Origin of the sequence: Chitinophaga sp. GbtcB8 (assembly GCF_019091455.1) — a bacterium.
In the GTDB taxonomy this organism is placed as follows: Bacteria; Bacteroidota; Bacteroidia; order Chitinophagales; family Chitinophagaceae; genus Chitinophaga.
On sequence record NZ_JAGXJN010000016.1, the window covers coordinates 1 to 57,671 of the forward strand.

The 57,671-nt window shown below is 47.3% G+C and carries 45 protein-coding genes (1 of these 45 running past the window's edge); 17 read left to right on the plus strand and 28 right to left on the minus strand.

Annotated elements, in window-relative coordinates; translation table 11 throughout:
- Positions 1-790: IS256 family transposase (locus KVT36_RS15515; RefSeq protein WP_217604391.1), on the plus strand; the 790-nt coding region annotated here is incomplete at its 5' end.
- A gap of 91 nt (positions 791-881) precedes the next feature.
- Here the strand turns inward: KVT36_RS15515 and KVT36_RS15520 are convergent.
- From KVT36_RS15520 to KVT36_RS15540, 5 genes are all read right to left on the minus strand, one after another.
- Positions 882-1,289, minus strand: a complete 408-nt coding sequence (locus KVT36_RS15520) for a hypothetical protein (RefSeq protein ID WP_217604392.1) — start codon at positions 1,287-1,289, stop codon at positions 882-884.
- Positions 1,290-1,363: 74 nt separating this feature from the next.
- Entirely contained in the window at positions 1,364-1,804 is a 441-nt protein-coding gene (locus KVT36_RS15525) for a contact-dependent growth inhibition system immunity protein (RefSeq protein ID WP_217604393.1), read from the minus strand.
- A gap of 26 nt (positions 1,805-1,830) precedes the next feature.
- The gene (locus tag KVT36_RS15530; protein WP_217604394.1) at positions 1,831-3,813 is read right to left on the minus strand and encodes an RHS repeat-associated core domain-containing protein; all 1,983 of its coding nucleotides are present in this window, start codon (positions 3,811-3,813) and stop codon (positions 1,831-1,833) included.
- A gap of 11 nt (positions 3,814-3,824) precedes the next feature.
- Positions 3,825-4,091 (minus strand): hypothetical protein, encoded by a 267-nt coding sequence (locus tag KVT36_RS15535; protein WP_217604395.1) that lies wholly within the window; start codon positions 4,089-4,091, stop codon positions 3,825-3,827.
- Positions 4,067-4,234, minus strand: a complete 168-nt coding sequence (locus tag KVT36_RS15540) for a hypothetical protein (protein ID WP_217604396.1) — start codon at positions 4,232-4,234, stop codon at positions 4,067-4,069. The genes KVT36_RS15535 and KVT36_RS15540 overlap by 25 nt, the downstream gene beginning before the upstream one ends.
- Before the next feature lie 112 nt (positions 4,235-4,346).
- On the opposite strand from KVT36_RS15540, the gene KVT36_RS15545 reads away from it, so the two are divergent.
- On the plus strand, positions 4,347-5,318 hold the full coding sequence (locus KVT36_RS15545; RefSeq protein WP_217604397.1) for an aldo/keto reductase: 972 nt from the start codon (positions 4,347-4,349) through the stop codon (positions 5,316-5,318).
- Between the two features lie 164 nt (positions 5,319-5,482).
- Here the strand turns inward: KVT36_RS15545 and KVT36_RS15550 are convergent, their stop codons facing one another.
- The 3 genes from KVT36_RS15550 to KVT36_RS15560 form a co-directional block, all read right to left on the minus strand.
- The gene (locus KVT36_RS15550; protein WP_217604398.1) at positions 5,483-6,376 is read right to left on the minus strand and encodes an AraC family transcriptional regulator; all 894 of its coding nucleotides are present in this window, start codon (positions 6,374-6,376) and stop codon (positions 5,483-5,485) included.
- A 128-nt stretch (positions 6,377-6,504) separates the two neighbouring features.
- On the minus strand, positions 6,505-7,323 hold the full coding sequence (locus KVT36_RS15555) for an SDR family NAD(P)-dependent oxidoreductase (protein WP_217604399.1): 819 nt from the start codon (positions 7,321-7,323) through the stop codon (positions 6,505-6,507).
- Between the two features lie 167 nt (positions 7,324-7,490).
- Positions 7,491-9,926 carry a TonB-dependent receptor gene (locus tag KVT36_RS15560; protein WP_217604400.1) on the minus strand — a complete coding sequence of 812 codons (2,436 nt, stop codon included), beginning with the start codon at positions 9,924-9,926 and terminating at the stop codon, positions 7,491-7,493.
- Between the two features lie 174 nt (positions 9,927-10,100).
- On the opposite strand from KVT36_RS15560, the gene KVT36_RS15565 reads away from it, so the two are divergent.
- The 7 genes from KVT36_RS15565 to KVT36_RS15595 all read left to right on the plus strand — a co-directional run bounded on the left by KVT36_RS15565 (position 10,101) and on the right by KVT36_RS15595 (position 20,332).
- Positions 10,101-10,697, plus strand: a complete 597-nt coding sequence (locus KVT36_RS15565) for an RNA polymerase sigma factor (RefSeq protein WP_217604401.1) — start codon at positions 10,101-10,103, stop codon at positions 10,695-10,697.
- A gap of 73 nt (positions 10,698-10,770) precedes the next feature.
- Complete coding sequence (locus tag KVT36_RS15570; protein ID WP_217604402.1) at positions 10,771-11,925, plus strand: FecR family protein; 1,155 nt, start codon at positions 10,771-10,773, stop codon at positions 11,923-11,925.
- A gap of 238 nt (positions 11,926-12,163) precedes the next feature.
- A complete protein-coding gene (locus KVT36_RS15575) occupies positions 12,164-15,433 on the plus strand; it encodes a SusC/RagA family TonB-linked outer membrane protein (protein ID WP_217604403.1) in 3,270 nt (1,089 codons plus the stop codon).
- Positions 15,434-15,450: 17 nt separating this feature from the next.
- Positions 15,451-16,965: a RagB/SusD family nutrient uptake outer membrane protein gene (locus KVT36_RS15580; RefSeq protein WP_217604404.1), complete on the plus strand. Its 1,515-nt coding sequence runs from the start codon at positions 15,451-15,453 to the stop codon at positions 16,963-16,965.
- Positions 16,966-16,983: 18 nt separating this feature from the next.
- On the plus strand, positions 16,984-17,838 hold the full coding sequence (locus tag KVT36_RS15585) for a PKD domain-containing protein (protein ID WP_217604405.1): 855 nt from the start codon (positions 16,984-16,986) through the stop codon (positions 17,836-17,838).
- Positions 17,839-17,843: 5 nt separating this feature from the next.
- Positions 17,844-18,950: an acyltransferase family protein gene (locus tag KVT36_RS15590; protein WP_217604406.1), complete on the plus strand. Its 1,107-nt coding sequence runs from the start codon at positions 17,844-17,846 to the stop codon at positions 18,948-18,950.
- Between the two features lie 5 nt (positions 18,951-18,955).
- Positions 18,956-20,332 (plus strand): Gfo/Idh/MocA family protein, encoded by a 1,377-nt coding sequence (locus tag KVT36_RS15595; RefSeq protein ID WP_089919582.1) that lies wholly within the window; start codon positions 18,956-18,958, stop codon positions 20,330-20,332.
- Between the two features lie 59 nt (positions 20,333-20,391).
- Here the strand turns inward: KVT36_RS15595 and KVT36_RS15600 are convergent, their stop codons facing one another.
- The 7 genes from KVT36_RS15600 to KVT36_RS15630 all read right to left on the minus strand — a co-directional run bounded on the left by KVT36_RS15600 (position 20,392) and on the right by KVT36_RS15630 (position 28,021).
- The gene (locus KVT36_RS15600) at positions 20,392-20,823 is read right to left on the minus strand and encodes a hypothetical protein (RefSeq protein ID WP_217604407.1); all 432 of its coding nucleotides are present in this window, start codon (positions 20,821-20,823) and stop codon (positions 20,392-20,394) included.
- A gap of 143 nt (positions 20,824-20,966) precedes the next feature.
- Positions 20,967-21,527: a hypothetical protein gene (locus tag KVT36_RS15605; protein ID WP_217604408.1), complete on the minus strand. Its 561-nt coding sequence runs from the start codon at positions 21,525-21,527 to the stop codon at positions 20,967-20,969.
- 169 nt (positions 21,528-21,696) lie between these two features.
- A complete protein-coding gene (locus KVT36_RS15610) occupies positions 21,697-25,101 on the minus strand; it encodes a gliding motility-associated C-terminal domain-containing protein (RefSeq protein WP_217604409.1) in 3,405 nt (1,134 codons plus the stop codon).
- Positions 25,102-25,170: 69 nt separating this feature from the next.
- Positions 25,171-25,893: a phosphodiester glycosidase family protein gene (locus KVT36_RS15615; RefSeq protein ID WP_217604410.1), complete on the minus strand. Its 723-nt coding sequence runs from the start codon at positions 25,891-25,893 to the stop codon at positions 25,171-25,173.
- 198 nt (positions 25,894-26,091) lie between these two features.
- Positions 26,092-26,253, minus strand: coding sequence for a phosphatidate cytidylyltransferase (locus tag KVT36_RS15620; RefSeq protein ID WP_089919611.1), 162 nt, complete (start codon positions 26,251-26,253; stop codon positions 26,092-26,094).
- Between the two features lie 137 nt (positions 26,254-26,390).
- On the minus strand, positions 26,391-26,654 hold the full coding sequence (locus KVT36_RS15625; protein ID WP_217604411.1) for a SemiSWEET family sugar transporter: 264 nt from the start codon (positions 26,652-26,654) through the stop codon (positions 26,391-26,393).
- A 32-nt stretch (positions 26,655-26,686) separates the two neighbouring features.
- Positions 26,687-28,021: a glycoside hydrolase family 27 protein gene (locus KVT36_RS15630; RefSeq protein WP_217604412.1), complete on the minus strand. Its 1,335-nt coding sequence runs from the start codon at positions 28,019-28,021 to the stop codon at positions 26,687-26,689.
- A gap of 141 nt (positions 28,022-28,162) precedes the next feature.
- On the opposite strand from KVT36_RS15630, the gene KVT36_RS15635 reads away from it, so the two are divergent.
- A complete protein-coding gene (locus KVT36_RS15635; RefSeq protein WP_217604413.1) occupies positions 28,163-29,257 on the plus strand; it encodes a DUF695 domain-containing protein in 1,095 nt (364 codons plus the stop codon).
- An 8-nt stretch (positions 29,258-29,265) separates the two neighbouring features.
- Here KVT36_RS15635 and KVT36_RS15640 read toward each other — a convergent pair whose 3' ends face one another.
- On the minus strand, positions 29,266-29,991 hold the full coding sequence (locus tag KVT36_RS15640; protein WP_217604414.1) for an SDR family NAD(P)-dependent oxidoreductase: 726 nt from the start codon (positions 29,989-29,991) through the stop codon (positions 29,266-29,268).
- A gap of 114 nt (positions 29,992-30,105) precedes the next feature.
- Between KVT36_RS15640 and KVT36_RS15645 the strand changes: the two genes are divergently transcribed.
- The gene (locus KVT36_RS15645) at positions 30,106-32,391 is read left to right on the plus strand and encodes a family 20 glycosylhydrolase (RefSeq protein ID WP_217604415.1); all 2,286 of its coding nucleotides are present in this window, start codon (positions 30,106-30,108) and stop codon (positions 32,389-32,391) included.
- A 7-nt stretch (positions 32,392-32,398) separates the two neighbouring features.
- On the opposite strand, the gene KVT36_RS15650 is transcribed toward KVT36_RS15645, so the two are convergent.
- Complete coding sequence (locus KVT36_RS15650; RefSeq protein ID WP_217604416.1) at positions 32,399-32,995, minus strand: YhcH/YjgK/YiaL family protein; 597 nt, start codon at positions 32,993-32,995, stop codon at positions 32,399-32,401.
- Between the two features lie 123 nt (positions 32,996-33,118).
- Between KVT36_RS15650 and KVT36_RS15655 the strand changes: the two genes are divergently transcribed.
- Both KVT36_RS15655 and KVT36_RS15660 read left to right on the plus strand, forming a co-directional pair.
- Positions 33,119-34,210 carry a metallophosphoesterase gene (locus tag KVT36_RS15655; RefSeq protein ID WP_217604417.1) on the plus strand — a complete coding sequence of 364 codons (1,092 nt, stop codon included), beginning with the start codon at positions 33,119-33,121 and terminating at the stop codon, positions 34,208-34,210.
- A gap of 34 nt (positions 34,211-34,244) precedes the next feature.
- Positions 34,245-35,192 carry a class I SAM-dependent methyltransferase gene (locus KVT36_RS15660; protein ID WP_217604418.1) on the plus strand — a complete coding sequence of 316 codons (948 nt, stop codon included), beginning with the start codon at positions 34,245-34,247 and terminating at the stop codon, positions 35,190-35,192.
- Here the strand turns inward: KVT36_RS15660 and KVT36_RS15665 are convergent, their stop codons facing one another.
- Complete coding sequence (locus tag KVT36_RS15665; protein WP_217604419.1) at positions 35,193-37,040, minus strand: glycoside hydrolase family 15 protein; 1,848 nt, start codon at positions 37,038-37,040, stop codon at positions 35,193-35,195.
- A 71-nt stretch (positions 37,041-37,111) separates the two neighbouring features.
- Between KVT36_RS15665 and KVT36_RS15670 the strand changes: the two genes are divergently transcribed.
- The gene (locus tag KVT36_RS15670; RefSeq protein ID WP_217604420.1) at positions 37,112-37,882 is read left to right on the plus strand and encodes an SDR family NAD(P)-dependent oxidoreductase; all 771 of its coding nucleotides are present in this window, start codon (positions 37,112-37,114) and stop codon (positions 37,880-37,882) included.
- Positions 37,883-37,891: 9 nt separating this feature from the next.
- Here the strand turns inward: KVT36_RS15670 and KVT36_RS15675 are convergent, their stop codons facing one another.
- The 5 genes from KVT36_RS15675 to KVT36_RS15695 form a co-directional block, all read right to left on the minus strand.
- Positions 37,892-38,854 carry a pectinesterase family protein gene (locus tag KVT36_RS15675; protein WP_254640029.1) on the minus strand — a complete coding sequence of 321 codons (963 nt, stop codon included), beginning with the start codon at positions 38,852-38,854 and terminating at the stop codon, positions 37,892-37,894.
- A 138-nt stretch (positions 38,855-38,992) separates the two neighbouring features.
- Complete coding sequence (locus KVT36_RS15680) at positions 38,993-40,813, minus strand: RagB/SusD family nutrient uptake outer membrane protein (protein WP_217604421.1); 1,821 nt, start codon at positions 40,811-40,813, stop codon at positions 38,993-38,995.
- A 22-nt stretch (positions 40,814-40,835) separates the two neighbouring features.
- Positions 40,836-44,033 carry a TonB-dependent receptor gene (locus tag KVT36_RS15685; RefSeq protein WP_217604422.1) on the minus strand — a complete coding sequence of 1,066 codons (3,198 nt, stop codon included), beginning with the start codon at positions 44,031-44,033 and terminating at the stop codon, positions 40,836-40,838.
- Between the two features lie 324 nt (positions 44,034-44,357).
- Complete coding sequence (locus tag KVT36_RS15690; protein ID WP_217604423.1) at positions 44,358-44,957, minus strand: FMN-dependent NADH-azoreductase; 600 nt, start codon at positions 44,955-44,957, stop codon at positions 44,358-44,360.
- Between the two features lie 105 nt (positions 44,958-45,062).
- On the minus strand, positions 45,063-47,462 hold the full coding sequence (locus KVT36_RS15695) for an outer membrane beta-barrel family protein (protein WP_217604424.1): 2,400 nt from the start codon (positions 47,460-47,462) through the stop codon (positions 45,063-45,065).
- Between the two features lie 185 nt (positions 47,463-47,647).
- Here KVT36_RS15695 and KVT36_RS15700 point away from each other — a divergent pair, with 185 nt between their 5' ends.
- Positions 47,648-48,658: a sensor histidine kinase gene (locus tag KVT36_RS15700; RefSeq protein ID WP_217604425.1), complete on the plus strand. Its 1,011-nt coding sequence runs from the start codon at positions 47,648-47,650 to the stop codon at positions 48,656-48,658.
- Between the two features lie 3 nt (positions 48,659-48,661).
- Positions 48,662-49,381: a LytTR family DNA-binding domain-containing protein gene (locus KVT36_RS15705; RefSeq protein ID WP_217604426.1), complete on the plus strand. Its 720-nt coding sequence runs from the start codon at positions 48,662-48,664 to the stop codon at positions 49,379-49,381.
- Here the strand turns inward: KVT36_RS15705 and KVT36_RS15710 are convergent, their stop codons facing one another.
- From KVT36_RS15710 to KVT36_RS15730, 5 genes are all read right to left on the minus strand, one after another.
- Complete coding sequence (locus KVT36_RS15710) at positions 49,382-49,912, minus strand: HlyD family secretion protein (RefSeq protein ID WP_217604427.1); 531 nt, start codon at positions 49,910-49,912, stop codon at positions 49,382-49,384. It lies immediately after the preceding gene.
- 6 nt (positions 49,913-49,918) lie between these two features.
- Positions 49,919-52,105 (minus strand): peptidase domain-containing ABC transporter, encoded by a 2,187-nt coding sequence (locus tag KVT36_RS15715; protein ID WP_217604428.1) that lies wholly within the window; start codon positions 52,103-52,105, stop codon positions 49,919-49,921.
- Positions 52,105-55,215 (minus strand): lantibiotic dehydratase, encoded by a 3,111-nt coding sequence (locus KVT36_RS15720; protein WP_217604429.1) that lies wholly within the window; start codon positions 55,213-55,215, stop codon positions 52,105-52,107. The genes KVT36_RS15715 and KVT36_RS15720 overlap by 1 nt, the downstream gene beginning before the upstream one ends.
- Positions 55,216-55,245: 30 nt before the next feature.
- Positions 55,246-56,457, minus strand: coding sequence for a lanthionine synthetase C family protein (locus tag KVT36_RS15725; protein ID WP_217604430.1), 1,212 nt, complete (start codon positions 56,455-56,457; stop codon positions 55,246-55,248).
- A 95-nt stretch (positions 56,458-56,552) separates the two neighbouring features.
- Positions 56,553-56,753, minus strand: a complete 201-nt coding sequence (locus KVT36_RS15730) for a class I lanthipeptide (protein ID WP_217604431.1) — start codon at positions 56,751-56,753, stop codon at positions 56,553-56,555.
- 543 nt (positions 56,754-57,296) lie between these two features.
- Between KVT36_RS15730 and KVT36_RS15735 the strand changes: the two genes are divergently transcribed.
- Positions 57,297-57,671 carry the 5' portion of an MBL fold metallo-hydrolase gene (locus KVT36_RS15735; protein ID WP_217604432.1) on the plus strand. 504 nt of this gene lie beyond the right edge of the window, so the window shows 375 of its 879 coding nt (coding positions 1-375); its start codon is at positions 57,297-57,299; its stop codon lies off the right edge, out of view.

The following is a 57,671-nucleotide window of genomic DNA, read 5'->3' on the forward strand; positions in this document are numbered from 1 at the left end:
TACAGACAAGATTCTACCCTTGATCCAGGAATGGCGTAGCCGGCCCTTAGAACGGGTTTATCCATTTGTATGGCTGGATGCTATTCACTACAAGGTTCGGCACGAGGGTCGGGTTATCAGTCGTGCTGTTTACTGCATTATCGGGCTAAACCAGGAAGGTTACAAGGAATTGCTTGGCATGTATATCGGAGAAAATGAAGGGGCTAAATTCTGGCTCCAAGTGCTTACAGATCTGCAGAATCGTGGATTGGAAGATATTTTCATTGCCTGCATTGATAACCTACAAGGTTTTGCCGATGCCATAGAAAGCATATTTCCTCAAACAGAAGTGCAACTTTGCATTGTACACCAGATCCGCAACTCTCAAAAATATCTTTCCTACAAAGATGTAAAGCCCTTTATGAAGGACTTGCAGGGAGTATATAAGGCTACTACTGTGGATCAGGCAGAGCGTAATCTTGATCAGCTGGAATCCAATTGGGGACAGCGATATCCTAAGGTTATTGAATCCTGGCGTAAGAACTGGCCCCGGTTGAGTAGTTACTTCCAGTATAATAAGGATATCCGTCGAATCATGTATACTACCAATATTATAGAAGGCTTCCACCGGCAGTTAAGAGCTGTTACCAAATCAAAAGGTGCCTTCCAATCTGAAGACGCCCTTATGAAGCTTTTATTTCTGGTCCAGGAGAATATCTGCGCCAAGTGGAATAAACCAGTCCACAACTGGAATCAAACCCTTGCACAATTATCTATTATATTTAGTGATCGATTAAAACTGAATCTTTAAACCCGTTGACACACTTTATGTAATACTACCCCGCTATATATAAACCATCGGATTTTGGTTGCACCAGCTTTCCTAAAACGGTGCAGCGGAATTACAATTTTCTTTTAATATCAGCCCTCCACTTGTCGTAATAGTCCTTTTGCTCTTTTACTGTACCTATTTTTTCATCCGAGTAATCCAGAAGATTTACTACAATAGTAGGTAACTCTCCCCAAACCAATAAATAAGTTCTAAAACCTCCAGACATATCCCGCAGCATTCCTGATGGATACGTATCTATTCTTGAACCATAGCATAAAATAAATGTATCCTGCTTCTCTAACAATAATCTATAATACTCTAAACAGGCATACATATCAACTGCATTGCATTCATAAACCTGGTTATCTATCTTTAACTTTGTAAAAAACTCATCATAAATTTGATATGTTTCCAAGGCTGCATCCAGAGGCATACTGACTGTCTTATTTAAAATTTTTAAATCATATGTTTTAACCATAAATTATCAAAAGGCATCCAATCATAAAGATTATATACATGTTGTTTTATTTACTTTGGTATGAGTGGCCTATTTTACAATCCCAAGTTAGTGTTAGAAATACAATGTTTATATTTTTCAATTAGACTTAAAATTGATTGCTTTATATCTTCTAATAAATCTATATCTTCAATTCTATCTGCAACCAATTGGACAACTTCATTCATCCTTTTAATATTGGATGCATGGCTTTTCCAAAATTCACATTGGCATTTTAAAACATTTACCAATAGATCCCCTTCATAAAAATCACCTTCAACAAAAGGGTCTTCTTCTAAATGATTAAGTGCTAACGGCACCAAATAATCTAAGCCCTGCTTTTGCCCTATCATCAACCTCAAATCTTCAATAGTATATTCAGCCAATCTCTTTTGCCTGGTTAGGTATACCTTCTTAATTAAAAAAGTTTCATTTTCTTTTGGTACTGGAAAAAATATCAATTCAATTTCTTCCAAGCTTTTATATAAATAATCCACAAAACATACTTTTAATTATCAATATTTTATTCCGCCTGAGTCTTTTTTGCTGCATTTTTAGCCCTATCTATTACTGCTTGTATTTTATCTTTTTGAGTTTGAAGATCTGAGCGCATTTTTTTTGCAGCATCTAGCATCTCACCTGTAATCTTATCTCCATTAATTGCTTTATTTAGCTTATTTATTTGATTCTCTAAGCCTTGTATCGCATTCGTAACTTCATCTAAATGGTCATACACATAACCGTTAATTTCTACTGGATTACCATTAATATCTCTTATCGCTCCTGCAATATCTTTCTCTGTAAGGTGAGCTGCAAGGTTATCAGTTTTTCTTGCCACCTGCTCTAACACTTCTCTTCCTGCTCCTCTAAGCCCTCTAAATACTTTACCAATTGGAATAAATGAGATAGCAGCCTCAATGGCAACATCTTTTCCCGTAATCCTTTCTTTTTTCAACGCTTTCATTCCTATAGAACCACCCGGGAGTAAATTAGCCTCATATTCGAACATTTTTTTTGAATACTCAAACCCACCCTTACTTCCCCATATGGTTTGCTTATAATCCTGGCTGATTGTTGCTTGTGGCTGCGGTGGCAGTTTAAATGCAGCGGCTTCCTGATTCTCTCTTACTGCTTTTATCTCCTCTGGATCAGATATTCTCAATACTGAAGTATTATCCCTCATATACTTAGCACTGGCTGGCGAGTGTTCTAGTCCATCTAAATCAATTCCATCTATCGGTCTATTGCTTGCAAATTGATATGGTGTCAACTCGGGATACTGGTTAGTTATTGGATCAACGCTCAAAAACCGCCCTATCCTCGGATCATATACCCTCATTCCATAATCCTGCTGATTTCCCTCTCCTTTCACCTCATTATCATTCTCCTTCCCATTAAACCCATAACGGTATTTATCTCCCGCATGGTAGTTCCTACCGGGCATCAGCGAGCCAAAAGGATAGTAATCATTAGCATTTACTACATCCGCATTATAATATTCAATAATACCATCCTGATCCTCATCTATTCCTTTCTTTTTGTCACTTACTGTAGCCATCACATTACCCCTATGATCAGTGAGCTCGTACTCCTTTTGTCCGCGGGTATAGGCTATTGTATAGGCAAAACCTAAACTTCCCAGGTAAGACACTTCCGAAGGTGCGTCTGGATAAGCGTCCTGCAGCATATTCTTAACCACTTCCTGATCCGGCAATAGTAAGTTACCTATTTTTACCTCAATGGCCTGCTGCTGTTTTTCTAATTGCAGCATAGAACTCCACAGTTGCTGTTTACCTTCCGGGAGATTGGTTTGTGTATATAAACCAGTATCCTTACGGCTTAGCCAACCTTCTATCATCCTCCTGGCATCCAGTATTTGTTGGCTTTGCAGCTCCAGCCATCCCCTGTAAAGCAGGAATACATCTTCTTTTTCCTTCAACAGGGAAGCGTATTTCTCTGATTTCAACGGTACACTGTCCATAACCTGTTCCTGCCGGTTATAAACAAACATTTTTCCGGGAGATCGCTTATTTATTACTATCTGGGTGGCAGATCCTAATAAATATGTGTTATAGTAGGTGGTAGTATCCCCTTTGCGTACCATTTTACCGGCCAGGGACTTACGCAACAGAAAGCTATCATTACGATTAACATGTGAAGGGCTTTTACTATTAAACATAGCCAACTGCAGGCACTGCTTTTTCAGCAGGTTTTCCATGGCCAACACTTTCTGCAACGTATTTGCTGCCGATTTTACCAGGGGGGTATTATACACCACCTGATGGTTATAAACAGTGTCTTTTAGTGCATCCTTCCCGAATTGCCGGAAATGCGATTCAGCGTCTTCCAGATAGGCAATATTTTCAAGGCAAAACTGTTTATAGAAATCGAATGGAGTAATGGTTTTATCTGTGATATATTTGTACTCAATATCAGTCAGCTGCGCGGAATCAAAGGCGTTGCCGTAACAGGTGAACCAGGTAAGTTTTTTCTGGTCCTTATCCAATACAGCCATATTTACATACTGGCATCTTGCCTGCCTGATATAACAAGGTTAGGCTGCCCGGCTGCTGCCTGTTTTAAAAGAGGAGCAATACGGGGATCATTCAGAACATTTGTTTGGGCCTTGCTGTTTTGATAAAGTAAAAACAACAGGGTTAACAGGAGGAATATCTTTTTCACGGTATAGGGTACTTTGTTACTCTTGGAATAATTTTGAGCAAAATATAAAATTCTGATTGGATCTTTTACAGAAATTTTTATAAATCCTTCTGTACCACGCAAAACAAATTATCGTCCAGATCCTGCAGCACTATCCAGCCGCGGCTGGCGGCTGGCATCCGTAGCACATAATGCAAGGCTTCCTGCCAGAAGGCCAGCATTTTATCAAATTCATAACAAAGGATCACAATGGCGCCAATCTTCATAGCTGTCTGTTTTACATTTAAAGATGTAAATTACCAGCTTCAGCAGTCTTCAGCATCACGATTAATTGAATAAAAATTACAAAAAGTATATTTTAGCAAAAACTTTGAATATATGCAGTACAGAACATTTGGAAGAACCGGTTGGAACGTGAGTGAAATAGGTTATGGCATGTGGGGAATGGCCGGCTGGACAGGGTCAGAAGAAAAGGAAGTGAATAAAGCGCTGGACAGATCCATTGAGCTGGGATGCAATTTTTTTGATACTGCCTGGGGTTATGGAGAGGGTTTGAGCGAGAACATTTTAAACAGGACCTTACGCCGCCACCCCGGTAAAAGATTGTATGTAGCCACTAAAATTCCGCCCAAGAACCTGAAGTGGCCTTCCAAACCGCATTTTAAGCTGGATGAGGTATTTCCTGCCGATCATATTATAGACTATACCAACAAAAGTTTAAAGAACCTGGGCGTTGAATCCATCGACCTTCAGCAATTCCATGTGTGGGAAGACAACTGGGCGCAGCTGGATGAATGGAAAGAAGCCATCACCAAACTAAGCGACCAGGGTAAAGTGCAGGCGTGGGGCGTAAGCGTGAACCGCTGGGAACCGGAGAACTGCCTGAAAACATTGAGAACCGGCCTGATAGACGCCGTGCAGGGGATCTATAATATTTTTGACCAGGCGCCGGAAGACAAACTGTTCCCGCTGTGCCGCGAAAAAAATATTGCCGTGATCGCGCGGGTGCCTTTTGATGAAGGCACACTCACCGGCACTTTTACCAAACAGACCACCTTCCCTATTGGCGACTGGCGCTCCAGCTACTTTGTACCGGAGAACCTGAACAGCAGCGTAGAACATGCAGATGCGCTGAAGCCCCTGATACCTGCCGGTATGACCATGGCTGAAATGGCGCTGCGTTTTATTGTCAGCAACCCGGATGTAGCTACTACCATTCCCGGTATGCGGAAAATAAAGAACGTGGAATCCAATATGGGCGCCAGTGATGGGAACGGCCTGCCGGATAAGTTGTTGAATCAGCTGAAGAGCCATCGCTGGGACCGGGAGCCTACGGGTTGGTCGCAGTAATGGAATGTAAAATTCCAAATGTAAAATTTTAAATGTAAAAGTGGAATGCAGCGAATAAAGACCTGTATTCCACTTTTACATTTTACATTTATCTCGTTCATAAAGTCTTTTAAATGGTCTCTATGAACCTCCTTTGTCGGTTTAAAATTTTACATTTTACATTCTCAATTCAAGCTCTGCTTCTTATACTGCACAGGACTCATACCTACCTCTTTCTTAAACAGGCGTGAAAAATACGGCAGGTTCTCAAAACCAAGCGTGTTGGCTATTTCAGCCACCGTATTATCCGCGCCTTTCAGTAAGTTCTTGGCTTCTGAAATTAAGAAGATATGAATAAGCTCAATGGCTGTTTTACCGGTTTCCTGCTTTAACAGGTCGCTCAGGTAACCGGGCGATACATGCAGCTGGTCTGCCATATACTTTACCGTAGGCAGCCCATGTTCATTCAATAAGCCGCTTTCAAAATAAGCAGCCAATATGTTGTTGAACTTAGAAACCATTTTACCGGACATTTCTGTACGGTTAATGAACTGCCGTTTGTAAAAACGCTGGGAGTATTTGAGTATGGAGCTGATATGCCCTAAGATGATCTCTTTGCTGTATTCGTCCTGGTTATTGTAATACTCCGTTTCTATTTTGCGGTAAAGCTCCCAGATGATCTGCTCTTCGCTGGGCGAGAGGTGCAGGGCTTCATTGATCTCATAATCGAAATAGTGGTATTGCTTTATCTCGTTATGAAGATCGTGCCCGTTTAAATAGTCTTCGTGTATGTAAATGGAAAAACCATCGTCTTCCAGCTCCAGGTTACCCATTCCTATTACCTGCCGGGGCTTGGTAAAGTACATGCTGCCGCCGGCGCTGTGATCGTACCTGGTTTTGCCATAATGCATTACACCCGCCTTCATTTTCTTGAACGCGATCATGTAAAAGTCGCTGGTGTAGGATGAACCGCCCATCGGGCACTTTTCGGTACAACGCAGCAGGCTTAACATCGGGTTTTCCGGAGGCGGCGCGCCGGTACTCTCATGAAATTCACCCAGGCTCTTAAAATGCCACATAAGCGCTCTTTTTATAAACAGCGGCCGGCCCAAAAGCCCTTTTACTTTTGGGCCGGCGCTGCTTTTGTTGATATATGATTGTTACTGACTACCAACTTACTGCCCACTGCCAACTAACGACTGCCAGCTTACTTCCCGTGTGCAGCATCTGCCACAGCGCTCCATGCTTCCCAGGTGGCCAGGCGCTCCGCATACTGTTGTTTTGCGAACGGCAAACCAACCTTACCCAGGAACAGGCGCAGCGGCGGCTGTTGCTCGTCCACCAGCTTCAGAATAGCATCCACCGTAGCTTCCGGCACGCCAAAAGCATCCGGCGTGGCGGTTGCCTGTAAAGCGGCCCGCACCCCGTCATATACGGGCAGCTGTGTACTGTGGATGGCGGATGCGCCGCCCCAGTCGGTTGAAAAGCCGTTGGGCTCTACCAGCGTAACATGAATACCAAAGTCTTTTACTTCCGTAGCCAGTGTTTCGCTGAGCCCTTCCACTGCAAATTTAGATGCATTATACACACCAAGCGTGGGTAAAGTTACAACTCCCAGGATGCTGGAGATCTGTATAATATGCCCGTGGCCCTGTGCCCGCATGATTGGCAGCGCTGCCTGGGTTACCCAAAGCAGGCCAAATACATTGGCTTCAAACTGGTCGCGGGCTTCCTGCTCGCTGGTTTCTTCAATAGCGCCAAACAGGCCGTAACCGGCATTGTTGATCACCACATCAATTCTTCCAAAGTATTCTTTTGCCTTATTGATGGCCTCAAAGCTGGCCTTTTTGCCGGTAACATCCAGCTGTAAGGGCAGCAGGGCATCGCCATACTGCTGACTGAGTGGTTTAAGTGCCTCTAAATTTCTTGCAGTAGCAGCTACTTTGTCGCCGCGTTTCAGAAATGCCTCTGCCCAGATCCGGCCAAATCCCCGGGAAGCCCCGGTGATGAAAATTATCTTTGCCATTATTTTTTGTTTTAAATAATGACACAAAGCTACCCCCATATGCCTCCCTGCCTTTAATACAAAAGCCGGTAAAACTGATACATTTCCGGGAATCTGGTTCCCCTGCCATAAAAAAAGCGTTCCGCTGCAGCTTCAAGGGAACGCCTTTTCTTTTGATAATAAACTACTTAAAACCGGTACCCGATCGTCATACGGAAGTTACGGCGGGCTTCTACTATATAGCTGTAATAGCTGGTAACACTATTAGGATTAGCAGCCAGTGAAGCAGCAGTGAGCAGCTTACGGTTATCTGCCACATTATTTACCAGCAGGGAAACATTGTATTTCCCTTTCTGGTAGCTAAGGCCTGCATCGCCACGGAAGTAGTTGGGAATGTTAGGCGTTTTGGTAGTGCCTACATAACGGTCTGCCATCCACTGGAAACCACCCATTACGCCAAAGCCGGTGAGCGGGCCTTTACCAATACGGTAATTTACCCAGCCATTGGTAATATGTGCGTTGGTGTTAGGCGTTACATTGCCGATGGTTGTTTTATCCTCAGCGGTGTTAGGCGCTTCTTTTGAGATCTTGGAATCCGTATAAGCGTAGTTGATATTTACATTCAGGCCGGAAATGATCTCGCCATTAATATCTACCTCAATACCTTTGGTTACGGTTTCGCCCAATTGTACAGACACGCTGTTGCCACGGCTGTCTACCACACCAGGAAGGCTTACCAGTGCATTTTCCCGGTTAATGCGGTAGGCGGTTACAGAAGAGGTCCAGCGGCCGTTGAACCATTCTTTCTTCACCCCTGCTTCATAGTCGGTGCCTTTAACAGGTTTAAAGGGGTTCAGGCTGGAATCCAGGCCGGGTACGGCTACAAAGGACTGATCACGCATGGCGTATACAGACAAAGACTTATTAATGGAGTAGCTGAGGCCAATACGCGGTGTTACCACATCGTCCTTTATTTCAGCGTTCTTTGTTTTGCCTACGGTTTCAGAGTGGGTGTAACGGGCTGCCAGTGACAGGCGCAGCTTATCGCCAAAGAAGGCCAGCTCGTCCTGCACATATACGGAGGTATAATTCACCACCGTAGCATAAGTAGTGGATCCTGCTCTTGTGCCCACACTTTTTGAACGGTCTATATAAGCAATGGAATCAGCAGGCACGCCGTATTCCGGGTTATACACGTTAAATACCCTACCGCCAGCCAGGTGAAGCGGGGCAATCCTGCGGAAATCGCCCCAGAACTTTTTGTTGCCCATATCTACGCCAGCCAGTATACGGTGACGTACGGAACCGGTATATTCCTCACCTGACAATGACATTTGCGCAAAGCGGTTTTCGCCTGCTTCATCGCCAATGCTGTAATAGCGGTACATATCGCCGTTGGTGTGCATACTGTCGGCCCACACACTGTTGGCCACCATCTGGAAGTTAAAGTACGCTACCTGTGCATGCGCCTCCCATTTATCATTCAGCTTGTGATCCACATACAGGTACACGCTGTGATCGCGCAGCTTGCCGGGTTCCAGCGAAGGGTCGCCGTAGAAGAAATCATTACCTATACCTTCATCCAGCAGCTTATTCTTAGAGAACTGGTAGTTGCCATTGCCCAGGTAACGGGAGGCCTGGTAAGAGTATTCCAGCGTAACGGATGTACGGTCATCTACCAGGTATTTAAAGGATGGGGCAAACAAATAACGGTTGCTGTAATTATACTTTGTGTAAAAATCTTTCTGCTGCCCGGCTACGTTCAGGCGGTACAGTAGCTTACCATCTTTGCTCAGCTTACCGTCAAAGTCCAGCGCAGCGCGGTAAGTGCTGAAGCTGCCCATGCTGATGTTGGCGGAGCCTTTGGTAATACCGGTAGGCTTTTTAGTTACCACGTTGTAAAACCCACCGGGTTCGCCATTGGCCAGCATAAAACCGGCAGGGCCTTTTACAAATTCAATGCGCTCTATCATGGCCGCATCTTCTGCGGTAGGACCCCAGCTGGCTTCAATGTTCATACCATTGCGGAAAGCAGGGATCTTGGAACCGCGCATACGGATCTGCGCATACTGGTTGTCCCAGTGGCCTACGCGGGATGCGCCGCTGATGTTGCGGGTAATACCATCTACAATGTCAAACGACTGCTGATCGGCAATGAGGCTGGCAGAGATCACCTGTATATTCTGCGGTACTTCCAGCAGCGGCGATTTCAGGCGCAGGGAGCCGGAAAGGCTGTCTGTTTTATATTTATTGTGGGTGCCGTTGATGATCACTTCCTGCAGCTGTTTATTGGTAGCTTCCAGCTGTATGGTCACATTTGCGATCTGGTCCTGTACCACCTCTACTTCCTGTGAAACGGTTTTATAGCCCATCAGCATTACCTGCAGGGTATAATGGCCAGGATGCATTCTCTTAAATACAAACCCGCCTTGTTCATTGGTAAGGGTGCCCCTGTTCTTTTCTTTGATCTGTACAGCTACAAAGGCCGCTGGTGTTCCATCATTCGTGATCACTTTACCCTTAATGGCGGCAAGTGGTTCTTCTGTAGCAAAGGCCGGTGCAGCAATGAGTAGAGCGCACAGAAAGCCTGTCAGTCTTGTGAATCTGTTAAATAGTATATGCATAAAGGTTAATTATCGGACATGCAATGCGGTTGCAAAGGTATAGGCTCACCAGGGGGCTGATTTATGTAATCGGGAAATTGGTTTACGCAATACGGAATAGTTGCGGCGGGCTTAATGGGAAATATTTTTCATTTCTCTTTTTTAAGCAGGGGAAATTGCCTAAAATTGGAGGGGATGCCTGTAATGACCACGGACCAAGACCTGTTAAAAAAGCTGAAAGAAGGAGATGAACCGGCTTTCAGAGAGCTGTATGCGCGGCATAACAGGCAGGTGCTGGCCTTTGCGTACCACATGACCCATTCCGCCATTGATGCGGAAGACATTTTACAGGAAACCTTTTTGCGGTTATGGACCGGGCGGGAGCAGCTGCCGGATATTATACATGTGGGCAACTACCTGTTCACCATTGCCAAAAACAAAACCCTGGATCATTTACGCAAAGTATCCCTGCAGCAAAAGCTTATAGACCAGGTGTGGGCTAACCTCTCTGAAACTACCAACGACCTGGAGCTGCAGCTGGAAGCCAGGGAAAGCAAAAACCTTATTCAGCAGGCAGTTGCACAGCTATCGCCCCAGAAACAAACCATTTTTCAGCTAAGCCGGCAGCAGGGCCTGAACCATGATGAAATAGCCGCACAGCTGCGCCTTTCCAAAAGCCGGGTAAAGAACCTGCTGGTAGAAACCCTGAAATATATCCGTACCTACCTTTCCCAACACGCTGTATTAGCCGCCCTCCTGTTCCAGGTAGCCTGTAAATACCTGATTCCCTGACAATTAATTTTTTTTTAGTTTTCGCGGTCCTTTGTGTTTCCCCAACCGTCTTTATTAGTATAAGCTATTCCATATGCCGCAAGAAACGTCCCGGATAACATACCTGTTGCAACGTTATATCAGCAAAACCTGCACGCGTCAGGAGCTGGAAGAACTGCTGGCATACATTGCGGCTCACCCGGATGATGCGGCCCTGCAGCATTTTATGGAAACGGCCTACCGGGGGTTGCCGGCAGATGCAGCCTTACCGGAAGTAGACCTGGATCATGTGTACCATAATATTATTAGCCCCGCCCCTGCCAAACGTATATTCCCTATCCGTTATGCGGCGGCAGCGGCCATTATTGCCGGCGCCATAACGCTGGCTTTACTGTGGCGCAGCCCGGGCCCTTCCACACAAACCAATATTCCCATAGCACAACAAACCATTAATAATATAACGCCCGGCGCCAACAAAGCGGTACTTACCCTGGCGGATGGCACCACCATTACGCTGGACAGCAGCGGGCGACAGGTGATCAGCGGCAATACCCATATTACGCAGCAGAACGGCCAGCTGGTGTACGGCGCTAACGGAACAGATAACAGACTACAATATCATACCTTATCCACACCACGGGGAGGGCAATTTAAGCTCACCTTACCGGACGGCACCAAAGTATGGCTGAATTCCGCGTCATCATTGCGCTATCCTACAGCATTTACAGGGAAGAACAGAATAGTGGAGCTGCAGGGGCAGGGCTATTTTGAAGTAGCACAGCAGGCCAACCAGCCTTTTAAAGTAATGGTAAATTCCATGGAAGTACAGGTGCTGGGCACCAGCTTTGACGTTATGGCCTATGGCGATGAAGCCACTGTGAACACCACACTGGTGGCAGGTTCTGTACAGGTGAAAGAAGGTAATGCCCTCCGGTTGCTGTTACCCGGCCAGCAGGCAGTACTGGATCATGAGAACCATGCACTGACCGTGCAGGCAGCAGATGTGCAGAAGATCATTGCCTGGAAGAACGGCCTGTTTGTGTTCAACAACATGACGCTGGCCGCCATTTTACGGGAAGTAGCGCGCTGGTACGATGTGGACATCGTATATACTGTAACACCCAGCGCAGAGCTGTATGGCGGCGGTATATCCCGCAACCTGCAGCTGGGCGGTGTGCTGAACCTGCTGGAAGCCAGCGGCTTTAATCATTTTAAGGTAGAAGGCAGGAAAATAATAGTGCTGCCTTAACCAGCTATAAGACAAAAGAAAGGGGGAATCAACCAACAACCAAGATCAGAAAAAACCGGCTCCGACTGCCATCGGAAACCGGTCATACATCTGGTATGCTGAATAATCGCTGAGAGATCAATCATTTACCAAACATCACAAAAGTATGCAATTCACGTGTAATGCATTGGCCCGCTATTGCCGCGGGCTGTCAACCAAAATTTCCCGTATAGACCGGGACCTAAAAAGACAAATCATTATGCAGCTCAAAGGGACCGCATTTCTTCTCCTGATCACCTGCCTGCATGTAAGCGCCGCCGTTTACTCTCAAAAGGTGACCCTGTCTGTGAAGAACATGTCTTTGCAAAAAGTTTTTTCGGAAGTAATTACACAAACAGGGGTATCCATTGTGTATTCCGAAAAGGTGTTATCGGGCACACAACCGGTGTCTATTAATGTAAAAGAGGCCACAGTGCAGGAGGTGCTGGAACAATGCCTGAAACACCAGCAGCTTACCTACTCGCTGGAAGGCAACAGCTTTGTGATCAAACGCACGCCGGAAAGTAAGCCGCCGCCGCTGGCCGCAGATACCCTTATTAACATAAGCGGCACCATTACCGGCACCGGCAATGTGCCGCTGCCCGGCGCTACCATTATGGTAAAGGGCACTTCCAAAGGCACGCAAACCAATGAGCACGGCCAGTTTCAGCTGGGCAGCGTACCGTCAGACGGCATGCTGGTGATCAGCAATATTGGTTACGTAACCCGCGAAACAGGCATCCCTTCCAGCAAAACGCTGGCACTGTCGCTGGTGGAAGATACCAGAAACTTTAACGAAGTAGTGGTGGTAGGCTACAGCGATAAAAAGAAAGGGGAGCTTACCAGCGCCGTAAGTGTGGTATCTGCAGAAAAGCTGAAAGATGTGACCACCAACGATGTAGGCTCTATGCTGCAGGGCAAGGTACCCGGCCTGCAGGTGATCAATGCCTCCGGTGTGCCGGGCAGCCAGGCTGAGATCCGCCTCCGCGGCGTATCGTCCGTAAATGCTTCACAAAGTCCTTTATATGTGGTAGATGGTATTATTGGCGGCAACTTTGACCCCAATGATGTGGAGAACATTACGGTGCTGAAAGATGCCGGCGCTACTGCCATGTATGGCTCACAGGCCAATGCAGGCGTGATCATTGTGACCACTAAAAAAGGCCGCATCGGTAAAACGCGCTTTGAGGCAAAAGTAACCACAGGCATCCGCAAACCGGATTTCGGTAAAATGACCATGATGAACGGCAGCCAGCTGTATGAGCATCACAAAGAATTTTACCGCGACTATATTCCCGGCACAACAGATAACTCTTATAAGATAGACCTGCTGAAGTTTTATGATGAGCGCCCGCGTACGCTGCGCGACCAGAACTACAGCTGGCTTAACACCATGTTCAAAACCGCGCCGTTGGAGAATGTGTTCATCTCCGCCAGCGGCAGCTCAGAAAAGAGCGAGTACTACACCAGTATTTCCTATTATAATGAAAAAGGTACTTTCCTGAACACCAATTTCCAGCGCATTAATATCCGCGGCAACTCCACCCACCATTTTTCAAAGAGTGTGGATGTGACCAATAACATTAACCTCAGCGCTGCTACAGGCAAAAGCTTTAACTATGATGATGTGTTCTATGCTTACCTGAACATGCCCTGGGATAATCCCTATGACGCTAACGGGCAGCCGGTGTATGTGGATGGTAACTCTACCTTTAAATGGTGGTCAAGGGATAAGGTGAATCCTATCCACACCATCCAGAACTCTAACCATCCCTACAAAAGCTTTAACGCCAACTATGACCTGAACCTGAATATACAGATCACGGACTGGTTATCTTTTTCCAGCAACAACCGCGGCGCGGTGAACTATGATAAGGCTACCGATTACTACTCCCCTGTGGTTGCAGGCCAGTATAACGGCACCGGCTATCTGAATGAATTAGGCACGCTTAATTACGGTGTAATATCCAATGACCTGCTGAAATTCAAGTTCCGCATGGGCGATCATTCCATCAGCGGCCTGGCAGGCATTGCCATTGAGAACAGCAAAACAGAAGTGGTAGGCGCATCCGGTAAAGGTTTGCCGGAAGGCTTAAAGGTGCTGAACGTAGTATCCAACACGCAGATCGTGAACGGGTTTAACGACCAGGCCATCCTGCAATCACTGATCTCACAGGTGAGCTATGGTTATAAGGAAAAATACTTTCTGACCGGTTCTTACCGTGTGGATGGCTCTACCAACTTCCCGAAATCAAAACGTTACGGCTCATTCCCCGCTATATCCGCTGCATGGCTGCTTAGCAATGAACCTTTCCTGCAAACAGCTACCTTCATTGATAACCTGAAGCTGCGCGCCAGCTATGGCGTAACCGGTACGCAGGACATTGGCTCAAGCCGCTACCTGGGCCTGTATGCGCTTAACAGCCAGTATAACGGCGGTACTGCCGCTACGCCCCTGCAGCTGCCCAGCCCTAACCTGACCTGGGAAAGCAAGCACCAGCTGAATGCCGGTGTGGATATAGGCCTGTTCAAACGCCTGAACCTGACAGTGGATGTATATAATAACATTACCAAAAACCTGCTGCTGCAGGTATCCCAGCCCCTCTCCATTGGTTTTGAGCAACGCTGGGAAAACTCCGGCGAAATTGTGAACAAAGGCATAGAGCTGGGCTTAAGCAGCGTAAATATTAAAACCCGCGACTTTGAGTGGAACACGGACTTTAACATCAGCTTCAACTCCAACAAGCTGCAAAAGCTGCCCAGCGATATTACACGTACACAACCTACCTGGAGCATTTCACAGATCTACCGTAACGGCGGTAACCTGTATGAGTTTTACATGCCCAAATGGTTAGGCGTAAATGCACAAACCGGCGCGCCGCAATGGGAAGTGATACACCGGGATGCTGATGGGAAGGAAACCTCCCGCGAAGCTACCTCCGACTATGCCAGCGCCACTTACCAGGAAGTAGGATCTGCCCTGCCTAAGTTCCAGGGCGGCATTAACTCCCAGTGGAAGTACCGGAACATTGCGCTGAGCGTAAATGCCTATTTCCTTTCCGGTAATAAGGTGTTCAGCAATGCGCTGCGTTTTGTTATGAATGATGGTATTGAGCCTTATTACAACCAGATAGTATTGCCGGATGGTTACAGCACCTGGACCAAACCCGGGGATAATGCTACGGAGCCCAGCCCGCAGAATAATGCGAATGCAACAGAAACCTCTACCCGTTACCTGAAAGACGGCAGCTTCTTTGCCATCCGTAACATATCACTGTCTTACACGCTGCCTAAAATATGGACCAGCCCTCTGAAGCTGGATGATGTAACCCTTTCCCTGACTGCGGATAACGTATATACGTTCACGAAGTTCCTGGGGCAGGATCCATCCACCACCATTGCAACGGGCAGCTATGTAATGCCCGGCGTGTCTGACTTCAAGTATCCCAATAATCGCCAGTACCTGTTAAATATTAACATCCGGTTCTAGGAAAAAAATTTAAGATCATGCGTACAAAATTCATACTCCTTATATTAGGTTTGCCGCTGCTGATAGCCGGCTGTCTGAAGGATGTAAATCCAAGCGATGCATTGAACACCGGCTCACTTACCGCTACCAAAGCAGGTTTGCAGCAGGCGGTGAACGGCGCTTACGCATTATTCAAAGATCATACAGAGTTCAATGGTACTACAGACCTTAACAACATGTACCTGCGCCAGTATTTTCAGCTGAGCGACTTTGCCTCTGACGATATTGTGTGCGCGCAAACCACTACGGATCCTTTGTACTACAGCTTTTCACTGGACCATACGCCTACGCAGACCAATAGCCGTTATTTCTGGTATATTTCCTACAAGATCATTAACGATGCCAACACGGTAATAGAATCTGCAGAAAAGATCGCTAACCCGGATGAAGGCATTAAACAGCTGATAGGCGAATGTTATTTCCTGCGTGCATTCTGCCACTTTAACCTGGTACGTTTGTTTGCAAGGCCTTATACGCAGAACCCTTCCGGCCAGGGTATTATCCTCCGCACCTCTACCAGCGATGAAGCATTAAAGGCGCGCGCAACGGTTGCAGAAGTATACGATGCAATAGTATCCGATGCCGCAAAAGGCGCAGAGCTAATGAACCAGCCGCGCGGCGTACAGTTCGGCTCCAAAGAAGCTGCCTGGGCGCTGTTATCAAGAGCGTACCTGTACAAAGAGAATAATGACAGCACTGCTTTTTATGCAGACAAGGTGATAAGCTCCAACCGCTTTTCTTTGGAAACAGCAGCCACTTTCCCACAGCTGTTTGCTAATGCCATGGCGGGCAGGGAAACCATTTTCTGCGCTGCCTTTACGAAGGTGGATGATTACGGTAAAGGAGGCTCTATTGCTTCCATGATCTATTCTGACGGTAACTCCGGCTGGGGCGAGGAATATGCCTCCCAATCCCTGCGCGATACCATGGCAGAACATCCTGAAGATGTACGCTGGTCTTATATAGTACCGGCCAAGAATCCGGATGGCAGTATGCAAAAGAAGAATGGCATTGAAACCTATTACATCAGTAAGTTCTCTTTCCAGGAGGGCAGCCCTACGCTTAGCTCTCCCATCCTCTTCCGCCTGGCGGAAATGTACCTGAACAAGGCGGAAGCAGCTGCTAAAAAAGGTAATACTGCAGAAGCGCTGGATAACCTGGACATGATCCGCAAGAACCGCGGTTTGCAGAATGCGTTATACAACAAAGTGCTGCCTTCTGGCAAAACCGCGCTGGATGTGGTATTGAAGGAACGGCGTATAGAGCTGGCCTTTGAAGGGCACCGCAACTTTGATGTGTACCGTAATAAACGGAACATGAACCGCACCTACTGGGGTTACCATCTGCCCGGTTTAAAAGAATCTGACATAAACCTGGCGGCAGCACCGGCTGGTTATGCCAATATGATCGTTAAACCGGACGCTAACCGCATTATATATTTTATACCGATCGATGAGGTACAGACCAACAAGCTATGCCAGCAAAATCCTTAATCATTAATCCGTATTATTATGCAAATCAGCAAACATATATATACCGGCCTGCTGTTAGCTGCAATAACAGTGGGTTGTAAAAAAGATGACACCACACCTGCAGCAGATATCGTGTACACGGTAGCCATCCAGGATAAGACGGTTACCTTCACCAATACCACCACCGGCGCCGTATCCTATAAGTGGGACTTTGGCGACGGGGAAACCTCTACAGAAGCCAGCCCGGTACACACCTATCCCGACAAGGGCAAGTATGTGCCTACCTTGTATGCTACCGATAACAACGGGAAGGTAGCTGAAGGATCTACGGTGATCTACATTGCCAAAACATCGCCCGTAAAGCTGGATGATAACAGCTTTGCCGACTGGGCTACTGTAACGGACTATGTGATAACCCCGGCTGCCGGTGAAACGTACTTTAAAAAGCTCACCATTGACTATGATGCATCGTACGTGTACATGCTGGTGGAAGTGAACTCCAAAGAAGCCAATGCCGACATCTACGATTTTTACCTGGATACGGATAACGATGCCAGCACCGGTTTTGTAACCGACTTTACAGGCGCGGGGTTTGATGTGCTGCTGGAAGGCACGGTGCTGGGCAACTGGCTGGATGCATTCAACCATAAAGGCGCTCCCAATGAATTTTCCTGGGACCCAAGCGGCGCTACTGAATTTTACAACGTAGGATATAAAGCGCAGGATGGCAGCACATTTAAGTTTGAAATGCGCATTTCCCGTAGTAAATTGAAAGGGCTTGCAGCTACCACGGCATTTAAAATGGGCATTATGGCTACCAAAGGCGACTGGTCTGCCGGCTTAGGCCGCATTCCCGGCGCCGCTGCAGCCGCTATACAGGTTAACTTTGAATAAACCCTATGACTGAACTAAAAGCAAATGGCAGGTTACTATCACTGGATGTAATGCGCGGCATCATTATGCTGCTGCTGGCCGGTGAAAGCTGCCGGGTATACGAATCGTTACATGAGCTGCATATAGGCGGGCTGTTTGATCTGTTCATTACACAGTTCTTTCACCATCCCTGGCATGGCCTCCGCTTCTGGGACCTGGTGCAGCCTTCATTTATGTTTATGGCCGGCACGGCAATGTACATTGCTGTAACGCGCAAGCGGGCCAAAGGTGTTTCTGAACAAGATAACTTCCGGCATATTGCCATCCGCAGCTTAAAGCTGTTCCTGTTTGGTACCGGTTTGCATTGCGTATATGCAGGGCGGTTAGTATGGGAACTGTGGAATGTGCTTACGCAGCTATCCTTCACCACGCTGGTAGCCTATTTCCTGATAGGCCGCTCTTTTAAGGTGCAGATAGCTGTGGCATTAGGCATGGTGATACTGAATGATGTGCTGTACCGCAGCATACTGATGCCCGGTTTTGACCAGCCCTTTGTGGAAGGCCATAACTTTGGCTCCTATATGGATACCCTGCTGATGGGTAAAATAAACCGTGATGGCTGGGTAGCCATCAACTGTATTCCCACGGCGGCACATACCATGTTAGGCGTAACAGCCGGTAAGCTGTTAATGAGCGGTTATAGCAGCGCCCTTAAGATAAAGGCATTGGTAATAGCCGGTATTATTGCTCTGGCGCTGGGTTTTGGCGCGGACCTTTCCGGTCTTTCACCCATCATTAAACGCATCAGCACCGGCGGTTTTGTACTGGCTTCTTTAGGCTGGGTTACGCTGATACTGGCCGCGGTGTACTGGTGGATAGATGTAAAAGACCATCCGCGTTATACCTGGATTGCAGTAGTGATAGGCATGAACTCCATTTTCATTTACCTGCTTTTTGAAACGGTAGGCGCACAATGGCTGAATGGCGCGGTGGCCATCTTTGTGAACGGTTTTACCGGCTGGCTGCATATATCACCGGCCATACAAGCGGTATTATCTGCACTTGCAGTATGGGTTTTGGAATGGTATATTTGTTACTGGTTATACCAGAAAAAGATATTCTTCAAATTATAATCGTTATGAAACGCAGAGACTTTTTACGGAACACCGCCGTAGCAGGAGTAGGTTTTTCCATGCTACAAACACCTGCACAGCTGCTGGCAGCTGAAAAAAAAGCTAAGGTAAGAATGGGCCTGATAGGCGTAGGCGCCCGCGGGCTGGGACATTTAGAGCTTTGCCTGCATCGCAGTGATGTAGAGGTAATAGCCATTGCGGACCCGGATACGCAGTATACCATTCCCAAAGCCCGGAACCTGATCAGCAAAGCCTACGGCGCTAAAAAGGTAGCAGAGTATACCAATGGCCCGGAAGATTTTCATAACCTGCTGAAACGTGACGATATTGACGCCGTAATTATTGCCACCCCCTGGGAATGGCATACCATACAGGCCGTAGCTGCCATGAAGGCCGGTAAAACGCCTGCCGTGGAAGTTTGCGGCGCATCTGACATACAGGAATGCTGGGAGCTGGTGAATACCAGCGAAGCCACCGGCGTACCCCTGTTTGGGATGGAGAACGTATGTTACCGCAGGGATGTGATGGCCGTGCTGAATATGGTGCGCCAGGGCCTGTTTGGTGAGCTTATTCACCTGCAGGGCGGTTACCAGCACGATCTGCGCGAAGTGAAATTCAACAACGGCAAACAATATTACGGCGGTGGTGTGGAATTTGGCGAGAACGCATTATCAGAAGCCAAATGGAGAACTAACCACTCCGTGCACCGCAATGGCGACCTGTATCCCACACACGGCCTGGGACCGGTGGCCAACATGATCAACATTAACCGCGGCAACCGCCTGATGAGCATTACCTCTATGGCCACCAAATCACGCGGGCTGCATAAATACATAGTAGATCATGGCGGTGAAAACCATCCCAATGCAAAGGTGGAATTTAAGCTGGGCGATATTGTAACCTCGCTGATAAAAACCAATAACGGGGAAACCATCATGCTGTCGCACGATACTAACTCCCCCCGCCCCTACTCGCTGAACTTCCGCGTACAGGGCACCAATGGTTTGTGGATGGATGATGTACAATCCGTGTACGTAGAAGGTAAAAGCAAGCCGCATACCTGGGAAAAGGCCGGTGAAGAATCAGATGCTAACAGCTACATGGCTAAGTATGACCACCCGTTGTGGAAGCGCTACTCCGCTGACACTGCCGGGGCCGGCCATGGCGGTATGGACTGGTTTGTGATCAATTCCTTTGTGGAAAGCATTAAACGCGGCACACCATATGCGCTGGATGTGTATGACCTGGCTACCTGGTACGCCATTACCCCACTGAGCGAGCAGTCTGTATCAGAAGGCGGCCAGGTGCAGTATATCCCTGACTTTACACGCGGGAAATGGATGAACCGCAAACCCATTTTTGCGCTGGATGGAGAATATTGAGTGTTTTATATAGAGAAGCAGTATTTACAAGCCCTCCGGAAAAGCCGGAGGGTTTTTTATTATGGTTTTCTTTTTATGATCTTTTGGTAGGGAAGAAAATAGAGTGCGTTTATAAGGGAACATATAACGATCAATATAAAAGGATCCAGCAGGCTGCTTACATCCATCGTGCCTATTTTCCAATAAAGGCCCTTTACCACCACCAGCAGCATGCTTGCAGGCACTGCTGCTGCATCCAGCACCAGGATGATGAACAGCGGCCACCAGCGGGTTTCTTTTAACATGCGCAGGGCGCGTACGGCCATGAAAAAGGTTATAAGGCAATAGATCAGCACCAGGATCAGATCTTTCAGCGTACTTCCTTCAATAGTTGTGCTGTAATACCTGATGGAGGAGCTCTGGTTTATGATCTTATCAAAGGAAAGCTGGTAGACGTAACCGGTTATGATTATATAAGCAATGAGTAACAGTATTCTTTTAAACGTGGTCATACCTGATTTTCGTGATATTACGCGAAAATAGGAAATTACAGAATATTTTTCCCGCGTTGTGTGGTGTGGATGGTTTGGTTTGAGATATTAATGCAGTTAAGGGTGGTTAGTTTCCCAGGGTTGCCAGCATTTAATACTAGAATCTATAGGCTCTCAAAACCAAAGGAATACTTAATTAAAACATCGTCTTTAAAAACACATCTGATATAATACCCATGTTGGTTATACCTCCTGACAAAATCTGATTTACTATCAGCAGTATAAACAAGCCGCTCCACTTCCCCACTTATACTGGACTTATAGCTATTTCCCAGTTTTTTAACCAGATCTTCCTTGCTTATACCTAAGCAAATTTTATTTGAAGTAATGAATTGCCCATCTTTCAAATGAATTGCCTGTTTGGGGATCTTATATGCGCTATCAATGTTTATTATTTCAAACTCATCTACTGAATTTTTACTCCCCCCATAATGAAAAAATAAACGAAGTATTTGTGTTCCTGTTTTATTCACAACCTCTATCCTTGGCAAAGATCCAGCCTGTTCGAACTGTTTACTCCAACTATTTTTACCTAGTACAAGCTCGGTGCTTTCATAATCATTAATATTTATTTTATTAACCGCTGTATCTGGTTTAAGATACTGCTGGCCGCTAGCGGCCACTGTCAAAAATAACAGGCTTGATATTAAAAAAATGATCTTCATATTGTTGATTATTGATTGACATACCCACTTTTCAGGAACCGCATATAAAAGAATAAATGTGTAATAACAAACGTCCCGCCGGTAATTGCAAACGACTGCCATAAATCATCAAATCCATTCAGGCCAAACATCACTAATATTAACAAATGCGCCCAGAACCTGTCTGCTCTTACCGAATCAACAATATACTTCCCTGCTTAAAAAACACCTTTCCCAGCAGGTCTTTCCCACTAATAACATAATAATAGCTGCCTATTGGCATTCTCTCTCCATCCCATCCGGCGCCCAGGGTATTGGAAGAAAATACCATGGATCCCCAGCGATTGTACACCTTAAAATATTCAATGGAAGCAATCCCCACATACCGCGGCCGGAACACGTCATTCTGCCCGTCTCCGTTAGGGGTGAATGCAGTGGGTATATATACTTCTGTTTTATCTACTACAGTTATATAAGCTTTTGCTGCTTCACTGGTACAAATGTCCATGCTGACGATCATATAATACGTTGCATCTGCAGCAAGCGTTGGCAAAGTAAATGCACCGGTATTATTCCGGCTTAGCTGATTACCCAATCCTGCATCTGCATAAAGTGTATATAACACAGGTGAATCATAGGTCCATTTCAATTCCACCGCCTGGCCTTTGGCAATAGTATAGTGTAGGTCCTGCGGAACAGGAATAACAGCAGTAACATTATTCACTGTAGCTACATCCGGATTAGCTGCGCATCCAAATTTATCTGTTACCTGTAAGGTATATTCCCCTTTTCCTATTCCTTTTAATGCTGGTGCTGTTCCTATAGCAAGGCCGGTATTATCCATCCAACGGTACAGGAAGGGCGCTTCTCCGCTAATAGCGGGAGCACTTATGCTGCCATTAGCCATACCACAGGTTTCATCCGTTATCACCGGTGCGGACGTTAGGACCGGCGGCGTACGTTGCGGGATCTCCAACGTATAAGCCAATTGCTCACAGTCATTCATGTCTTTGATATATAATGCGTAGCTGCCCGGCCCTACATGCTGCACGTCTTTGGTAGTGCCTATTACAGCGTTGGTTAAGGTATTGGTCCACTTCAGTGATCTTATATCATTGCCTGTGATGCTGTTTACCAGCAGCTCCCCATCGGAATCATTACAGGTGGGAAAGCGAACCTCTCCACTCACCGACCATTGTACAGGCTGCGTTGTATTTATTGTATACCATTCTGACTGCGCACTGCAGGAAAAATTATTGGCAGCTGTTAGCTGGTAAGTACCTACCGCTGCATCTGTAAGATCAAGGGAGTTGCCCACCACATCGCCAGCCTGGTTACGCCAGGTATAAGTATCCGCAGCTGTTACCAAAATCCCCTTAACAGCGCCTCCCTGGGCGCCGCAGCCTGCCGGTGTTACTAACACATTTGAAGCGTCCAGGGTAATACTGCCTGTGCCTTCGATCTTTATGGGTCCGGAAGTGACAGGCGCACAGCCGGAATTATCCGTTAGCTCCAACCGGTATTGACCAGGCGTTACGTTCTGTAAGCTAAGCTGATCACCGGCTACGTTAAACTGTTCATCCAACCACCGGAATGTATACGGCGCCTGGCCAGTAACAGTAATGCCGTTAACAGCTCCGTTACTATTATCACAGGTGGCCTGCAGCACTGTCATGGCGCTTACATTAATGGCCGGCGCAGGCTGATCGGTTAATATAATAGGATCGGATACTGCAAAACAATCATCTGTACAATAAGCAAACAAACGGTAAGTACCTGCCGGCACATTTGTAAGATTGGCAGCCGTACCTACTACCTCATCATTTTCATTCAGCCATTTATAGCTTTTCGTATAGACATTTACGTGATCTGTGACATTTGAGATGGAGCCATTATTATCATGGCAGGGCCGTATGATCACTATTTGTTCTGTTGTAATTAAAGGACGTATGTCCATGATAGTTAACGCGTAATGCGTAACGGCGCATACACCATGCGGGTTATTACTGGAATTGGCGTACAGCGTATATTTGCCCGGCGGTAATGCCGCAGGATTAACATCGTGGCTAACCACGTTCCCGGATTCATCTTCCCACTGAACTACAACAGCTCCCGTGATCGTAATGCCTTTAATGCTGCCTGGCTTACCACAGCAGGCTGGTGTTACCTCCAACCAGTCGGAACTGATGGTGGCCCTGGTAAATTCTGATGTGCTGCCTTCTTTATTAGTGCCGGTTACTACTACGTTACCCGGCAGGGTGCCGGTATAGGACCATTCCCCATTGGCATTTGCTACTGTGCGGCCAAGGTACACCTTCCCCTCACACCCCTCCTGTGTGCCGGAGCAATTATCGGCATCAAATACTTCTATAACTGCATCCGGCTCGCTGGTGCCTGATACGGTGCTGCCATTAAAAGCAGTAACAAAAACAGTTTCTTTTGACTTAATACCTTTTCCATTACAAAAAATGCTGTTCTTTGTAATCGTAACATGGTCATCATAATTACAGATTATTCCTCCGTACTGGCCGGATATATAGTTCTTTTCAGCCGGCAGATCGCCACCTACCAATGCTTTTTGCGTACCATAGATCTCGATGGAATAATCAGAGGCCTGCCCGGTTCTTACGGTGCCGGTGCGGTCGGTATTTATTTTATTTCCCTGTACCGTAATAATACCCTGCCCGCCGCCCAGTGCAAAACGGCCTGACAGCACATGATTGTTCTTTATTTCAATAATATTGTCCCCGCTAATGTCCAGTCTTGGATAGGTTGTTATGGTACAAGAAAGGTAGCCGATCTTCCGGTCACCGGTATAATCCCCACCTCCAATATTATCATGCACCTTATAACTGCGCTTACCCAGTGGCGCCAGTGTGTTAAAGGTTTCTTCTATTCTTATTTGAGAGTTTATCACATTATGGTCCATCTCTATATCCCCTGCACCCCATAAAATTATGCGTGAGTAACCAATGGGATATACAGGCACTGTTACGCCATCCGGATTCACACCTAACATGTTATAGGCAATATGGAGATCAGTAGTACTACCAAATTCCAGCTCTACATCGCTGGCGATGATAGCATCTGACGCATTCAGCACATTACCTTTACCCGATGCCCCGATATTAATGTTGCTGCTTTTAGCAATATAAATGCAATATGCACCATTTGAAAAGCCGTCCGTCACTTCTATATGCATACCGTAAATGCTTACATTATCTGCATTCCGGATGGAAAACATATTGTAAAAATTACCCGTTGAATGGTAATTGTCCTTTAACACTTTCACCTTTGCGTTACTTACGCCAAAAGCAGCTCCCGGTTGCGTTGTACCGTCCACAATGATATTGGAGGATAAAGCGGGCAATTCAGCATTGATCCGGATAGTCCGGTCATCCAGGGTAGTACCCGGCAGGTTAAAATGAATATAATCCGTTGAAGCAGTACCATTGGCATTTGCCTTATTAATGGCATCCCGTAATGTGCCAGGCCCGCTATCGGCCTTGGTGGTAACTATAAATGTGTCGGCTTTGGCCAGGTTAACACATAAAATAAGCGAAAGGATCATTGTGATCCGGAATACAAACTGCATATAGGGATAATATAAGTAGCCGGGTTAGGGCAACAAAAAACCGGTCAAAACTACGATTTTTATATTATTCTACATACCCTCCACCACTCCCACCATCACTCCAAAATCCCCATCCAGCTGCCGCCACTCCTTTTCCGGCACATACATCCTGGACACAAACCCATCCAGGTACAATGCATTCCTGCAACCCAGGCTTTTAAAATAATTCGCAAAATCGTAAAAGTTCATACCCTCTTTAGACATTACAAATACCACCCTGCCATCCGGTAAAATGCCTACCCCATTGCGGATATTCAGATTGGCAGAACCCTCTTTAAACGCAGCATGCAGCTGCCCTTCTATCAACAGCATGGGACCTGATTGCGTGGCATATTTCACCTTACCGTTGTTCTTAAAGTCAGCTGTTTTGCAGATCACGGGGATATTATCTGTAGTAATGTAAAACACGCCATTCGGCTGCAGGTAAAAGTTGCCGTTACCGTTGGCAGTATCTAAAGGTGATAGGGTACTACTGTTCTCAATATATAAACCCAATGGGGAATGATCGGGTTTATACATACCGCCGTTCATGGCAAACACCAGCTGCTGTTTGTGCGCTTCCAGCCAGCTCTTTAAACGCTGCATACTTCCAAAAGGTTTGTGCTGATCATCTTTCCAGTAGAACTGCAGGTGCTGTTTTTTAAGATCCGCTGTATAGGTAATGAACCGGCTGCCGGCTATTTGGGCATTCGCGGCAAATGAAATAATAAGCAACAAAAAAGAGATGCCTGCAAGTATCCGGCTTAGGTTCATAGTATAGACGGGTTTGGCCTTGTATAGTTACGCTGATATATTTATTTTTCAAAATGCCCGCTAAAAAGAAGGGCCGCTCCTTCCGGAACAGCCCATCCATTAATACGTTATCTTTTTTACTGCTCGTCAAAGCCGGCCGTAGTTTTCTAACAGTCCGGACTAACGCGTACTGATATGCCAACAGAAAAGACCGACCTGTTATTTGCGTCCCCTGGTGACCAGGAAAATGATCAATCCTATTACAATGGCTACGGCTATAATACCTGTCCATACGCCGGCTTTAAAAATACCGCCTATTACCTCGCAACTGGTAAGTGTTACGGCGATCAGTGCTAACATGCTGTAAGTGAGCTGCTTCATGCGATAGTTGTTTGGTGATATTAACAGCTTTTACATAATCTGTGCCGTTTTAAGGACTGGCCTGCCTGGCTATGGCTTAGCTCCGGCAGCATAATATATTGGGTAGATTGTTCTACAACTTGCCATAGAAGATGGTGCTATTCATTGTCCTTATACTTATACTTCAGCACCAGCATAATAATATTTAACAGCAGCGAAAATGCGTTGGTCAATATAATTGGCAGCTCCGACTTAGCCACGCCAAACCACACCCATAAAGCATTGCCCATGAGCAAAACAATAAACATGAGCAGCGACACTTCCTGCGCTTTCTTTTGTTTAAGCGTGGTAATTAATTGCGGCAGCAATGATGTTGCAGTGCAGATGCCTGCTATAAACCCGATTATATCTATAAGTTCCATGTTCCACTGAAGATACTGAATTAGAACATGGCTTACTTTATTTTATACAACCCTGCTCCATGCGGCTGAATAGTGGGGGTAAATACCCCGGAGAATTTGCCCATTGCTTTTCCACTCCAAAGGTCTGTAATGGCGCCGGGGCCGGTAATGCCCAGCTGCTCCAGGTTCACGGAAACAGGCGCTTCCTGATCTGCTTTATTAAAAACAGCCAGGTAACGTGCACCGGTACCCGGTTCCTCCGCTATCCAGGCGGCTTTGTCGGCATCGTTAAAAAGCTGCCGGTTATTAGTGCTGTGGTTTAAAACGGCCAGTACCCCTTTATTGGTTAACAGTGAAGTGGTAAAGGCATCATTATCCGGCAGGTTGCCGCCAAACATCAGCGGGGATCTGAAGATGCACCATAAGGTCATTAAGGTATATTGTTCGGGACGGGTGAACTTGGTCATACGCGGGTTGCCACGCTCTGCCCGTATGCCGATGCGTCCTAAAGGCAGCATATCGCCGTCGGGCCAGGCGCCTGCTGCCCGCCATTTATTCCAGCGCTCAAACACTTCAAAGTGCTCCTTTAGCGGCTCCCAGCTATCCCAGAAATCGTTCACGGTGCGCCACATATTGGCATGCTGCTGTACATGTTCTGCATGCGCTATGGGCGTTTCTCCCGGCGAGGTGCTTAACACGATCTTTCTCCCGGTACGGTCTATGGCCTTACGGATCATTTCTATTTCTTCCGCAAAATAAATGGGCGCCGACAGATCATCTACCTTCACAAAATCAAGCCCCCAGGATGCATACATTTCAAAAAGGGCATTGTAATATTCCTGCGCGCCGGCCTTGCCAGGCACCACGGTGTACATATCATGCAGCCAAAGGCACTGGTCTTTATCAGAATAAATATCCTGCGCGGTCAGCTGGGTGCCTTTAATAGGCAGCTTGCGCTGCACTGCTATTACCGGTATGCCCCGCATAATGTGGATGCCGAACTTTAGTCCTTTACTATGCAGGTAATCGGCCAGGGGCTTAAAACCCTTGCCGCCGGCTGCGGATGGAAAACGGTTCACTGCCGGCTGAAAACGGCCGTATTCGTCTATGTTATACTGCGGGTCTTTTTCATTGTAACCGTGCGATTTATCATTGCCTACGTACCAGCGTATATCCACCACCACATATTCCCATCCGTATTTCTTCAGGTTTTTGGCCATGTAATCCGCATTGGCTTTTACCTCTGCCTCTGTAACAGTGGGGCCGTAACAATCCCAGCTGTTCCAGCCCATTGGGGGCGTAGCAGCCCAGTCATGAAAGTTAGTGGAAGACTGCGCATAAACGGCAGCGTTGCAGGCAATAAGCAGTACAACAAGTAGTTTTTTCATATGTCCGCGGTTCAATGAGTGTTAGATTGACACGCAATATAATATACTTCTCCGGTAATTACCAGCAAAACGGCGCATCTTCATGTTAAAAAGTGCTTATCTTCAGCCCTGATCTTAACCGTACTAAAAAAGCTGACAGCGATGGGTCTTTTAAAAAGCATTTTTTCCAAAAAAGAGGAACCTATAACATCTTATGAGGATTTCTGGAACTGGTTCCGGAAAAATGAAAAGACATTTTTTAAGGTAGTGAAGGAAAGAGGGGATATTGAAAAGATATTTTTTGATAAGCTATCATCCAGGCTGGGTGAGCTTAAAGAAGGTTTTTACTTTTTAACAGGTATGCTGGATGATAATACCGTGGACCTGGTGATCACCGCGGAAGGAGCTATTAAACATATTGTTTTCGTGGAGGAGCTGATACAATCGGCCCCCGATATTCCTGGCTGGAAGTTCACTGCATTTAAACCGGCATCAGACATCCGCAACAGTAACCTTAAAATGGCCGGCTACCTGTTTAACAGCGAAACAATGCGTTTTTATGCAAACGAAATTGCGGAGTACCCTGATGAAATAGATATTGTGATCACGCATGACGAGCTGAATGAAGAAAATAAACAAACCATCATTAACGGCATCTATATTTACCTGGATACCTACCTGGGTGAGCTGAACTTTGCCACCACTATTGATAATTTAAAAGTGATCCGGAACCATGAAGCACAGCAGGAATGGATCCCTATTGAAAAGCTGAAGGATTTCCTGATATGGCGGCAGAAAGAGTTCATAGAAAAATATGAAGGCACCCGGCACGATACGGAAAACGACAATTACGCCATGCTGGAAGCAAAGCTGAAGAACGGCAATATGCTGCTGGCAGTCATCAACACCGACCTGCTGGAATGGGATAGTAAAGCCTCTCACCCCTGGATCTTAAACGTTGAAATAAAATATGGCAGTAAAAATGATGGCGGCATGCCCAATGATGCTACCTACCAGCTGCTGAACGAGATTGAAGATGCGATATTAAGCGAGCTGAAAGATTATGAAGGTTACCTGAACATTGGCCGGCAAACCGCCAACAGCGTGCAGGAGATCTTCTTTGCCTGTAAAGATTTCAGGAAACCTTCCAAAGTGGTGTATGACATCAAAGACCGGTATGCCTTGCAAATTGAAATAGGTTTCACTATTTATAAAGACAAATACTGGCAATCCTTTAACCAGTTCAGGAGCAGCTGAGATCCTTTTTACGGCAGCTTAGCTACCAGCTTTTCCGGCATCCATTTCAGCGCTGTATAGATCAGCTTCCATTTAAAACCAGGCACAATGGTAAAGCCGCTTCCCGCATTCACCACTGCTGCAGCAATGTATGCAGGCTCCAGCATTAAGGGCTCCGGCAGGTTTAGCCCGGCTGTCATTTTACTGCGGATATAACCGGCCACAATCACATTTACAATAATACGGCGGGAGAAAAGATACTGCCGTAAGCCAGCCAGGTATTGGGTAAAGGCTGCTTTGGTGCTGCCGTAAATAAAATTGCTCTTACGCCCTCTTACTCCTGAAAGGGACGACAGGCCTATGATACGCTCCAGCCGTTCATTATCCTTATCCATGGCAATAATGTTCAGGATAGACACCGCGCCTGCATAATGTACCTGCATCATGCGAAAGCTGCCTTCAAAATCAAGCAGGGCTTCTTCATTGTGTTTCAGATAACCGGCTGCATATACCACGATGTGGGGCTTTTCAGGCAGCTGCCGGTAAAAGCCGGCATGGCTTGCAAAATCGGCCGCATCAAAGTAAAGGATGGTCACCTGCTCTTTTTCCGGCACTTCCTGCTGCACAAATACCTGCAGCGCGTCTGTGCTGCGGGAGGCCGCTATTACCCGGTAACCTTTAGCAGTGTATTGTTTAATGGCCGCTTTGGCTACATCGGAATTTGCGCCCAGCAACAGAACCGTTTTACTTTGCATGCAATAGGTTTAGGGGCATAAAGATAGTGATACATTTTAACCAATTAATACCGCCATTTTCCGCATGTATTGCTTTTCGCTGAACCCTTCAGTAGCTTTAGGCGTTTAAACTAAATGATGACACGTCTTCTTTCCCGGCTCCTGTTAATAGCAGCCATTACCTTGCGGGGCGCTTACGTATGCGCACAAACGAATGCCAGTTTCCCGTTGATCCCCTACCCTGCTTCACTGGAAGCCGGTAGCGGAACGTTTTCAATTACGCTGCGCACTACCATACAGGCAGATGCCGGGTTTGAAAATGCAGTAACACAGCTGCAGCGGCTCATAAAACAGGCATTAGGCAAACCATTAGCAACAGCGGCTAAAGGGCAGATCGTACTGCGTAAAGATGAAACCATCACCGCTGCGGAAGGATACCGGATCAATGTATCTGCCAGCCAGGTTGTACTATCAGCCCAAACCGGCGCCGGTATGTTCCGGGCAGTGGAAACCCTGCGGCAGCTCTTGCCCCTGGCCGTTGAAAAGAGAACAGCATCCGCGCGGTTGAGTGTACCGGCGTTAACCATCACAGATGAACCTTCCTATGCATGGAGAGGCCTTCACCTGGATGTATCCCGCCACTTTTTCAGCATCCAATACCTGGAAAAGTTACTGGACCTGATGGCGCTGTATAAGATGAACAAGCTGCACCTGCATTTAACAGATGATCAGGGCTGGCGTATAGAGATCAAAAAATATCCTGCGCTTACGGAAAAAGGCGCCTGGCGCACGTTTGATAAGAACGATTCAGCTTGCATACGCCTTTCAAAAGAGAATCCTGATATGGCTATTGATGCCTCCCACATTATTAAACGGGATGGCAAAGCCCTGTACGGCGGTTTTTATACACAGGAGCAAATAAAAGGGCTGGTAAACTATGCGGCTGCACGCTACATTGACATTATCCCTGAAATTGATATGCCGGGGCATATGATGGCTGCTATACATCAGTTCCCGGACCTGTCCTGCGAAGGCGGCAGCAAATGGGGCGAGCTATTCACTACCCCCATCTGCCCCTGTAACGAAGGCACCTATGAATTTGCAGAAAATGTTTTTTCAGAGATCATTGCCTTATTCCCTTCAGAATACATTCACCTGGGAGCAGATGAGGTAGACCGCAAAACCTGGGCAAAAAGCCCGGCCTGTACTGCGTTGATGGAAAAAGAAGGATTAAAGAGCACCGCTGAGCTGCAAAGCTATTTTGTAAAACGTATGGAACGTTTCTTCCAGTCCAAAGGCAGAAAGCTGATAGGCTGGGATGAGATCCTGGAAGGCGGCATCAGCGCTACCGCCAATGTAATGTACTGGCGCAGCTGGGTGCCGGATGCCCCTGTTACAGCGGCCCGCAACGGTAATCATGTTATTATGAGCCCCGGTAATCCTTTGTATTTTGATAACCAGCCCGATGCTAATTCACTTTCCAACATTTACAAGTTTAAGGTAGTACCGGAAAAACTTACCGCGGAACAGGCATCGTTCATTATTGGCGCGCAGGCCAACCTGTGGTCGGAACATGTGCCTTCTGAGCACCGTGCAGATTATTTATACTTTCCCCGCATGCTTGCGCTGGCAGAAAGGGTATGGAGCAAAAACCTTGACTATGCAGCCTTTCAGCAACACCTGCCCGCCCATTTCAAACGGCTGGAAACATTAAAAGTGCATTACCGGCTGCCGGACCTTAGCGGTTTTACAGCACAGAATGTATTTGTAGACCAGGCCGTGCTGGATATTAAAAAGCCGCTACCTGACCTTACTTTGCATTACACTACAGATGGCAGTCTGCCGCAGTTCTCGTCCCCGGCATTAAATAAACCGCTGGTAATTACCAAACCGCTTACCATTAAGCTGGCAGCGTTTAGCCCCGGCCGTACCCGCGGCGATATTTATACGCTGCAATATAAAAAAGAGGCTTACCAGGCAGCCGTACAAACCTTTGCCCCTGTAAAGGAAGGGCTGCAATGCGCTTACTATAAAAAATATTACTTAAATACCGGCGGCATGAAAACTTCGGAGCCCGACAGCCAGTTTGTGGCAAAGGACCTGGTAGTGCCTGCCTCTGTAAATGCGCCCAGCTTTGGATTGAAATACACGGGTTTTATTGATGTACCGGAAACAGGCGTATACAGCTTTTATTTCCTGTGTGATGATGGCGGCGTATTAACCATTGGCGATAAGGAAGTAGTAAATAACGACGGGCAGCATGCACCCATTGAAAAATCGGGGCAGGTGGCATTGCAAAAAGGACTACACCCCTTCACACTTGATTTTATTGAAGGCGGCGGCGGATTTTCACTGGGTCTGAAATACAGTGTAGGTAATGGTCCTGTGGCGGAGGTACCGGACAGCTTTTTTAAACATTAAGCATATCCTACTCCAGGGGCAGGTCCAGCGTCTTTACTTTTATCACCAGCTTTTTAACAATGGTTTCGCCAGGTACCTGTATGGTGGGGCGGTGCGCATCGTGCGGGAAAAGCATATAAATGGTATCCGGCCGGGCCGTGTAATATTTTGCAGCGCTGGTATCAATACCCGCAAAAGGGTTTGCGGGTGTAACAGTTACCGGCGCCACTCCTATCATTTCCTTTCCTTTTATAATGTACTGGATGTCGGTATAATCTTTATGAAATTCCCATTTGGTTTGCTCAAAGGCACGCAAAGGTCCCGCGGTAACGGATGCAAATACAATATTGCTGTCAATCGGGTATTTGCCGGGGGCCATCTCCTGCAGGTTGTTTTCTTTTATAAAACGGAAAGCTTTTTTCCAGCGAAGGGAATCGGCATGATACTGGCGGTAAAAGGTCCGGTAATTGAACCCGGTGAACATTTGCTGTGGTATGCCCTCTGCCCAGGTTCTGCTTTTATACCACTGCAGCTCCTTATTGCCCGTGGCTTTGCGCATAACAGAACAGGCGCTCAGTAGCAGTATTGCGAGTATGATCGTGGAGAGCTTTATGATGTTTTTCATAAGAGTAAGATAATACTATTTACGATTTTAGATTTACGATCTTAGATCTTAGATTTGATTGAAGTGAATGAAGCCGCAAATCTAAAATCGTAACTCTAAAATCTAAGATCAAAAAGATTGAATGTGAAGAAACTTCTCCAGAGAGTATTCCGCAAACCCGTGATCTGGCTGGCTGATAGATTATCATCCCACCCGGAAAAAGCCGCTGTTTTCAGCTCGCTCAGCCAGCTGCTGCAGGAGCTGCTGAAAGGGAAAACCAACCGCGGTGTCACTTTTTCGTGCCTGCCGGAAAACACGCGCTTCATTATCTTCTCTGATCAGCACAAAGGCGGCAGGGATGCGGCGGATGATTTTGCAGCTGCCGAAAGCAATTATATGACCGCCTTAAGCTGGTATTACAGTAATGACTATACGCTGATAAACCTGGGTGATTGTGAGGAGCTGTGGGAAAACAAGCCGGCCACTGTAATTGAAAAAAACCGGCTCACCTTACTGGAAGAAGCAAAGTTCCTGCAGCAAACCCGCTATTACCGCATTTTCGGGAATCATGACCTGGAATGGAACTACCTGATACCCCGCCAGCAGTTCCTGAAAACCATCTTTGGCGAAAAGCTGAAGGTGTATGAAGGCCTGGTGCTGCAAATACCCTATAACAACCAAACCTATTCCTTCCTGTTAACACATGGTCACCAGGGCGATCTGCGGAGCGATGGCAATGCCTTCTCCAAATGGTTTGTAGCTGCTATCTGGACGCCCATTCAGCGTTTCCTGGACATTCATCCGGATACCATTTCCGACTCATTTGACCTGGTAGACCGCCACAACGTGGTGATGTATGAATGGACCCTGCAATATAAAAACACATTCTTAATTTCCGGGCACACGCATAAACCGGTCTTTGCCTCCCTTGATCATATAGACCGGATCACCAAACAGCTGGAAAAAGCAAAGCAGGCAGGCAATACAGCGCTCATGAACACGCTGCAGGCCGCACTGGAAAAGCGCCGCGCAGAATATGCCGGCAAACAATTTGTAAAAACCATGGCGCAGCCCACCTATTTTAATACCGGTTGCTGCTGTTTTAGTGACGGGGATATTACCGGCATTGAAATAGCGGAAGGTTTTATCCGCCTTATTAAATGGGAAGTAGGCGAGCGGAAAGTGCTGGAAGAATCGCCCTTGTATTATTTGTTTGATCAGTTACCCCCACAGTGAACATAAATATTTTCTGCCGTACCCAACCTTCCGGATGCACGCTGCTGTCTATACCTACATGATCAATGCAACCGGCGAAAACTTTGCCCAGGACCCGTATACCCGGGAGGTTAAAAAAGTTGTTAACTCATGGTTTTCAAAAACTATTGACGGCATTCACTTTTCCCATCAGCCCATTTATGGCTACCGTACCAAATATGCGGCTACCAGCAATATTGCCCGGTATATGGTTACCCGCTCAATTCTAAATGCGCTGGGACGTTTTTCTTTTTCCAGCTTCATTGATGTGGGAGGTGCGGAAGGTTATACTGCTAACCTGGTAAGGACCTTGTTTAAAGTGGAGGTGCGCTCAACGGACCTGTCAGACTATGCCTGCAGAATGGCCAGCGAAATATTCAATATAAATGCGGCCTGCTGCGACATTCACCACCTGCCCTTTGAAGACCGGTCGTTTGATGTTGTGCTTTGCAGCGAAACCATTGAGCATGTAACGGATTACAAAATGGCGGTACAGGAATTATTGAGAATTACCAATAAGGTATTGGTGATAACGGTTCCTCATGACCCTCCTGCCCTGGTGGCGGAAAATATCCGGCTTAAAAGAACCCATGAGCATATCCATTGTTTTGATATACATACCCTCGATTATTTAAAGCAGCAGGGTTATACCGTGGAATACCAGAAAACCCTATGCCCCCTGCTGGTGGTACCGCGTGTAGTAGCGGAAGGGCATGCCAAGCCAAACACTAAATGGACCTTTAAAATATATAACCGCTTAACGCCGCTTTTCAGAAAGCTGTGGGGCATCCGTACCGCTAACCGGCTAACCAATATGGATACACGCCTGGCCAAGCTTTCCGGCTTATATGGCGGCATTACCTTTATTATAAAAAGAAAAGATACAGCGGAAAAAATGCAGCCCCGTACCTTCCGGTCCCAGGACTTTACCGGTATCAAAGTGCCGTTCCATAAACCCGTATAACTAAATGTCTGCGGTCTTATTCAGCCGGCCTATCTGCTTATCCAGCTCCAGTGCGGCGCTGATCAAAGCCAGGTGGGTAAAGGCTTGCGGGAAGTTGCCCAGGTGCTCGCCTTTTTTACTGATCTGTTCTGAGAACAGTCCCAGGTGATTGGCATAACCCAGCATTTTTTCAAAGTTCTCTATGGCTTCATCCAGCCTTTTTGATTTTGCCAAACATTCAACGTACCAGAATGAGCACATGTTAAAAGTGCCCTCCTTGCCGGTTAGCCCGTCAAATCCATCAATATCATTATCGTAGCGGTATATCAGCACATCCAGCCTTAGCTTGTTGTTAATGGCTTCCATGGTCGATTTCCAGCGGGGTTCCTCCGGGGTAATAAAATGCACCAGCGGCATTAGCAGCACACTGGCATCTATGGTATCGCCGGCCTTGCCGTTTGTTTTATGCTGCATCCAGGCCTGCTGCTCTTCGTTCCAGAAATTGTGGTAAATGTCGTTGTAAATTTCATCCCTTACAGATTCCCACTTTTTTACCGGGAAGGGAAAAGACCGGTCGCGGCCTATCTTAATAGCCCGGTCCATGGCTACCCACAGCATTAAGCGGGAATTCAGGAAGTGTTTTTTCTTTTGCCGGATCTCCCAGATGCCGTGATCTGCTTTTTCCCAGTTATCTATCACATAGTTCACTTCTCTTTCAATCAGCTCCCATAGCTCGTGTGTTACCGGTTCGTAAAATTTGTTATAGATATAAATGGTATCCAGCAATTCGCCGTGTATGTCCAGCTGCAGCTGTTTATTTGCATCGTTGCCAATCCTTACCGGGTGGGATCTTTTGTAGCCCTGCAGGTGCACAAATTCAATTTCGTCAATGTCCGTACCGCCATCTACCCGGTAAATCAAATGCATGTCGTTCTCTTTTGCATGTTTAATGATCCAGTCCAGAAAGGCTTTGCCTTCTTTACGAAATCCCAGCTTTAAAAATGCATACATGCTAAAGGCTGCATCCCGGATCCAGGTATAACGGTAATCCCAGTTACGCAGCCCGCCCAGCTCTTCCGGCAGTCCAAAGGTAGCGGCTGCAATTACGGAACCATGTTCTATGCAGGTCAGTAATTTTAAGGTAATGGCTGATCGCATTACAATGCTTTCCCAGCCACCTTTGTAGGTTGATTGGCGGGTCCAGGAACGCCAGTAGCGGATGGTTTCAAAATAGGTATGGTTCACAAAAAATTCCAGGTCTGAAAGGTATTTCTCCTCTCCTTTCCTTACAGACTCCATTACAAAATGGGCGGTTTTGGATTCTTTCAGCGTAAAATTGGCGTAGGCATCTTCTTTCCGCATCTTCAGCTTTACGTTGGCGGATAAACGAACGGTAAGTCCTTCCACTGCCTGCTCCGTACAATCAAACAGAATGCTGTTGTTGTCCCCTGCGGCGGTGTGCATGGATCTGCCATAATTCAAACGGGGCTGAAAATGCATATTGAAATCAATATTGCCCCTTATGGCAGTAACCTTTCTTACAATTACGTTATAACTGTTGCAGGTATCCGGCATCACCGGCATGTAGTCGGTGATCTCCGCAATACCGGTATCAGAAAAGAAGCGGGTTATCAGTACTGCTGTAAAAGGAATGTACAGCTGTTTGGTTACTACATCCTTCATTTTGGGGGTGATGGTAAACGCCCCGCCTGCCTTGGGGTCAAGCAGTGAAGCAAACACAGAAGGAGAATCAAACCTGGGGGCGCAAAGAAAATCAATACACCCGGTTAAAGACACCAGGGCCGCTGTGCGCATATTACCAATAATTCCATGATGCTCTATAGACTCAAATTCCGTTTTTCTGTTCATATAGTAGCGTATCTAATTTCATTTTATTAAATTAGGAAAGTATTACCAAATGCCCATTTAATAATTGAAAAATGAAGAAGCTTGAAAATAAGATTGCCCTGATCACCGGCGCTGATGCCGGCATTGGCCGGGCTATAACATTGGCCTATGCCGCGGAAGGTGCAAAGGTTGTTATTATCTACCATTCGGATGAGCCCGCAGCAGCACAGCTTGCTGATCAAATAAAAAAGGAAGGGGGTAAGGCCATTTATTTTAAGCTGGATGTTGCAGATGAAGCAGCCGTAAAAGAAATTTTCAGCAAGGTAAATGAGCAGTTCGGAACGGTGGATCTCCTGGTGAATAATGCTGCGGTTAATGGCAGCAAAACACCGGTAAAGGATATGCCTACGGAAGTTTTTGATACCTGTATCAAAACAAACCTCTACGGCCCCTTTTACTGCAGCAGGGCTTTTTTAAACCAGCCGGCCCTGAAGAATGGGAATATTATATTCATCAGCTCTATTCATGAGGAGATCAATACGGCCGGCAATGCAGAATACAATGCCTCTAAAGCGGCTATCAGAAATTTCAGCAGAAGCCTTGCGCTGGAGGTGGCTGATAAGGGCATCCGCGTAAATAACATTGCCCCCGGCATGATCCTTACTGATATGAATAAGGAAGCCATGGAAAATGAGCAGCTGCGCAAAGAAAAAGAGCAGCACATTCCCGCAAAACGGGCCGGCAAACCGGAGGACATCAGCGGCATTGCCGTTTTCCTGGCATCTGCTGAAAGTGATTACGTGACCGGCGCTACCTTTGTGGTGGATGGCGGGCTTAGTATCAACATTGGCCAGGGCGCCTGACAAAAGCGTTTAGGGGACCCAGTTATCGGCGCCCCCTAAAATATTTTTGATGGTATATTGTTCTGCTTCCTTTTTAGTTAATTGTTTTGACCAGGCTACGCGGTCCTTTACGTCAGCCCCGGGACCCGTATTCCCATACTCCGCATAATAGGCTGTTTTGTCTTTGTCCGGGAACATGGCATCTCCCTTCCAGGGGTCCCAGCCCTGTGGAGTAATATGGCTGCCCAGCTCACAATGAATAAAAACCGTTCTGGCATAAGGCCGCCAGGGCCGGCCCAGGAACACTTTTTTAGCAGCGGTATCTGCTACCAGCTTACAATTAAAGAACACAAATCCAAATGCATGCCCCTGCCGTGTAGACGCGGCTGTTATATAAGAGTTCATCAGGCTTTTAATAGTACAATCCCGGAACACAGCGGTGGCCTCTCCAAAAATAAAATCCGTGGTGCCTTCAATATAACAGTTCTGGAAGTATTGCCGGCAGCTTTCCCTAGCGGCATATAATGTATCCTGGTTACCCAGCAGCCTGCAGTTCTTTATCACGGCACGGTCGCCCTCTATATGCAGGGCCACGGCCTGTCCCACGCGGCCTGCGGTATTTTGTATGGTCAGGTTTTCTGCGCTGAAATCATTGCCCTGCACCAGCACCGTGTAAGAAGTGTAGGTCACGTACTTGTCCCTGCCACTGGGGTCTTTACCGGGAAAAGGCTTGCCGCTGTAATCGTTGTTACTTATAATAGTGCCTTCCTTACTTTCACCTATCAGCGAAATATTTGTTTTCCAGGAAGGGATCACCAGCTTCTCATTATAGGTGCCGTTCTTAATAAAGATCGTCACCTGCAGCTTGGAAAGGTCCCGCACGGAGTTAACGGCTTCCTGGATGGTTTTAAAGTCGCCGCTGCCATCTTGCGCAACGGTTATTCTGGTTGGCGGAATGGTTGTTTGCGCTGTTACGCTAACAGCAGCCATCATTAACCACAATAAAAAAAACGCTCTTTGCATTCGCATAATCAAAAGGTCAGTTATTAATATTTTGGTACGGGCAGCTGCCCGCTGCTCAACATCGTTGCGTCGCATTACGTTCATCCGCATCGCTTTGGGCAGCGGGCATCAATAACCGGGATTTTGCTCCAGGCGGCCCTGGTATGCATCCAGCGTGGCCTGGTCAAAAGGATAAAGCTCACTTTTACCGGAAACAAAAAAACGTGCCAGGCCTTCCCACAAAGCCAGGTTATCAATGGCATTGGTTACTGTCAGGTGCTGCGCCCAGTCTGTCCGGGTCCATCCTGTAAGCGGGTCCGGCGCCTGCGTGGGCTGGTACCAGGGAACAGCCGTAACATCCGTGCTGCCTGGCACATAATATTGGATCTCCTCGCCATTATTCTTCCAGTAAATGTAGCGTGGCACAAAACTATACACCCCGGTACGGTCGCGGATCTGCTGGATCTTTGTCCTGGTTTCCGCCAGCCTGGTGGCCAGCAGGTTCCAGCGAAGCAGGTCAAATTTACGGATGCCTTCATGCCCAAACTCAAGATAACGCTCATTTACAACAGCATTAAAAAATTCCTGTTTGGTTACCGGGGTAGTTCCCATCTTGCTTTCATTACCCTTGTAGGCACGCCGGCGCACTTCCTCAAAAGCGGCAATGGCAGCGGCTGTGGGGCTGCCGTTAAGCTCATTCTCCGCTTCTGCAAACATTAACAGCACATCAGCAAACCGGATCAGCACCCAGTTATACCCTACGTTTAAAACATTGCCCGGCAATAAGGGCACCCGCCAGTCGCGGCGGTATTTGCCTGTATTTAATTCACCCAGGCGGCGCTGTGATTTTATATTAGATGAGGAAGTTACCTGGTACGATGTAATGGTTACATCGCGGCGGGTATCTACTGAATCAAAAGCGTAAAAATAATTGGGCAGCATTACAATGCCGCCGCCACCGGCCCCGTAGCGGGTTGCCGCATTTAAATTCGGCCCGTCATAGTTACCCATGCGGCTGTCGCTGTTACCATTGCCGCCGCCGGCCCCTACTTCAAACAGCACTTCGCCCTGCGGGTCGTATTTAAAAGAGGTTACATTTTTCCAGATGTCCTTGAAATCAGGGTTCAGCGTATGCTCGCCGCGGTGTTGCATCAGCTCCGCACATTCATCCCTGGCAATGGTGTAATATTTCAGGTAATCGCTCCTTCTTTCCATTTGCCCGTTGCGGCGCAGCGCATAACCGCCACGGTACAACGCCATTCTTGCTCGTAAGGCCATGGCAGCGCCTTTGGTTATCCGCTCATTACGTGCTACTTCCGTGCGCCAGGGCAGCAGATCTTTGGCAGTGGCCAGGTCGGCCAGCAGCTTATCGTAGGTGGAATCCCTGTCGGCCCGGCCAATGAACAGGTTGGCCTGCTCATAAGAAGGTATCATGGGCGCCGGCACATCGCCCCAGTTGCGGATCAGCTCCTGGTAAAACTGGGCTCTCAGTGTCAGGGCTTCTGCATACAAACGGCGCAATTCCTTTTTCTGCTCATCTGTGCCGCTGGTATATAATTGCATTAATGGAATCTGCTCAATGCAAAGGTTAGCTTTTTCCACACCACGGTACAGCTGGCGGAAAGGGTTAGATATTTCTGCGTTGGTAAGCAGCAGCTGGTAGCGGCCCACCCCCCTGCGGCCGTTATCAATATTACCGCTCACAATACCTTCATCTGAATCATAGGGGTAATACATGCTAATGCGTATGCCATACCCGGCATCACCCTGCAGCTCATCATACACGCCAATTACAGCGGAGGTAGCGTTGGACACATCTGAAAAAACTTCCGGTATGTTGTATTGGGAGCGGGGCTCTACCTCCGTCCATTTTTTACAGGCCTGCATGGTAAATAAAGCTGCAAGCATAATAATGATACCGCTTAAGCGCCTGTAGGATATATGTTTCATGGGAGCTGTCAAGTTTTAGGTTTTAAAAAGTAACGTTTACACCAAACACCCAGGTCCTGGAACGGGGGTAAGCCGCAAAGTCCACACCGGGGGTTAAGGGATCACTGCGGCGGGCTGTAACATCCGGGTCATAACCTGAATAGCCGGTTATTACGGCCAGGTTATTCACGGTGCTGAATACACGAAGACTGGAGATCTTAGCCCGCTCTGTAATACGTTGGGGAAGGGTATATCCTAAGGTTACATTATTTACGCGCAGGTAAGAGCCATCTTCCACTGCCCAGGAATGCAGCCACCAGCGCTGCACCCGCACCGGTGACCAGATGCTGGCATCTGCGTTCAGCGCGGCCAGCTCATTGGGATCTGTTACTACCTGCCCCTGGCTGTTGATGTTGGTCCAGCGGTTCTTCATAGTGCTTATCATATTCAGGTTGGGAAAAGCACCGTCTGTCCACTCTAATTTATTGGCATTATAAATATCGTTGCCCACTACAAAGTTGATGAATATGCTGGCGTCAAAATTCTTGTAGGTGAACTGGTTATTCCAGCCGCCGGTAAACTTAGGGTTAGCGTTACCGATCACGGTACGGTCGGCATCTGCGGTGATCAGCCCATCGCCACTCAGGTCTTTCCACTTTAACATGCCGGGCTGCGGGGTACCGTACACCCCATTCACCGGAACACCTTTTTTGATGGTGTAGGTAGCGGTAGCAGCATTATAGTCAAAATCGTTGAGGGTATAAAAACCATCCGTTACAAAACCGTACATCAAACCTACGGGCTCTCCTACTTTCACTAAATAATCATCTACCCCGTCTGATCCCTGCCAGCCTGAGTTACGGGTTATCTGCGCGGGACCGCCAAGATTCTCCACCCGGTTCCGGTTTAAAGCAATATTGAAATCCGTGCTCCATTTAAAATTCTTTTGCCGTACAGGCGTAGCGCTTATCTGTAGCTCTATACCCCTGTTGGAGGTAGCACCAATGTTCTGCACCTGTGTAGTGTAACCGGTTGTGGGCGGTATTTGCACGGCCAGTAAAAGATCGTTCGCAGTATTTTTATAGGCATCAATGGTTACCTGCAAGCGGTTATCAAAGAAAGCCAGGTCCAGTCCAAGGTTACGCGTTATATTTTTTTCCCAGCGCAGCGCAGGGTTTGCCAGCGCAGAGGGTGCAAAACCCGGCAGTATGGAATGGTTAAATGCATACTGGCCGGTTACACCATACAGCTGCCGGTATAACAGGTCGCCTATACGATTATTACCTACAGCGCCGTAACCAAAGCGCAGCTTACCATCTGTAAGCCAGCTGATATTATTCATAAACCGCTCTGCAGAAAAACGCCAGGCTATGGAAGCGGATGGGAATACCAGGGTACCGTTCTCCGGAGCAAACTTCGAGGAACGGTCAGCCCGCAGGTTAACAGTAGCCAGGTATTTATCGTCATACGCATAACTAACGCGGCCAAATAAAGAAAAGATACGGCTGGGCGGGTTTTCACCGGAGGAAGGCAATGGCTGTGCAGAGCCTGTGGGCGCTGCTCCCAGGCCCATATTCGTCAGCGCCTTGTTAGCACTTATATCTGCCGGAAAATACCGGGTCTCTACATAATTGCTGCTGGATAAAAACTCTACCATCTCCTGCCCTGCCAGCACGGTAATATCATGATGGGTTTTATATTTACTCAGCGTGTATTGCAGGGTGTTGGAATTATTGAAGGTGCTGTTCTGCTGATCCCCAATGGAAGCAACGGGCAGGGAGGCATACTGCCGCGCCGTGCCGGTAATTTTTCCATAAAAAAGGGATTGCCGGATGCTGGTGTTATCATAACCGAACGTAGAGCGGAATGTAAGGTTCTTAACCAGGTTAATGCTTACATATCCTGTGAGGTAGGTGGCTTTTGTTTTTTGCTCGCGGTACTCTGCCTGTGTAAGCAGCACCGGATTGGTGGCTCCGCCGGAGGCCAGGAAATAGGCTTCATCAAAATCATCTATTCCTCCGCCGGATTCCGGTATTTCAAACGGGCGGTAATTAATGGAATGGCGTAAGCGGTTGGTAGTGCGGGTACCGCTATTGGTAGTGCCTGCGCCGTGAATTTCCTGATCCAGGTAACGCATATTAATACCTGCTTTTACCCTATCAGAAATTTTATGGTCTAGCTTAAAATTAGCGATCTTACGATCCAGCCCGGATTCCAGCAATATGCCGTCTTCCTTATTGGCGGTCAGGCTTAAATTAAAATTAGTAGCGGCGGTGCCGCCGTTCATGGATACATTATGGTTCTGAAATTGCGCCTTACGTCCAAATACTTCATGCTGCCAGTTAATGGGCTGTATATGCTTATAGTTCTGCAAGGTATCCCAGGTAGTACCGTAGGTATCGGCAAAGCTGATGCTGTCTGCAATACTGCTCCGGCTTCTTTCATATTGCCATAAAACAAAGTCGTACGGGCTTAATACATCCATGGTTTTGGGCAGCTCCCGCCAGCCGGCAGATCCGCTGTAGGTTACCTGCGTTTTACCGGCACGCCCGCTTTTGGTAGTGATGATCACTACACCGTTGGCGCCTCTGGCCCCGTAAATAGAGGTGGTAGAGGCATCTTTTAACACATCAACAGAAGCAATGTCCTGCGGCGCAATAACCGACAGGGCGTTTTCAACCTGCACCCCATCTACAATGTACAGGGGTGAGTTATCCTGTGTAATAGATCCGCCGCCGCGCACCCTCACCACCAGCTCTGCACCGGGCGCGCCTTCTGACGCTACTACCTGCACACCTGCCAGGCGGCCCTGCAATACTTCTGCGGCTGACGATAAGGGCACATCTTTAATTTGCCGGGCGCCTACAGAAGAAACAGCGCCGGTTACATCTTTCTTTTGCACAGCGGTATAACCTACCACCACTACTTCCCCAATGCTGGCCTGCTCTTTACGCAGCCGGACCAGCAAGGGTTTGCTGCCGTTGGCAGTAATGGTTTGGGCACTGTAACCAATAAACGAAAACAGGAGGTCTACCGACGTTCCCCCGTTTACGGTAATTGAAAAGTGGCCGTTGGCATCGGTAATTGAGCCCTGCTTTGTTTTAGTAACCTTAATGGAAACGCCGGGTAGCGGATCGTTGCCATCATCCGCTACCACCTGGCCGGTGATAGTAAGGGTTTGCGCATGGGCAGTTAAAAATCCCAATGCCAAAAACAGCATGATCAGTAAATTTGTTTTCATAACGTTCATAACAGTGGATATCGATGTGGATGTGGAAATGTTAAATCAAAAAGGGCAAACTAATTACATACAGGGCCAGGATTATTCATGAATATCCCCATCAGTTCAATAGCTTTTCAGTAAAAAAATAATCAGGCAATCATTCCTCCAATACGTAGACAATTCTATACCTATTTTTTTTACAAACCATTCTTTCCGGACATTTTATTTACGCAAACGTTGCCGGAGAAAATGCAAAACAGTCTGTAAAATAAGAACGGGAGCCGTACCAAATGCAGTACAGCTCCCGTTTTCAGCCAGTTATTCCTTATCTTTTAAAATACTTTATACGGCCACACTTTCAATTCCTTTCTGCAGCGCAACATCCTGCACACCAGGAACGCTAAAACCTTCTGCACGGAAAACAGTAATATCTGTTAACCCAATAAAGCCCAGGATATGCCGCAGGTAAGGCTCTGCAAAATCCCATGATTTATAAGGCCCGTCAGAGAAAACACCGCCGGATGCAATGGCCAGGTACACTTTTTTGTTCTTCACCAATCCTTCCGGACGGCCATCTACAACCGTAAAAGTTTTACGTGAGCGCACAATATGATCAATCCAGGCTTTCAGCGCAGAGGGAATACTGAAATTATAAATTGGCACCCCTATCACCAGGATGTCTGCTTCTTCAATTTCACGAATGGCTTGTTCCGAATGCGTTATTGCCAGCCGGTATTCCGGGGAATTATTTCCCTCCGGCGCATAAAAAGCAGTCAGATGGGATTCTTCCAGGTGAGGATACTTATCTGCAACCAGGTCCCTTACGGTTACGGTGCTCTCCGGGTAACGTGCCTGCAGCTTGTCTATGATCTCCTGTTGCAGCCGCATGCTGTTGGAAGCTTTGCCCCGGGCGCTTGAGATGACGTTTAATATTTTCTTCATGTTGTAAACAGTTTTGCTAATTGTGTTTACAAAATTAGGTTAGCTTCATACTTGTAGGCGCATAGTATACCAAAGGTTAGCGCTAACCTTTGGGTTAGCTGGCAGTTACATCTGTACTCTTTTTTCTACATCCCCCACCCCGTTCTGCCGGTCCCTGGCGGCTTTGATCTGCTGCCGCCCAAACTTCCAGGAAAAACCAAGGCTTACACGGCGGCTCTCCCAGCGGTTTATCCAACGGATGGCAGAGGCATTCGTGTATATATCCGCATCATAGCGCTGCATATTAAATGGATCCTGCAGCGTGAAGCTGATCCGGCCTCTTTTATTGAACACCGGCTTACTGGCGCTTAAACGTCCGCCATAGTTAGCGCGCTGCCGCTCCTGGCCGGTTGGCGCCGCAGTGTTATAGAACATACTGATCATCAGCTTCAGGTTTTTAAATACGGTGAAGGTGTTATCCAAACCGGTTTCTGCACCCCAGCTGCCATTGGTGAACTGGCTGCCTGGAATATCCGAACGGTATAACGCGTAACCTGCACCACCGTTAAAATCCATCTGCCACCATTTGGTAAGCGGCAAACTAATACTTACTGATAGATACCCGTAATCGCTGCTGCCCAGGTTAGCAAAGGTGGTGGTTTGTATTTTCGTAAGGCTGTCCTGCTTAATAAGGCTAATGGCGCCTTTGCTGCCATGGCTATAATACAGGGTGGTCCACAGGAACTGCCGGAAACCATGCCTCAGCTCAAAAGTATTACTGTAAGCAGCATTCAGATAAGGATCGCCCACACTTTTATTATAGGGGTCAATGGCTACCACAAAGGGATTCAGGGAATTGTACGAAGGCCGGTCTATACGCCTGGAATAGCTGAAGGTAAGCTGGTTATTATTATTTATTTGCCTCATCACATTCAGCGATGGAAAAAAACCTGCATACCTGCGTTGCACCTTTTGCCCCAGCGTCAGAGAATTACCGGTTGCATCTGTTCTTTCTGCCCGCAGCCCTGCCTGCAGGGTCCATTGTTTCCACTCCTTTACCACGGTTATATATACTGCCTGGATATGTTCTGTATATTCAAAATGATTAGAGCGGTTCAGGTCCGGCTCCCAAACCTGCTGCAGCAAAGAATCATAGCGGATGTCATTATCGGTGCTTACCCTGCTGATCTTAAAACCGGTTTCTATGCGGAAGGTTTTGTTAAAGTACTTTACATAATCAGTCTTTAGCGACAGCACCCTTATGGCTACCGGCATGGCGCTCCGGATCTCTGCAATCTGTGTAGCCTGGCCTTTTTCGCCGGCACGGTCCCAGTTCAGGATGTTATCGTAGGCTGTTTTATCATAGCGGGAAAGATCAGCATCCAGGTTAAAGGTGCTGCCCAGGGTATCTATCTCACGCAGAATGTTAAAGTTGTAAGAGAGGTTGTTCCAGCGGTCTTTTCCATCTGCCTGCGCTACCAGGTAGCGCTTTTCCGAAGGATCATTATATACAGCTGTATTAGCATCTGTAATGGCGTTGGTGGCACTGATGTTACCATTCAGCAACATACCGATCGTTGTTTTGGCGTCAGGCTTATAATCAGCACCCAGCTTCCCGTAATGATAGTTGCCTATGGGATGCCAGTAGTTATCGTAATCAATAAAAGAGCCGTTGTTGATCACCGTGTTCAGCGTACGGTAATTGTAAGATTCTGAATACGAGTAACTATAATCGCTGAAAATGTTCAGCTTATTTTTCCGGTAGTTCATATTAACACCTGTGGAAGCCTTTGGATATTTACCCATGGACAGTGACGTATATGCGCCACCGTTTAAACCCTGCTGCACATTCTTCTTCAGGCGTATGTTAATAATACCCGCGCTGCCGGCAGCATCATACCTGGATGAAGGATGCGTGATGATCTCAATTTTAGCAACAACATCTGCCGGCTGGTTCTTTAACCAGTTAGACAGGCTTTCGCCGGTAAGCACGGAGGGGCGGCCGTCTATCCAGATCTGCACACCGGGTTTACCCATCATCACTATGTTCCCGTACTGGTCCTGCCGCATACCCGGGGCATGGATCAGCAGGTCAAAGATCATATTGCCATGCGCCATTACGCTATTCTCCACATTCAGCACCAGCTTATCTATCTGCATTTCCACATAAGGCTTTTGCGCATTTACAGCCACCTCTTTTAAAGTATGCTGCTGCATCAGCCGCAAGGTATCCAGCATTACCTGCCGGTGCAGGCTATCGGAGGTAAAGCTCCTGCTGTAGGTTTTGCCGGCGCCTGCTTGTGTTGCGGCCAGCAGGTAACTGCCATAAGGTACATTTTCCAGCGTAAAACGGCCCAGGGTATCGCATACCATTCCTTTAACCAATGAGCTGTCTGCCGCTTTCATCAAAACCACGGTAGCAAAGGCCGCCGGCCTGGCAGCAGCAGATACCTGCCCGGAAATACGGGATTGGGCATATAGGCTAAATTGTAAAATGATGAACAGAGAAGTAAAAAGCAGTTTCATAAATCCTAAATTGAGACCCTGTAAAGATGCCTGCAAGCGGCCAGGCCTGCGACTTCAATTATACCAACCATCTCCCGGGCCCGACCAACCAGGGCCGGCCTGTTGGTCGGACAGAAAGGGTAGTTTGTCGAAGAAAGAGCAGGGCCAGGCAGCTTCCCGGTAACTTTGGGATCAATCATGGTATTATGACAGATCAGCATAGAAAAATACTTTTCAGCTTATTGCTTTTTTTTGGGGTAACGGTCATGAACCTTTACCTGGACATTGATATTGATCTGGACCTTAGCATTTTCATGCTCTCTTTTACAGCGCTCAAACTGGCCAGCTTTTATGTCAACTATAAATGGCTGCATCCCAGGCTGCTGGCAAAAAAAAGATATGCTGCATGGCTGCTGAGCGTTGCCCTGCTGGTGATCACCGTCGTCGCGCTCCGTTACCTGGTGGAAGAGGTATTATTCCTGCGCCTGTTTGGATTCCGGAATTATTTCCAGGAGCTTACTTATACCTTTTATTTCAAAGACAATTACCTTCGTTTTGGCGTATGGGTTATAATAGCCAGCCTGGTACGTTTTATAGAAAACTGGTACCACCTGCAGCGGCAGCAAAGAGAGCTGGAAAAACAACATTTCACCGCGGAGATCTCCTTCCTGAAATCGCAGATCTACCCGCATTTCCTGTTCAACACCTTAAACAGCATTTACTCCCTCTCCTACCAGCAGTCAGAAAAAGCGCCGGCTGCCATCCTGAAGCTATCGGAGATCATGCGGTATATGCTGTATGATACGGAGGACAAACTTGTTCCGCTGGAAAAGGAGCTGCAATACCTGGACAATTTTGTAGCATTACAAAAAATGCGTTTTAAAGAAACCATCTATGCGGATCTGCTGGTGGAAGGCAATACGCAGCACCAGCAGATAGCGCCGCTGCTGCTGATCGCTTTTGTGGAAAATGCCTTTAAACACGGCGAGCTGCATAATGCCGCTGACCCGGTGCTTATACAGGTGAGCCTTGAACCGGACCTGCTGCAGCTTTATGTGCAGAACCGCATAAATGCGCAGGGAAAGGATCAAACAGGCGGCATTGGCATCACCAACATCAAACGCAGGCTGGAGCTGCTGTACCCCGGCCGGCATACATTAACGGTCAATAATAACGGAACGCATTACATTTGTGAACTTAAGCTGAAACTGGCCTAGCCTATGCAAAAATTACGCTGTATTGCAATAGATGATGAACTGCTGGCACTGGATGTGATAACCGATTACATTCATAAAACCCCTTTCCTGGAGCTGGTATACAGCACCAGCCAGGTGCTGGATGCCTTGCCCCTGGTGGAAAGCGGCGGGGCAGACCTGGTGTTCCTGGACATTCAAATGCCCCAGCTGAACGGCCTGCAGTTCATGAAGATCATTCATGGCAAAGCCCTTGTTATATTCACTACCGCCTACCCGCAGTATGCGCTGGACGGTTATGAGCATGATGTGCTGGATTACCTGCTGAAACCTGTTGCCTACGAACGTTTTTATAAAGCTGCGCAAAAAGCGCTCAGCGCCCTACGCCCCAGCCAGCCCCTTGCACCCTATGAAAAGCCTGCAGCAGAACTGCCCAATTTTATTTTTGTGAAAACCGATAATAAAATGGTAAAGGTGCAGCTATCAGAGATCCTGTTTGTGGAAGGCCTTAAAGATTATATTGCCATACAAACTACTGCTGAAAAGATCATTACCCTGCAGAATATGAAACGCATGGAGAAGATACTGCCGGCGTCCAGGTTTGTGCGGGTGCATAAATCCTATATTGTTTCCCTGGAAAAAACAGATACTATTGAACGGAACCGCATCTTCATCGGCGATCATGTAATACCGATCGGCGATACTTACCGGGAGCCTTTCTTCCAGCTTATTGAGGGGCGGGAATAGCTATTTCATTTCCCATAACTTACCAAATAACCGCGCTGCTATGCTTTTATCCTCTGTTGTAATTTCGGCGGCGCCATCCAGCTGCGGATGGGGCGGAATCTCTTTACCAGCGCTGGTAACCCGGCCATGCGTTAACTGTATATCCGCATAAAATCCGGCTCCGGTTTTAGCAGCATATATACCGGTTACAGTACCCTGCAGCATTCCAAACTCCTCCTGCGGATACGCTGTGAGCTTTATCAATACCTGCTGACCGTTTTTTACTTTCCAGGCAGCTGCTGCCGGAATGTTAGCTGTAGCCAGCTGTTGCCTGACCACTACAGGCGCTGCTACAATCTCCGGGTAATGAAAGAACCAGGCACCTGCCAATGCTGCTGCTGTTAACAGCGCCACCAGGTAAATACCAATGCGGATGATCCAGGGCGGCATTTTCCCCATGATCTCCTGTACGACTTCACTCCGCACCTCTTCCAGGGAGTGATGAGTGGCATGGCCATTTAACGGGGTGGTATGTTGTTGCGTATCTGGCATGTTATATTATCCTCCCAGCTCCAATTGATTTTTTACCAGCTCAAAATAATTTCCCTTTTGTGCGGTAAGGGCGGCATGCGTTCCTACTTCTACGATCTCGCCTTTTTCCAGCACTACGATCTGGTCTGCATGTTTTACCGTGCTTAACCTGTGTGCGATCACCACTACTGTTTTTCCTTCAAAAAGCGCTTCCAGGTTACGCATAATAATGCTTTCATTGTTGGCATCCAGCGCGCTGGTAGCTTCATCAAAAAATAGGTAACGGGGATTTTTATAAATGGCGCGCGCAATTTGTATACGCTGTTTTTGTCCTGCGCTGATGCCGCCGCCTGCATTTCCGATCTTGGTCTGGTAACCCAGTGGCAGCTCTTCAATAAAACCGCGTATGTTGGCTGCTTCCGCCGCATGTATTAATTTATGCTTGTCAGGTTTTTCATCACTGATAGCAATGTTCTTTGCAATAGAACCTGAAAAAATAAAACCATCCTGCATTACATTGCCGCACTGCCTCCGCCACCAGCGGGGCGATATTTCCTGTAAACGCCTGTTGCCCACCCATACCTGCCCTGCACCAGGCTCATAGAACTGCAGCAGCAATTTCAGCAGGGTGGTTTTACCGCTGCCGCTGGTGCCCACAATAGCGGTCACCTTTCCTTCCGGTATCACCAGGTTAATGTTCTTTAAAATAAAAGGGGATTGTTTTGCCCCGTACTGGAAGGATACATTTTCCAGGCGTATTCCGCCATTGCCTGCCGGCAGCGCTTCCTGGCCGGGCTTTTCTTCATTCTGCCGGTTATGAATTTCGCCTAAGCGGTCCAGGCTCATTTTAGCATCCTGGGCGGATTGTATAAAGGTTAACAGCTGATCCAGGGGGCTGTTCATCTGTCCTATGATGTAGCTCACAGATAACATCATGCCCAGCGTAAGATGCCCGTTCATGACTTCCCGGGCAGTTATAAAAGAGATCAGGATATTCTTCAGCTGGTGAAAAAAAACCGAACCAAGCTGCTGGTATTGCCCTAATGCCAGGTTCTTTACATTCACTTTAAAAAGCCCTGCCTGCACCTGTTCCCACTCCCAGCGCCGGGCTGTTTCGCAATTATTTAATTTGATCTCCTGCATGCCGGTGATCAGCTCAAATAAAATATTCTCGTTCTCACTCATGCGCTGAAACCGTTTATAGTCCAGCGCTTTACGGCGCCGCAGGAAAAAGAATATCCAGCCAATAGCAGCGGCGCTGAACAGCACAAACACCAGCAATATCTTCAGGCTGTACACGGCCAGCACCGCGGTAAACACCAACAGGTTCACAAAAGAAAAAAGAGTGGACAGTGTAGTACCGGTCAGGAAATTCTGTATACGGGTATGGTCGCCTATGCGCTGGTGAATGTCGCCGATCATTTTTGTATCAAAAAAACGGATGGGCAGCTTCATTAGCTTGATCAGGAAATCGGAAATAATGTGAATGTTGATACGGCTGTTCATGTGCAGCAGGATCCAGCTGCGGATCATTTCAATGGCGGTGGAGCCTGCAAATAATAAGAGCTGGGATACCAGCACCAGGTATACGAAACCTGTGTTATTACGGTTAATGCCGTAGTCTACCAAACTTTGGGTAAGAAAAGGCAGGATCAGTGACAGCACGCTTGCCACCAGCACGCTTAAAAATAACTGGACAATATATTTGCGATAGGGTTTTATGTAATTGAACAGGAAACGGAAACCGGTGGCGGTTTCCCTCATGGCTTCCTTTTGGTAAAAGGCCGCGGTAGGTTCCAGCATCAGGATGGCGCCGGTGTTACTGTTTCCCTGCCAGCATTCAAGAAAGGTTTCTTTGTCCACCTTTACCAATCCATGCCCCGGATCAGCCACCAGGATCTTATCCCGTTTTTTATGCCGGTTATATTCCTGCGGGGGTAATACTACAAAATGCTGCTGGTTCCAATGGAGTATGCAGGGCAGGTCTACCTGCTCATCCAGCTGCTCAAAGGTGATGCGCACTGCATTGGTACGGAAGCCTATTTTTTCAGCTGCCTCGCTAATACCCAGTAAGCTCACACCTTCCCGGGTAATGCTTGCCTGCTGCCGCAGGTATTCCAGCGAATAACTGCGGCCATAGTGGCGGGCTACCATGCGCAGGCAGGTAGGTCCGCAATCCATAGCATCCATCTGTTTATAGAAAAAGAATCCCATTATTTTGTTACGGCTTCCAGCGCCAGCTGTGATAAATAATATTTTTCCAGGAAATGATACAGCACCAGCTCATACTTCCTTTGTTTGCCAATAAATAAGCGGTTCATGAACATATGCAGATGGGCGGCAACAATGCGCTGGTATTCTTCCGGCGATCCGCAATCCATCCGCATCTGCAAAGCCAGTGGCGCTGCCGCCTGTGTGCGTTGCTGAAAAAAAGCCACTGCTTCGGAAATATCATTCCCCTCATCATCTGCAGCGTTGAGGTAAGACGAGATCTGCTGCTGGTGTCTGCGGTATTTGTCATTGAGGGGCTTATGCAGCAGCTCCCCTCCGCCAAACTCTGTAACAAAAGCTGCTCTTAAAAAACCCAGCAATTGTTTTCTTTCCGGCAGCGTTAACCCAAAATCATCCAACATCAGATCCATACCCCGCAGGGCCAGCTTCCATCGGTAATCCTCGCCTGCAGGACCTTCCAGCAAACTGATAATGCCTAATACCGCTATGCTGTCTGCAAAGAACAGCTCCTCGCTTTGCAGCATGGCTGCGGCGGTGTAGCGCTCTATTTCCCGTACATAAGTATCACATTGTATTTTTTGCACCTGCCCGGATCTTATATAAGGCTGCAGGGCTGTTTGTATGTTATGTAAAAGCACATCATTATTAGCGGGATGCGCTTTATTTAAAAACCGTAAGCGGATATGCGGCTGCGGATCGCCATACCGCAGAAAGAAGAATTGTTCAAACAGCCCATCCTCCTGCCATAAGGGTACCTGCTCCGCAAAGTAACCTGCCAGCAGCTCTTCTGCTACGCGGTAGCCGCAATAGATCTTCAGGTACATCCATTCGCTGCCCGGGGCAAAACTCCGTGTTAAACCGGGTGTTGGCTGTTTTACAGGCAATGGTAAGGTGTTGGTGTTTGCTGCAGTACAGATCAAAGGTACCAGCAGCTCATGTGCATATACCTGGTTATCTTCATCCCGGAGCATACCGTGCTGCTCCTCTGCCAGGAACTCTTTTAATGTTGCGGCATTGGAACGTTTAATATGATCCAGCAATATGCCAACCGCTATGGGTTGTGTAAGATCCAGCAACAGCTCATTATCAGCGTCAGATAATAATACCCGGTCTGGGATGCCCTGCTGTTGCCGGTATTTTTCAAAATGCTGCAGGTTTGTATCCTCCAGGTCTTTTTGCGTAATGGTCCAGGTGGCGCGGCACAAAACAATATTCTTATAGGTTACCCTGGGCAGGCTGGGACGATCTGCTAATATGCCCCAATCCCAGAAAAGATGTGATACCAGCGACTGATGCTGCAGATCGCACAGGAATTTATAAACGGGCAAACTATTAAAACCATAGTTATGGGCTGAGCTAAGTCGCGGAATAATACGCTTATTCAGGCGTTTGCTTCTCAGCACCACTTCATTATCCTGTACAGACACCATAAGGTCCGATACCGGCAGCTGGCAGGCAGGCGCTACGCCGGACATGCCTATGTAAGGGATCTCATACTGGCGCAAAGGCGGGCGGATGAGCACATTGGCGGCGCGGGCTTCCGGGAAGTGTACCACTTCCGCAAAAATAACATCCGGGTATGCGGCTTCCTCTGCTTCCAGTGCGGTATATACATGAGCAGCTAAATGCGGGTCCCCGCTGCAAAAGCGGCCCAGCAGGTTAGCGGCTGAAGGGCCACCCATGGATTGTAACGCAAAGGTATAAACGCCGTTATCCGCATCTGCGGCAGTATTGGCATATAAAGCGCCAAACAGGTAACTGCTGCGTGCAAAGGGCAGCTTTTCCGGGTTGCCTAACTTTTTAAGCTCTTCATCAGTGATGGTAACGGGGCCGCCCCTACGCAGGTGATCCTCATACTTTTCCAGGCACAATTGCTGTACAGGCGGCCAGCTCAGCGTAACAGCGCTTTCCGTAGCACTACTGCCAGCTATATCTTCCACAAAAGGGGCGTGAATAATACTGTCAAGGCTACTGCCGTAACCAATGCCCGTTTCAGCATCCAGTACCAGGTTAAGCGGTACTTCCTGCGCCTCATACCGTTCCTTGAAGCGGCTCACAAAACCCGCCAGCTCCGGGTTTCCGCCTTTTGCATATCCATGGCAAAGGGCCATTAACTGGTTCACTTGCTGCAGTATACTTCCTAAGAGCTTTTCACTGATGGTGCAGGCAGCAGCGGTTTTAAACAGATCTACCTGCAGCAGATCTTTGGGTGGGTCCAGGGGGAATGCGTTATTGCAGGTATCATGAATGGCGTCTAAACGGCCCTGTTCAAAATCCTGCTGCTGAAAAAGTTGTTGCAGCTGCTGCAGGTTATCCCTTACCGGGCCTGCCGCTTCAATGGATGCAAGCCGGTTAATAAGAGCCTGCAGGTTATCTGTTTCTGTGATGCGGGGCTCTATTTCTGCAATCAGCAGCTGCGCATCTATCAGCTCATTTACAAAGGCGCGCGCCTCTTCCATAGTAATGGAATCATCTTCAGTGGTTATCAGCAATACCATTTCGGGTATGGTTAAGCCGCAGGCAGCTTCCCGGATGATCTTTTGTATAAATACAGAATCGGCCACTGCTGTTAACAGGTACTTACGCCGGTTATTGACAATTATATATTCTGCATACCTGAACTTTTCCCCGCTTTTGTAAACGCTGTTATTGGTATAAAAAGTGAGCGCTTCCCGGACAGCCGGCAAGCGTTGAATATGATGACAGATCCTGGTGTAATAATCCATATCCAGCCGTACATGCTGGCGTACATGGGCCAGTGGCCCCAGCTGCCAGGCAGTTGTTTCACTTACCGTTCCGGTAGTACAGCCTGCAAACAGTCCATAGGGCGTGCTGCGGGTACAAGCCCGTACCCAATATTTATACAATGCCCGTTGCAGCTTTTCCACTTTTTTAGGTGTAAAAGCAGCGGGGGTGGCAACGTAACGTTCCAGCTCTTTAAGCAGCTCCCCGGAAGCAACAGCCAGGGCGTACAGGAAAACCGGGTGCTCATTAGCCAGCGCCTGCAGGTTATTATCCAATACCCTGCGGTACTGCGTTATAGGAAAAAGCGGACTTCTTAATAGGAAGAATCCTGTATGCAACAAGGCCATAACAGCTTCTTTTTCATTAGCAAATGTGGTTTATGAAAGCAGGAAACATTCATCCCACGGTAATGGACGATCCTGTAAATGCGATAATAATGACAATCCTACGCCACTGCCGCCATCCAGCAGGTCCCAGGAATAATCCCATAACTTATCCTTGCCCTGCCATACGCGGATGCCGTGCTTACCTTCCTCTTCCGAAAAAGCAATCAGCTCCGTTGCTTTATTTTGCCAATGAGCAGCGCATTCATAAAAAGACGGATCGTTTGTTTCAAACCAGAACTTCCGGTAAAAAGCAGCAATGCCGCTGGATCCATGGCAAATGCAGTTATCTATTACACCGGCCGTTTCATTGGTAAAACGCCGGGTATTATAGTGCATAATTTCCAGGGCTTCATTCATCCAGCTTTTTTCATCCAGTATTTTACCGCAGTACCATAGGGTCCATGCAACATTCAGATCGCCATAACACCATGCCAGGCGGCTATTGGCATTGCCAGGCTTACCATCCAGTATGGCCGGGTACATTGCGTGCAGGCCGGTTTCTGATAACGGGATCTTATGCTGCAGTATGAAGGTTATACATTCTGTGATAAGCTGTTTGCAGGTAGCTTCGGCAATGCCGGCGCGGTATATTTTTGCCAGCAGTATTAATGCGGCACAGCTGCCATGCGCCAGGCTAAAAGCATCTACATAAGTACCTGCAGGTTGATCAGGCGTAAAAAAAATGGGAAGGCTTCTGCCCAGGGGTGTTACCTTACTGGCAGCCAGCAGCTGCTGTACTAAAAATTCCAGGTGTGCACGCACCTCCTGCCTGGCGGAGAAAGGCAGCAGAAAATTACTCATGCCTGTGCAGCCGTGCAGAAAATCAAAGTTCTTCCATTGCAGGTGCAGCTGGCTTTGTTCAATAGCAGCAGAAATAAATTCAGCGGTCAGGGAATCAATATCCGTTTCCAGGAACTCGTGCCTGTTTAAATGTTCCAGTAACCAGAACGGTCCGGTATGGCCGGTACAGAAGGAATAATCCAATCCATCATGCGGGGTATAATTCGCATAGAGCTTTTGCAGCAGGGGCACGGCATTATCTGCCTCCTGGTCTGCATACTGTTCATAATAGAACATAAAGAGCAGGGCGCCCCAGGGGCCTTTAAATAAGCTGCTGCTGGTGGCGGGATCATATCTCTGCTGATCCAGCAGGGGAATAAGATCGTTATAAATGTTCCGCAACTGTGTTGCTATGTTATTCATTTTTCAGCGGCTGTTTAAGATCTGTAAACAGTTCGGATGATGAAATGGAACAGGGATCACTCATCCCTGTTCCTTAAAGTTGTCGGGGCTTGCTATCAAGGGATCATGCAGCAAGGACGGCCGGGGCCAGGACTGGTAGCCCTGCAGCTGGATATTAAACGGGTGTCAATAGTGCAGGTAGCTACAAGGGTTGCGGCTCCGCCATTCAGCTGTGCCTGTTGATCAGTAGAAAGCTGTGCTACGGTTTCTTTGCTAAACATCAGCTTTTTGCTGAGATCTACTTTTGTTTTTTTCATGATGGTAAATTTTTACATGAGGGTCCTCCCCTGTCTATAGCCATGGGGCGGTTGTTCAGCTTCTATTAAAGAGATATGTTATGATCAATCCGGGATCTGTGGGCAAAGCTTTTCCCTGCCGCCATTGCTGGCAGCCGGTTACGGCTTATCCGGGTTAAAGATCAAATATGCTTACACAGCACTAGCAGAAATGCAGTATTGCTGACCAGGGGGAATTTTCCTTTTTCTCATACAAGGGGAATTACGGTTATGGTTGTTAAGGGTTACGGTGGTTTAGATTACAGTCCTCCCCTGTTTTCAATGAAGTCATTACGCCATGGGGTGGTTGTTCAGCGCACATTCCAGGAACGGGGTTGTTTACGGGCTCTAAGTAAGTTGATCCATACGTGACGGGTTATTTGAGATTTGCAATTTGTGATTCTGAAGTTAAGTAAATTGATTTTGTAAAAAAAAATGTTTTTAAAAATTATTTTTACTACGCGCGCATACGCATAGGTAGGAGTACTTACCTGAAACCAGCAATATTTACTAAGAAACATTATCATGAAACTAACCATCACAGGATATTCAACGGCGCTGTTTTCAACCTGGTATTTCGTTGAAGAATTAGGATTGCTGTTTGATGCAGGCGATGGCATCACGGCTGCGTTACTACAAAAAGCGAGAAAAATAGATAACGTTTTTATTTCTCATGCAGACCGGGATCATTTAACGGGACTGCTGCAATTCAACCAGCTGAATGCAAGAGAGGGTTTCCCCAGGATCTTCTATCCTTTTAATTCCAGCTCTTTTCCTGCCATAGAAACCTTTTCAAAAAATTTTGATCCGCATGTAAGCGGCACTACCTGGAAAGGCATCAAAGAAAATGCACACATTCAGATAAAGGATGACCTGTATGTGCAATCCATCAGGAATAAT

Excerpts from the sequence above, each read along its gene's own strand:
- KVT36_RS15520 (WP_217604392.1), bottom strand. The coding sequence starts at position 1,289 with ATGGTTAAAACATATGATTTAAAAATTTTAAATAAGACAGTCAGTATG.
- KVT36_RS15540 (WP_217604396.1), bottom strand. The coding sequence starts at position 4,234 with ATGAAGATTGGCGCCATTGTGATCCTTTGTTATGAATTTGATAAAATG.
- KVT36_RS15545 (WP_217604397.1), top strand. The coding sequence starts at position 4,347 with ATGCAGTACAGAACATTTGGAAGAACCGGTTGGAACGTGAGTGAAATA.
- KVT36_RS15550 (WP_217604398.1), bottom strand. The coding sequence starts at position 6,376 with ATGTGGCATTTTAAGAGCCTGGGTGAATTTCATGAGAGTACCGGCGCG.
- KVT36_RS15555 (WP_217604399.1), bottom strand. The coding sequence starts at position 7,323 with ATGGCAAAGATAATTTTCATCACCGGGGCTTCCCGGGGATTTGGCCGG.
- KVT36_RS15560 (WP_217604400.1), bottom strand. The coding sequence starts at position 9,926 with ATGCATATACTATTTAACAGATTCACAAGACTGACAGGCTTTCTGTGC.
- KVT36_RS15565 (WP_217604401.1), top strand. The coding sequence starts at position 10,101 with ATGCCTGTAATGACCACGGACCAAGACCTGTTAAAAAAGCTGAAAGAA.
- KVT36_RS15570 (WP_217604402.1), top strand. The coding sequence starts at position 10,771 with ATGCCGCAAGAAACGTCCCGGATAACATACCTGTTGCAACGTTATATC.
- KVT36_RS15575 (WP_217604403.1), top strand. The coding sequence starts at position 12,164 with ATGCAGCTCAAAGGGACCGCATTTCTTCTCCTGATCACCTGCCTGCAT.
- KVT36_RS15580 (WP_217604404.1), top strand. The coding sequence starts at position 15,451 with ATGCGTACAAAATTCATACTCCTTATATTAGGTTTGCCGCTGCTGATA.
- KVT36_RS15585 (WP_217604405.1), top strand. The coding sequence starts at position 16,984 with ATGCAAATCAGCAAACATATATATACCGGCCTGCTGTTAGCTGCAATA.
- KVT36_RS15590 (WP_217604406.1), top strand. The coding sequence starts at position 17,844 with ATGACTGAACTAAAAGCAAATGGCAGGTTACTATCACTGGATGTAATG.
- KVT36_RS15595 (WP_089919582.1), top strand. The coding sequence starts at position 18,956 with ATGAAACGCAGAGACTTTTTACGGAACACCGCCGTAGCAGGAGTAGGT.
- KVT36_RS15600 (WP_217604407.1), bottom strand. The coding sequence starts at position 20,823 with ATGACCACGTTTAAAAGAATACTGTTACTCATTGCTTATATAATCATA.
- KVT36_RS15605 (WP_217604408.1), bottom strand. The coding sequence starts at position 21,527 with ATGAAGATCATTTTTTTAATATCAAGCCTGTTATTTTTGACAGTGGCC.
- KVT36_RS15610 (WP_217604409.1), bottom strand. The coding sequence starts at position 25,101 with ATGCAGTTTGTATTCCGGATCACAATGATCCTTTCGCTTATTTTATGT.
- KVT36_RS15615 (WP_217604410.1), bottom strand. The coding sequence starts at position 25,893 with ATGAACCTAAGCCGGATACTTGCAGGCATCTCTTTTTTGTTGCTTATT.
- KVT36_RS15620 (WP_089919611.1), bottom strand. The coding sequence starts at position 26,253 with ATGAAGCAGCTCACTTACAGCATGTTAGCACTGATCGCCGTAACACTT.
- KVT36_RS15625 (WP_217604411.1), bottom strand. The coding sequence starts at position 26,654 with ATGGAACTTATAGATATAATCGGGTTTATAGCAGGCATCTGCACTGCA.
- KVT36_RS15630 (WP_217604412.1), bottom strand. The coding sequence starts at position 28,021 with ATGAAAAAACTACTTGTTGTACTGCTTATTGCCTGCAACGCTGCCGTT.
- KVT36_RS15635 (WP_217604413.1), top strand. The coding sequence starts at position 28,163 with ATGGGTCTTTTAAAAAGCATTTTTTCCAAAAAAGAGGAACCTATAACA.
- KVT36_RS15640 (WP_217604414.1), bottom strand. The coding sequence starts at position 29,991 with ATGCAAAGTAAAACGGTTCTGTTGCTGGGCGCAAATTCCGATGTAGCC.
- KVT36_RS15645 (WP_217604415.1), top strand. The coding sequence starts at position 30,106 with ATGATGACACGTCTTCTTTCCCGGCTCCTGTTAATAGCAGCCATTACC.
- KVT36_RS15650 (WP_217604416.1), bottom strand. The coding sequence starts at position 32,995 with ATGAAAAACATCATAAAGCTCTCCACGATCATACTCGCAATACTGCTA.
- KVT36_RS15660 (WP_217604418.1), top strand. The coding sequence starts at position 34,245 with ATGCACGCTGCTGTCTATACCTACATGATCAATGCAACCGGCGAAAAC.
- KVT36_RS15665 (WP_217604419.1), bottom strand. The coding sequence starts at position 37,040 with ATGAACAGAAAAACGGAATTTGAGTCTATAGAGCATCATGGAATTATT.
- KVT36_RS15670 (WP_217604420.1), top strand. The coding sequence starts at position 37,112 with ATGAAGAAGCTTGAAAATAAGATTGCCCTGATCACCGGCGCTGATGCC.
- KVT36_RS15675 (WP_254640029.1), bottom strand. The coding sequence starts at position 38,854 with ATGATGGCTGCTGTTAGCGTAACAGCGCAAACAACCATTCCGCCAACC.
- KVT36_RS15680 (WP_217604421.1), bottom strand. The coding sequence starts at position 40,813 with ATGAAACATATATCCTACAGGCGCTTAAGCGGTATCATTATTATGCTT.
- KVT36_RS15685 (WP_217604422.1), bottom strand. The coding sequence starts at position 44,033 with ATGAAAACAAATTTACTGATCATGCTGTTTTTGGCATTGGGATTTTTA.
- KVT36_RS15690 (WP_217604423.1), bottom strand. The coding sequence starts at position 44,957 with ATGAAGAAAATATTAAACGTCATCTCAAGCGCCCGGGGCAAAGCTTCC.
- KVT36_RS15695 (WP_217604424.1), bottom strand. The coding sequence starts at position 47,462 with ATGAAACTGCTTTTTACTTCTCTGTTCATCATTTTACAATTTAGCCTA.
- KVT36_RS15700 (WP_217604425.1), top strand. The coding sequence starts at position 47,648 with ATGACAGATCAGCATAGAAAAATACTTTTCAGCTTATTGCTTTTTTTT.
- KVT36_RS15705 (WP_217604426.1), top strand. The coding sequence starts at position 48,662 with ATGCAAAAATTACGCTGTATTGCAATAGATGATGAACTGCTGGCACTG.
- KVT36_RS15710 (WP_217604427.1), bottom strand. The coding sequence starts at position 49,912 with ATGCCAGATACGCAACAACATACCACCCCGTTAAATGGCCATGCCACT.
- KVT36_RS15715 (WP_217604428.1), bottom strand. The coding sequence starts at position 52,105 with ATGGGATTCTTTTTCTATAAACAGATGGATGCTATGGATTGCGGACCT.
- KVT36_RS15720 (WP_217604429.1), bottom strand. The coding sequence starts at position 55,215 with ATGGCCTTGTTGCATACAGGATTCTTCCTATTAAGAAGTCCGCTTTTT.
- KVT36_RS15725 (WP_217604430.1), bottom strand. The coding sequence starts at position 56,457 with ATGAATAACATAGCAACACAGTTGCGGAACATTTATAACGATCTTATT.
- KVT36_RS15730 (WP_217604431.1), bottom strand. The coding sequence starts at position 56,753 with ATGAAAAAAACAAAAGTAGATCTCAGCAAAAAGCTGATGTTTAGCAAA.